Genomic DNA, 57,671 nt, shown 5'->3' with positions numbered 1-57,671 from the left:
GGCCGCGCCCGTCCCCGGCACGCGCAGACCCGCGAGCAGCGGGTCCGGGCGGCCCTGATCGTCGGGTTCCTCGTCGGGCACGGGTTCGTCCGCGAGGACGGCGATCAGCTGGCGCAGGCTGCGCACTCCCAGTACGGACACACCCGGCACCAGCGAGGCCTCGGCCGCGGCGCACTCCGGGACGACCACCTGCTCATACCCGGCGTCGGCCGCGGCCAGCACGGCGGGCAGGATGCCCCGGACGGGACGCACCCGTCCGTCCAGGCCGAGCTCTCCGATCATCACGATGTCCGCGAGAACCCGCGGGTCGATCCGCTCGGCGGCACCGAGGACGGCGCATGCGACGGCCAGATCGAAACCGCTGCCCGCCTTGGGCACCGATGCCGGGCTGAGCCCGACGGTGAGCTTCTTCTGCGGCCACTCGCCACCCGAGTTCACGACGGCCGCCCGGACCCGGTCCCGGCTCTCCGACAGGCTCTTGTCCGGCAGCCCCACCAAGGTGAACGCCGCCACCCCCGGCTCCAGGTCCGCCTGAACCTCGACCACGACCCCCTCGACACCCACCAGGGCCACCGAGCACGTACGCGCGAACCCCATGTCAGGCCACCCCCCGCACGTGCTCGACCACGGGCGCGCCGCGGTCGGGCAGGACGATGCCGACCACGTCGATACGGACGCCTCCGGGTGGCGCCCCGCCGTGAGCGTGGATCCAGCGTTCCGCGAGGCCTCGCAGCCGATGTGCCTTCTCGGGCGTGACCGCGGCCATCGGATGCTCGTAGCCGCTGGTCCTGCGGGTCTTCACCTCACAGACGACCACCGCGTCGCCGTCCCTGGCGACAATGTCGATCTCTCCGGTCCTGCCACAGCGCCAGTTGCGCTCCAGAACCGTCATCCCAGCCTCGACCAGCCGCCGCGCGGCCAGTTCCTCGCCGTACCTGCCGAGCGCACTGCGTGCGTTCATGTCGGCACCACCTCCGGCGCCAACAATGAGGCCGGCTCAGCGAGCTATTGGATCTTGGTGGACAAGTCCGCGACTGTGGATAACTTCCTCACCCATGCGGGTGAAAGTCACCGAACATCACCGAACATCACTGAGCGTCATCACACATCACCCGCCCGGCAGTTCCAGATCACTCTTGTTCAGCTCCTCGATGTTCACGTCCTTGAACGTCAACACCCGAACCTGCTTCACGAACCGCGCCGGCCGGTACATGTCCCACACCCAGGCATCCGCCATGGACACCTCGAAGAACACCTCACCCTGGACGGAGTGCACCTGCATCTCGTAATCGTTCGTCAGGTAGAAGCGCCGCTCGGTCTCGATCACGTACTTGAACAGACCGACGACGTCGCGGTACTCCCGATAGAGCTTGAGCTCCATCTCGGTCTCGTACTTCTCGAGGTCCTCGGCGCTCATGGCATGTTCCCCTTCAGCCGTGCGATCCCACCATTGTGCGCCAGTCCCGTCAGCACCTAGACAATTTCGGGGTCAAGGGTCACGGGCCCGGCGGGGGGACCTTCGTCGAGCAGTGTGCGCAGCAGCTCGGCGAGTCTGGTCGGATACACCGTCTCATGTGCCCGGGCAAGTTCCCGACACGTCCACCAGCGCGCTCCGGCGACGCTGCGCCGCTCCAACTCGGTGAGCCCCATGGGCCGGGTCGCCGTCTGTGTCGTACGGGCCAGGTAGTACCACTCGTCCTGGTCCCAGCGGCGTCCCGCGAACGGGAAGGAGCACCTCCGCCGCCACAGCACAGGACCGAGTTCGACCTCCGTGATGCCGGTCTCCTCGGCGAGTTCCCGCAACGCGGCTTGCGCACGGCTCTCGTCGCCCTCGACGCCGCCGCCCGGGGTGAACCACCAGTCGTCGGCCGGATCCTCCGGCTCGTGGCCGTGCAGCAGCAGAATGCGGTCCTGCGGGTCGAGCAGCACCACCCGGGCGACCTTGCGCAACCCGCCCTCGTAGGAGTCCCCGTACGCGCTCTCCCCCGCACCGGCCGCGCCGTACGACCCGGTCGCCGGGCCTGTCTCGCAGTACGACCCGCTCCCGTGCCCCATGCCCGGCGCCTCAGCGGGCACCCGCGGGCTCCGTCCGGGGCTTGGCGCGCTTGGCCGACCTGTTCGCGATCGGCCCGTACGCCCCACCGCCCAGGACCAGCACACCGCCCACGACGATCAGTGCGACGACCGTCCGCAGCGGCCCCGGCGACGACAGCGCGCCGAGTCCCTCGAAGCCGGTGGGGCGCTCCAGCATGCCGCTCATGGGCCATACGACGGCGTCCACCCGGGCCGACACGGCGCTGCGCGCGACGGTACCGCGGGCGGCGTCCGTGAGGTGGGCGGTGGAGTCCAGGGAGCCGCTGCGCTCGTCACCGAGCAGGAAGAGCCTGCCCTTCGGCACCGTCACGGTCGGGAAGTCCTGGATCTCGGCCAGGCTGTCCTTGGCCAGATAGGGTTCGTCGATCTGCTTGCCGTTGACGGTCAGCTTGCCGTCGGTGCAGCAGGCGACCGTGTCCCCGCCGACGGCGACCACACGCTTGACGACGGGCGCGTTGGACACCCACGTCTTGTCGGTGAAGACGACGACGTCACCACGGCGAACCTCACCGCCGTCGAGGCGCTGGGCCAGCACCCGGTCGCCCGCGTCGATCGTCGGCGCCATCGAACTGGTGGGCACGGTGTACGGCCGGTAGAGGACCGCTCCCCAGGCGAACCCGCCGAGGAACAGCAACAGGCCCAGCGCCACGGCCAGCCCGGACAACCGCTGTCCGGTCCGGCTGCCCGCCGGGCCCCTGCTCGCGCCACTCTCGCGCGGCGCCGTACGTGTCGTGCTCTCGCCACCCATGGGTCCGCACCCTACCGGGCGGTACCGACACCGGGCAGCCCCTCCTGAGCGCCCGAGGTCACCGGCACGGCAAAGCTTTCCCAAGTTCGCCGCCCCAGGATGGTCAACGGGAAGGGCGGCAGCAGGAGGGCGCCTGGCGGTCAGCGCGTCTCGGCCGCCTTGATCCGCTGCCGGCGCCACAGCACCAGCGGTACCGCACCCGCCAGGGCGAGCCCCTGCGGTGCGGCCGTCCGGGCGGCGGAGCGGGCGTCCAGGTTCTGCTCGAAGGTGTCCGGGACCGGCAGGTTGTCCCAGCGGTTGATCGGCCAGGCGATCACGATGGCGCGGCCGACTACCTCGTCGACGGGGACCATGCCGTGGTTCTTGTCGGACTGGTTGTAGCGCGAGTCGCGGGAGTTCTGCCGGTGGTCGCCCATGACCCAGATGGAGCCCTTGGGGACCTTCACCTTGAACTGGCCGCCCTGGTCGTCCTGGCTGCAGGGGGTGTTGCCCGGGTAGACGTACGGCTCGTTCAGCGCCTTGCCGTTGACCTTCAGCGGGCCCGTGCGATTGCACTCGACGGTGTCGCCGCCGACGCCAACCACGCGCTTGATGAGGTCCTTCTCCTCCGCGGACGGCATCAGGCCGATCCAGCTGAGGAAGGTCTGCAGCGCGTTGGGGTCGGGGGTGGGCTCACCCGCCAGCCAGTTGTCGGGGTCGTGGAAGACGACGACCTCGCCGCGCTCGGGCTCGGAGCCGAACCAGGGGGTGAGCTTGTCGACCAGGACACGGTCACCCTGCTGAAGGGTGTTCTGCATCGAGTCGGAGGGGATCGAGAACGCCTGCACCAGGAACGTCTTGATCAGCAGCGCGAGGACGAGCGCGATGCCGATCAGGATGGGCAGCTCCTTCCAGAAGGAGCGCTGCTTCTTCGGCGTGGGGGAAACCCCTCCCGACCCCTGCTCGTCGGTCGGGGGCTGCCCGCCCGACCCTTCGCCGTCGCCGGCCGCTCCGGGGTCATTCCCGGAGGTCACGGCGCCGTCCGCGGCCGGGTCGGCTGCTCCCACGGGGTGTCCGCGGTGCTCCTCGCCGTCGTGCCCGGATCGTGCGCCAACCGCCACATCCCCCACGCCAACTCCTTACTCTGTGCCGCTGCCTGCCCCATGCGCGGCGCAGGCCCACCACTCCCATAACGAGCGGGAGTTCCGCAGGGGTCGGGAGTTGGATCGTTCCGTTCGAATCGTCGGAAGCAACCCTATGCGACAGCTGGACAGACGCGGTCGACCCGGTCGCCGAGTCGGACAAGGAAGCGTAGGTTTTCGGTTCCTCCAGGGAGGTCCAGTGACCGAGGGGCCAGGCGATGACCATGGCCCGCCCCACCACCTCGTCCTCGGAGACCGTGCCGCCGTAGTCCTGGTCCTGGTGCGAGCGGGAGTCCGCCGAGTTGGCCCGGTGGTCGCCCATCACCCACAGCCGGCCCTGCGGGACGGTGATGTCGAACTGCGCGTTGGAGGGGGCGTTGCCGGGGTACAGATAGTCCTCGTTCAGGGGAACGCCGTTGACGGTGACCCGCCCTTGCGTGTCACAGCACTTGACGCGGTCGCCGCCGACGCCGACGACCCGCTTGATGAGGTCCTTCTCGTTGTCGGACGGCAGCAGGCCGATGAAGGTGAGCGCCTCCTTGACCTGCTTGATGACGACGGGGTCCTCCTTCTTCACCGTCGTCTGCTCGTCCTGGAGCCAGCCGCCGGGGTCCTTGAAGACGACGACGTCCCCGCGCTGCGGCTCGGAGCCGAACCAGGGCGTGAGCTTGTCGACCAGGACACGGTCGCCGATCTGGATCGTCTGCTCCATGGAGCCGGACGGGATCACAAAGGCCTGGACGAGGAAGGTCTTCAGGACGAGCGCTATGAGGACCGCGACGCCGACGAGGAGGGGTATCTCCTTCATCGCGGAGCGCCTGCGACGGCGCTTGACCTTGCGCTGGAGCTTGCGCCGCTCCGCGCGCGTACGACCGCCGCTGGGGCTGGCGGCGCGCCGGGCACCGGTGGGCAGCAGATTGTCGGCGGCGCTGGCGGGCACGCCGCGCGGCTTGCCACGGTTACCCATGCGCACCGCCCGCTGCAGGCACGCGCGCGTAGGCGTCCGGACGGTGCAGGCGGGTCCAGTGGGCGGTCGGCCATACGATCCAGTCGGCACGGCCGATGACGTCACCGACCGGGACCATCCCGCCGCCGGGCGAGCCCAGGTGGTCGCGGGAGTCGCTGGACTCGCTGCGATGGTCGCCGAGGACGAACAGGGTGCCGTCGGGCACGACGACGTCGAACGGCACCGTCGACGGGCTGTCGCCGCGGTACAGGAACGTCGACTCGTCGACCGACCGGCCGTTCACCTGGATCCGCCCCTCCTTGTCGCAGCAGACCACGTGGTCTCCCCCCACACCCACAACGCGTTTGATGTAGTCGGCATCCCCGAAATACCCAGTTCCGTCGAACACGACAACATCACCGCGCCGCGGCTCGGCACCGAAACGGTACGCCAACTTATTTACGAGAACGCGGTCGCCGATCCTCAATCCGGACTCCATGGATCCGCTGGGAATCTCGAACGGCCGCAGCACGAACGTGTTGAGCAGCAGCAGAAACCCCAGGAAGACCAGCAGGGTCAGGCTGATTCGCCCGCCCGGGAGCCACTGGGTGATCCGCGACACCAACGCGAAGCGCGACCGTCCCTCCTGACCCTCTGTGTCCGAGATCTCCTCGGAATCGGAAGGGCGGGAGGAGCGGTCGCGCTCCGTCGGCTGTGCTTCGGTGTCCATCGGGGCCAGATGTTATCCGGCCCCGCTTTGAACCCCGTGGGGGCGAGCCCCCTGAAGCGCTCAGTTCTCGCGCTTCTCCTTGATCTTCGCCGCCTTGCCGCGCAGGTCGCGCAGGTAGTACAGCTTGGCGCGGCGAACGTCACCCTTGGTGACGAGCTCGATCTTCTCGACGATCGGGGTGTGCACCGGGAAGGTGCGCTCGACGCCCACGGAGAAGGAGACCTTGCGGACCGTGAAGGTCTCGCGCACGCCGGCGCCCTGGCGGCGGATCACAACGCCCTTGAACTGCTGCACACGGGAGCGGTTGCCCTCGATGACGCGGACGTGGACGTTGACGGTGTCGCCCGGGCGGAAGGCCGGGACGTCGCTGCGCAGCGACGCGGCGTCGACGGTGTCGAGCAGGTGAGCCATTTCTTCTGCTTTCTTCGCCCATGCCACAGGTCATAGGCGGGAGCTAGGTGTTCGTGAGGATGCTGTCCGTGTCGGGGCGGGCGTCGTGTCCCCCTGTGGCAGGGGCGCACGCCGGACGACGCACAACAGCGACTTATTCTTCCACGCCCTCTGTCCTGCGCCAAAATCGGCCGAACCGTTCCCCCTCCGGGTCGGGCATCCAGCCCAGGATGGAGAGCATCTCGCGGTCCTTCTTGTCGAAGGCCTTGGGGTCGCAGCGCTCTATGAGGTCGGGCCGGTTGGCCGTCGTACGTCTGAGCGCCTCGTCACGGCGCCAGCGGGCGATCTTGCCGTGATGGCCGCTGAGCAGCACGTCGGGGATGTCCCGGCCGCGCCACTCGGGCGGCTTGGTGTAGACGGGGCCTTCGAGGAGGTTGGCCATCGCGCCGGGCGCGAAGGAGTCGTCCTGGTGGGACTCCGCGTTCCCCAGGACCCCGGGCAGCAGGCGTGCCACGGCCTCCGTGATGACCAGTACGGCCGCCTCGCCACCGGCGAGGACGTAGTCGCCGATGGACACCTCGTGGACGGGCATACGGGTGGCGTACTCGTCGATGACGCGGCGGTCGATGCCCTCGTAGCGAGCCGGCGTGAAGATCAGCCAGGGCCGCTCGGAGAGTTCCACGGCGAGTTCCTGGGTGAAGGGACGGCCGCTGGGGGTGGGGACGATCAGGGTGGGCGCGCCGGAGCCCGTCTCGTAGCCGTCCGCCAGGACCGAGTCCAGCGCGTCGCCCCAGGGGTCGGTCTTCATGACCATGCCGGGGCCGCCGCCGTACGGGGTGTCGTCGACCGTGTTGTGGCGGTCGTACGTCCAGGTACGGAGGTCGTGCACATGGACGTTCAGCTGCCCACGCGCGCGTGCCTTGCCGACGAGGGAGACGTTCAGGGGCTCCAGGTACTCCGGGAAGATCGTGACGACGTCGAGCCGCATCAGCCCTCGGCCTCCGCGTCGCGCGAGGAGGCGACCTCCGCCCGGTCGTCGATCAGGCCCGGCGGCGGGGAGATGACCGCCCGCTGCTCCTCCAGGTCGATCTCGGTGACGATCTCCTCGACGAAGGGGATCATCACCTCGCTCCCGTCGGACCGCTCGACGATGAAGAGGTCCTGGGAGGGCAGGTGCGCGATCTCGGTGATACGGCCGACCTCGACGCCGTCCTTCGTCACCACGTCGAGGTCGATGAGCTGGTGGTCGTAGTACTCGTCCTCTTCCTCGGGCAGCTCGTCCGGGTCGATCTCGGCGATGAGGAGGGTGTTGCGCAGCGCCTCGGCGGCGGTGCGGTCCTTGACCCCCTCGAAGCGCAGGAGGAGACGGCCGCTGTGGACGCGGCCGGTCTCGATGGTGAGCGGGCCGACGGGGGCCGGGTCGGTGGCCAGGACGGCGCCGGGAGCGAGCCGCAGTTCCGGCTCGTCCGTACGGACCTCGACGGTGACCTCGCCCTTGATGCCGTGGGCACGGCCGATCCGTGCGACTACCAACTGCACTGTGCTTGCTCTCCTGTCAGACGACTGGCCGGTCGGACGACTGGCCGTACGGGACGGCCATACGACTACGGGCCGGGGACGGCCCAGTGGCCCTCCCCGGCCCGAGCCGGTGCTGCGTTCGGCGTCAGCGGACGTGGTCCACGTCGACGAGGTCGACGCGGACACCGCGACCGCCGATGGCACCCACGACGGTGCGCAGAGCGCGTGCGGTGCGGCCGTTGCGGCCGATCACCTTGCCGAGGTCGTCGGGGTGGACCCGGACCTCCAGCACACGCCCGCGACGCAGGTTGCGCGAGGCGACCTGCACATCGTCAGGGTTGTCGACGATGCCCTTCACGAGGTGCTCGAGAGCCTCCTCGAGCATGCTCAGGCCTCGGCCGACTCGGACTCGGCGGCAGCCTCGTCCTTCTTCTCCGCCTTCTTCTTCTGGGTGATCGCCTCACCCTTGCCCGCGTCGTCGCCACCGAGGGCCTCGAACGACGGGCGCGCCTTCTTCGGCTCGGCCACGAGCAGCGGAGCCGGGGCGGGCTCGCCCTTGAACTTCTGCCAGTCGCCGGTCTTCTTCAGGATGGCGAGCACGGGCTCGGTCGGCTGCGCGCCGACACCCAGCCAGTACGCGACACGGTCCGCGTCGACCTCGATGACCGACGGGTTGTACGTCGGGTGGTACTTGCCGATCTCCTCGATCGCACGGCCGTCACGACGGGTGCGGGAGTCGGCGACGACGATGCGGTAGTGAGGCGAACGGATCTTGCCCAGACGCTTCAGCTTGATCTTGACTGCCACGGGAGTGGGTTCTCCTGGATTTGACGTGGTTGGGCACGGCGAGATTGCCGCGTGGGGTTGCGGTACCCGAGTGCCCGATGGACGCGTCAGCCGGAGGAGAGAGGGGTCCTGTGCGACTGTCGAGTACAGCTAGCCATTGTGCCACACCCTGCGGGTCCCTTCCGGCCGAGGGGGGCGGCGGTGTGCTCGGGCATGCCTGAGAGGCACCCGGCGTAAAGGTGCCGTTGAAGTCGCCGCGCAACCCGGCGGTGACGGGGTGCCGCCGAGCCAGAGCGGCACCCCGGCGCCGCGCGTACCGAGGCGCCATGTGGTCCGACCGGCAGCCACGAGATGCCGGTACTGGACACCTCGCGATTACGCCGCGCCCACGACCTCCGGGATCCGGAACGGCTTCCCGCAACCGCCGCACACGATCGGCGCCTGCGCCAGCACCGACGGAACGACCCGGACGTTGCGCCCGCAGTCGCAGACCGCCTTGACGCGGACGCCGCCTCCGGAGGAGCCGTGGCGGGCCGCCGGGCCGCGGAAGGTCCGGCTGGTGTCGGCGGAGGTCGCCGCGGTGTGGGCCTTCAGGGCGCGCTGAAGGCGTTCGATGGTCGGACGGTAGCGGCGCTTGGCCTCGGGGTTGAGCGTGACCAGGGAGAAGCCGCTGCTCGGGTGCGGCTCCTCGGGGTGGTCCAGGCCCAGCTCCTCGGCGATGGAGAGGAATCTGCGGTTGTGGTAACGGCCGGCCCGGGAGGTGTCGCGGACGCCGCGCGCGGCGGCGATGCCATGGACTGCCTCGTGAAGCAGTCGCTCGAAGGAGAGCTCGTGACCGCACGCGGACGACGACTCCCCGATCAGGGACTCTGGCGCGGCGAGATCTGGCAGCTCGGGGTGGTACCGCTGAATGTCGGCCCACGCCTGTGCCAGCTCTGCGGCGAGAACAGGTGGTGTCTGTGTCGTGCTCACGTAATGACAACGAGCCGGAGTGCCGCTGTGTTCCGATTCCGGGCCATCCCAAATAATTTGCACGTACCCGTCAGTTGCGAATGATGCGCCCTGACGAGGGCGGGTGCGCCGATCTGCGGAGAAGCCTCACAGCTCATACCCAACCGGTGCGTAGCCTGACGTACGCGCCGGGGCGTACGCCCCGTCCACGCGCCGGTGCCGCTGCGGTGTGCGGATGCGCAAGAGGCGATTCGGCCGCTCTCGTTCCCCACGGGCGTCATATCAGTAAGCGCGCGCCACGACAGCGACGTTACCGGGAGCGTCTTCGGCGTCCGGCACCGACCCGTCCTCGGCGACCAGACACCGTACGGTCACCGCGTGCTCGGCCAGCCTGGCCTCGCCTTCTTCGCCGAGCGTCGCCCACGGGATGCGGGCCCAGCCGCCTGCGGTGGCCGCCTCGACGGCCTGCTCGATCGTCGACACTTCGGACGTGCGGGACTCACGGCGCTCGCGGGACTGCCGCAGCAGCAGCGCCTGGTCCTCTTCGAGGATCGTGGGGAGCCGCGCCGCCAGAGCGTCCAGGGCGACCGGCCCCTTGCCGCCCGGGATGCGGCGGGCCAGCATCGCCGTGCCGTTCTCCAGGTCACGGGGGCCGACCTCGACGCGGACCGGCACGCCCTTGAGCTCCCAGTCGACGGCGCGGCGACCGAACGGGACGTCTGTGCGGTCGTCGACCTGGACGCGGATGCCCGCAGCGCTCAGCTGATCGCCGATTTCACGGACCTTGGCCAGAACGGGCTCGTCCCCCTTGATCGCCAGCACGACCACCTGGACCGGCGCGAGCCGCGGCGGCACCCGCAGACCGTGGTCGTCGCCGTGCGCCATGATCAGGCCGCCGACCATGCGCGTGGAGGAGCCCCAGGAGGTCTGCCAGACGTGCTCCTGGTGCCCCTCCTTGGACAGGTACCGGGTGTGGAAGGCCTTGGCGAAGTTCTGGCCGAGTTCATGGCTGGTGCCCATCTGGAGGGCCTTGCCGTCGCCCATCATCCCTTCGAGGGTGAGGGTGTTGACGGCCCCGGCGAAGCGCTCGCTCGCGGTCTTGCGGCCCAGCACCACGTCGATCCCCAGGACGTTGACCATGAAGTCGGCGTACACGTCCTTGTGGATGTACGCGGCATAGTCCCGGGCGTCCTCGTAGGTGGCGTGTGCGGTGTGGCCCTCCTGCCAGAGGAATTCCGTCGTGCGCAGGAACACGCGCGGGCGCATCTCCCAACGCACCACGTTCGCCCACTGGTTGATCAGCAGCGGCAGGTCGCGGTAGCTCTGCACCCACTTCGAGAAGTACTCGTTGATGATCGTCTCGGAGGTGGGCCGGACGACGACGGGCTCCTCCAACTCCTTGCCGCCGCCGTGCGTGACGACGGCCAGCTCGGGTGCGAAGCCCTCGACGTGCTCGGCCTCCTTCGTCAGGTACGACTGCGGGATGAACAGCGGGAAGTAGGCGTTGGAGGCTCCGGCTCGCTTGATGCGGGCGTCCATCTCGGCCTGCATCCGCTCCCACAGCCCGTACCCGTACGGCCGGATGACCATCGTGCCGCGCACCGGGCCGTTGTCGGCCAGCTCAGCCTTGTTGATCAGGTCCTGGTACCAGCGCGGGAAGTCCTCCGCCTGCGGCGTGAGAACGGGTGCCTTTGCCATGGCGAGATCGTACGGGCCCACATTGCCGGAATGTGAATTCTCGCCACGGACGCAGGGAAGCCACAAGCAGGGCCCCGCGCCCCCTGGACGCGGCGTCGGGCGCGGAGTTTCCTGGCATACGGGGGGAGCGTGAGCGCATGCCACGGGGGCGACGGAATCGGACGCAGCGGTAACTCTCGGCGGATTGGGGCGCTTTAGATGACACCTACGCTCGTGCGTCAGCACCTGCCTCACGCGGGGGCGGCACCTCGCGTGGACCTGTGTGCACGCGCGCGTGACTGGTCCGAGATCCAGGAGCGGATGCTGGTTCCGCTCTACGAAGCCGTCTACGAGCGACTGCAAGTGGGCCCCGGCACCCGGCTGCTGGGCCTCGGCTGTGGCAGCGGGCTCGCTCTGGTGATGGCGGCGTCCAGAGGCGCGGCCGTCACCGGCGTCGAGCCCTCCTCCCCCGAACGGCTGGCCCTCGCGCGGCAGCGGTTGCTCCCCGAGGGGTGGGACACGCACGCGCGTGCCGACGCCCGGCTCGTCGACGACTCGTCCGACGACCTGGCTGCCGCGGCCGACGTCGAGACGCAGGCGGAGGCTCACTCGCAGACGCACACGCCCGCGTACACCCTGGTGACCGCCTTCGAACCCATCGGGTGCCTCGCAGGCGACTCCGAGGGCCTCGGCGAGGTGCTCGCGGCCGCGACGCCGCTCGCCGAGCGGGGGGCGCCCGTGGTGCTGGCCGGCTGGGGTCCGCCGGAGCGCTGCGCCACGTCGTCCGTGCTGCGCGTCGCCACCAAGTTGGCCGATCCCTTGCGCAGCACGGGCAGTTGGCGCCCCGCCCTGCGCGACGACCTGGAGGAGGTCGCCCAGCGGGCGGGCCTGAGGCCCGACGGTTCCGGGCGGGTGGCCTGCCCCTTCGGGTACGCGGACGTCGACAGTGCCGTACGGGGGCTGCTGTCGACGGGCTTGTTCGACTCGGCGATCGCGGCGACCGATCAGGTGCAGGTGGACAAGGAGTTGACGGAGGCGCTGCATCCGCATCTGCGGCCGGACGGGACGGTGTGGATGCCGAATGTCTTCCGGTACCTGATCGCGCGCGTGCCGTGAGCGGGCCCGCTACGCGTCCGCTTCCTTCGTCAGCCGGGTGATGCCCGCGATCCGGTAGGCGTCCGCCTCCTCCAGCGTCTCGTTCTCCAGCAGGGCCTCCGCCAGCGCCTCCAACTGCCGGTGGTGGTCGCGGAGCTTGCGGCAGGCCTCCTCGTAGCACTCGTCGACGATCCGGCGCATCTCGGCGTCGATCACGTCGAGGGTCTGCGGGGCGGCCGCGAGCCCGTACGCCTGCTGGGTGTCGCTCGGCAGGGCGGACAGCCGGCCGACCCGTTCACTCATGCCCCAGCGGGCCACCATGCCGCGCGCGATGTTGGTGACCTGTTCCAGGTCGTTCTCCGCGCCCGTGGTGACGACCCCGTAGACCACCTGTTCGGCCGCCATGCCGCCCAGTGCGCCGATGATGCGGCCGCGCAGGTACTGCTCGGAATGCGCGTACCGCTCCACCTCAGGCGTCGACATCGTCACCCCGAGCGCCCGGCCGCGCGGCACGATGGTGATCTTGCGGACGGGGTCGGCGCCCGGCTGCAGCATGCCGAGGAGGGCGTGCCCGCTCTCGTGGTAGGCCGTGCGCCGGCGATCCTCCTCGGGCATCACGAGGGTGCGCTCGGCGCCCAGTTGCACCTTCTCCAGCGCCTCGGAGAGGTCCGAGGCGGTCACCTGCTCCTGCCCCCGCTTGACGGCGAGCAGGGCCGCCTCGTTGGCGAGATTGGCCAGGTCCGCGCCCGTCATGCCCGGGGTCGTACGGGCGAGCCGGGTCAGATCCACGTCCTCGGCGAGCGGGATCTCGCGGGTGTGGATCCGCAGGATGGCCTCGCGCCCGCCGCGGTCCGGCGGGGAGACGTTGACCACCCGGTCGAAGCGGCCGGGCCGGGTCAGCGCCGGGTCAAGGATGTCGGCGCGGTTCGTGGCCGCGATGACGATCACGCCCTCGGAGCCGGAGAACCCGTCCATCTCCGTGAGGATCTGGTTCAGCGTCTGCTCGCGCTCGTCATGGCCGCTCACCGACGCGCCGCCACTGCGCACCCGCCCGATGGTGTCGATCTCGTCGATGAAGATGATCGACGGCGCCACCTTGCGGGCCTCGGCGAACAGCTCCCGGACGCGGGACGCGCCGACGCCGACGATCATCTCGATGAACTCGGACGCGGAGGCGGAGAAGAACGGCACGCCCGCCTCGCCCGCCACCGCACGCGCCAGCAGGGTCTTGCCGGTGCCGGGCGAGCCGGCGAGCAGCACGCCGCGCGGCATCTTCGCGCCCATCCGGCGATAGGCGTCGGGGTGCTCCAGGAAGTCGACGACATCGTCCAGCTCGCCCTTGACCTCGTCGATGCCGGCCACGTCGGCGAATGTCGTGCGCTGGGTCCCCGGCCGCAGCTCGACCGGCTTGGGCGGCGTCTTGCGCCCGAACATGCCGCCCGCGCCGCCCTTGCCCGCGCCGAACCGCCGGGCGACGAAGATCCACACCGCCACGATGATCACGATCGGCGCCAGCGAGATCAGCAGGTTGGACACGACGCCGCGCTCCCGCACGACCGGCTGGGCGGTCACCGTCACGTCGCGGCTGCTCAGTTCCTGCCAGAGGTCGTCGTCCGCGAAGGCCGGGCGCTGGGTCTTGAACCTGGTGTAGTCGCCGTCGCCCTCGGGGTTGTCCCGGGCGCTCTTGAGCTCCCCCTGGATCGCGTCGCCCTTGGAGTAGATCTTGTCGACATTGCCGGCGTCGACCTGCCTGCTGAACTCCGTGTAGGAGATCGTCGGCTCGTTGCCCCGGTCGAGGTACGTCAGCCCCAGATAGGCGAGCAGGAACACGATCACCGCGGTGAGGAGCAGGCTCCACCAGCGGCCGCGCATCCGTCGCCCACCGGGCCGCCCGGACGGCTCGTCCGGCGTGCCCTCGGTGCGCCACGGCTGGTCAGGAGCCTTGCGTGGCGGCGCGGCATTGCTCATATCTGGACGTTACGGCAGATATCCGGCCATGGCATGCGCTGGGGGCGCCCCCCGTGGAGAGGGGCGCCCCCGGCGAGCGACAACGTACGCGTCAGCCCATGAACTTCTTGAACTCGTCCGGCAGCTCGAAGTCCTGCGGAGCCTGCTGGCCCGGCACGCCGAAGGCGCCTCCGGCCTGCGCGGCGGCGGCGCGGCGGGCGGCCTCCTCCTGCTCCTGCTGCTTGCGCTTCATCGGGTTGCCGGAGCGCTGCTTGCCCTTGGCCTTCTTCGGCTGCTTCTTGGCGCGGCCGGGGCCGCCACCCATGCCCGGCATCCCCGGCATACCGGGCATGCCGCCGCCCTGGGCCATGCGGGACATCATCTTGCGGGCCTCGAAGAACCGCTCGACGAGGTTCTTCACCGCGCTGACCTCGACGCCGGAACCGCGCGCGATACGGGCGCGCCGCGAGCCGTTGATGATCGTCGGCTCCTGGCGCTCGGCCGGGGTCATCGACTTGATGATCGCGGCCGTGCGGTCGACGTCCCGCTCGTCGAGGTTGTTGATCTGGTCCTTGATCTGGCCCATGCCCGGGAGCATGCCGAGCAGCTTGGAGATGGAGCCCATCTTCCTGACCTGCTCCATCTGGGCCAGGAAGTCGTCGAGGGTGAAGTCCTGGCCCTTCTTGGAGGCCAGCTTCTCGGCCATCTTCTGGGCTTCGGCCTGGTCGAAGGTCTTCTCCGCCTGCTCGATCAGGGTGAGCAGGTCACCCATGTCGAGGATGCGGGAGGCCATCCGGTCCGGGTGGAAGGCGTCGAAGTCGTCGAGCTTCTCGCCGTTCGACGCGAACATGATCGGCTTGCCGGTGATCTGGCGGATCGACAGGGCCGCACCACCGCGGGCGTCACCGTCGAGCTTGGAGAGCACCACGCCGTCGAAGCCGACGCCGTCGCGGAAGGACTCCGCGGTGTTGACCGCGTCCTGACCGATCATCGCGTCGACGACGAACAGGATCTCGTCCGGCGAGACCGCGTCCCGGATGTCGGCGGCCTGCTGCATCATCTCCTGGTCGATGCCCAGGCGGCCGGCGGTGTCCACGATCACGATGTCGTGGACCTTGGCCTTGGCGTGCTCGATGGAGTCCTTGGCGACCTTGACCGGGTCACCGACGCCGTTGCCCGGCTCGGGCGCGTAGACCGCGACACCGGCGCGCTCGGCGACCACGCTGAGCTGGTTCACGGCGTTCGGGCGCTGGAGGTCGGCGGCGACCAGCAGCGGCGAGTGGCCCTGCTCCTTCAGCCAGCGGCCGAGCTTGCCCGCGAGGGTGGTCTTACCGGCACCCTGCAGACCCGCCAGCATGATCACGGTCGGCGGCTGCTTGGCGAAGCGCAGGCGCCGGGTCTCGCCGCCCAGGATCGTCACGAGCTCGTCGTTGACGATCTTCAGAACCTGCTGGGCCGGGTTCAGCGCCTTGGAGACCTCGGCGCCGAGAGCGCGCTCCTTGACGTTCTTGATGAACGTCCGGACGACGGGCAGTGCCACGTCCGCTTCGAGGAGTGCGATGCGGATCTCGCGCGCGGTGGCGTCGATGTCCGCCTCGGAGAGCCGTCCCTTGCCGCGCAGGTTCTTGAAAGTCGCTGAGAGGCGATCGGAGAGAGTATCGAACACGGCGCTCGCGGTCCTCGGGGTCGGTGGCAGCTGGGAATCGCCCTCCAGGGTATCCCGGCGGCGCAGGTTGCCGGGATCCCCCTGTTACCCCCGCAACGTCTCCTCCAGCTTCCGCGCCACGGAGGCCGCTTCCTCGCTGGGCAGCGGCGCTCCCTCGGGCCCTGTGACATAGAACGCGTCGACCGCGTTGGCACCCAGCGTGCTCACGTGTGCACTGCGCACCCGCACGCTCGCGTCCTCCAGCGCCCGGCCGATCCGGAACAGCAGCCCCGGCGCGTCCTGCGCGCGCACCTCGATCACCGTGGCCAGCCGGGAGGCGGCCGGGTGGACCGACACCCTCGCCGGCGGCGCCACGACGCCCCGGCGGCGCGGATAGGCGGCGTCCCGCTCGGCGAGGCGCCCCGCGATGTCCAGGGAGCCGTCCAGCGCCCGTACCAGGTCGGCGCGCAGCCGGGCGGCCTGCGGCAGCGAGCCGTACTCGGCGGCTACCCGCCAGTCCAGCAGCAGGACGGAACCCTCGACGCCGTCCGGCAGATCCAGGGCGCGCAGCTCCGCGGTGCGGACGGTCAGGCGGTGCATCGCCAGGACGCCGGCCACCGCGGGCAGCACGCCCGGCTGGTCCGGTACGGCGATGAGGAGCTCCACGCCGAGCGGCTCCGGGTCGCCCGAGGGCTGGTCCTCGGCCGGAGGCTCGGTCTGCGCGCGCAGCGCCAGCACCGGGCTGCCGGTCGCGATCGCCTCGATGGACAGCCGCTCCTGCTCGGCGGTGGGCGCGGCGGCCTCGGGCTCGTCCAGGTCGTCCCCGGCGAGTACGGCCGCGACCCGTTTCACCAGGTCGGCGACGAGCGAACCCCGCCACGACGACCAGGCCGCCGGGCCGGTGGCCAGCGCGTCCGCCTCGGTCAGGGCGTGCAGCAGCTCCAGGGTGCCCTGGGAGCCGACCGCCTCGGCGACCGAGCGCACGGTGGCCGGGTCCTCCAGATCACGCCGGGTGGCCGTCTCGACGAGCAGCAGGTGATGGCGTACGAGGGTGGAGAGGACGGCCACGTCGTCGCGGTCGAAGCCGATGCGGGCGGCCACGTCCTTGACGATGATCTCGCCGGCCACCGAGTGGTCGCCGGGCCAGCCCTTGCCGATGTCGTGCAGCAGCGCGGCGACCAGGAGGAGGTCGGGGCGGTGGACGCGGCGGGTGAACTCGGAGGCCCGGACGGCGGTCTCGATGAGGTGCCGGTCGACGGTCCAGATGTGCACGGCGTTGCGCTGCGGACGGCAGCGCACCCGCTCCCAGTCCGGGAGGAAGCGAGTGATGAGCCCTTCGGCCTCCAGGGCCTCCCACACCTCGACCGTCGGCCGCCCGGAGCCCAGCAGGGTCACGAGCTGCTCACGCGCCTCGGCTGGCCAGGGCGTGGGCAGAGGGCGCACGGCGGCCGCCATGCGCCGTACGGCGTGCAGGGAGAGCGGGAGTCCGGCCTGCGCTGCGGCGGCCGCGGCGCGCAGGGGGAGCACGGGGTCGCGTTCAGGGCGCGCGGCGCGGGCGAGCACCACCTCGCCGTCCTGCTCCACCACACCCTCGGCGAGCGGTGAGCGCTCGGCGGTCGGCTTCCCGCCGCCCAGCATGGCGCGCAGACGTGGCCGAACGGCGCGCGAGCGCAACACACGCCCCACTTCGCGCCACGTGACATCACTCGCGTACGAGATGACCCGCGCCGCCTCGTACACCTGCCGCAGCAGCGTGTCCGCGTCGAGCAGACCCAGCTCGGCCGCGACCTGGTCCTGCTCCTGGAGCGCGAGCCGGTCCGTCGCGCGCCCCGTCGTCAGGTGCAGGGCGTCGCGCACGTCGAGCAGTCGGCGCCGGGCGTCGTCGAGGCCCTCGCGCGGGGCGTCGGCCAGCCAGGAGGCGGCGACGGCGCGCAGGATGGTGGCGTCACGCAGACCGCCGCGCGCTTCCTTCAGGTCGGGTTCCAGCAGGTACTGCAGCTCGCCCTGCCGCTCGGCGCGTTCGGCGGACAGCTCCTGGAGTTCGGGCAGGCGCTTGGGCGCCTGGTTGCGCCAGTCGGCCAGGACCGCCGTCCGCAGTCCTGCCGTGAGGCCGAGGTCGCCCGCGATGTGGCGGGCGTCCAGCAGGCCGAGTTGGACTTTCAAATCCTCCCCGGCGGTCTTGCGGGCCTCGACCGGCGTACGCACGGAGTGGTCGAGGGCGAGGCCGAGGTCCCAGACGGGGTACCAGATGCGGTCGGCCAGGGCGGCCACCGCACCGGGGTCGCTGCCGTCGTGCAGCAGAAGCAGGTCCAGGTCGCTGCGCGGGGACAGCTCGCCGCGGCCGTAGCCGCCGACGGCGACCAGGGAGGCGCCGCGCAGTCCCTCGGCCCCGGCGGCGAACAGGCCGGTCAGCCAGTCGTCGGTCAGGTTCGCGAGGGCCGTACGGCGCGGCGGCCCGGACTGCGCCCCCTCGGTGAGGAGACGCAGCCGGGCCGCCGCGTAGCCGCTGGGTCCCGAGTCCTCTGCATCCTTACGAACGTCCGTACCCGACACCCAGCGACTCCTGTCCTTCTTCTTCTCTCAGAGCGCGTTCTCTTGGAGTTCTTCTCTCAGAGCGCGTTCCTCAGAGCGCGTCCGGTCCGCGCTCGCCGGTCCGCACCCGTACGGCCGTGTCGACCGGCAGGGACCAGACCTTGCCGTCACCGATCTTGCCGGTACGGGCGGCCTTGACGATGACGTCGATCAGCTGCTCGGCGTCGTCGTCCTCGGCCAGCACCTCGATGCGGATCTTAGGGACCAGGTCGACGGTGTACTCGGCACCGCGGTAGACCTCGGTGTGGCCCCGCTGACGACCGTAGCCGCTCGCCTCGGTGACCGTCAGGCCGTGCACTCCGAAGGCCTGGAGGGCCTCCTTGATCTCGTCGAGCCGGTGCGGCTTCACGACGGCGGTGATGAGCTTCATGCGTCCACCTTCTTGCTCGAAGCTGCGGCGACCGGGGCCGTTACCGCGGCCTTGGCGGAACCGCCACCGGCACCACTGAAGTCGTATGCGGTCTCGGCGTGCTCGGCCTGGTCGATACCGGCGACCTCCTCGTCCTCGGAGACCCGCATACCGATGGTCTTGTCGAGGATGAAGGCGAGGAGCGCGGAGACGATCAGGGAGTAGGCGAGGACACCGCCGACACCGGCGAGCTGCTTCCACAGCTGGTCGAAGGTGTGCTTGCCGTAGAAGACGCCCGTCGCCTCCGACTGGCCCTTACCGCTGGCGAAGAAGCCGATCAGGATCGAGCCGACGACACCGCCGACGAGGTGGACACCGACGACGTCGAGCGAGTCGTCGTAGCCGAACTTGTACTTCAGGCCCACGGCCATGGCGCACAGGACACCGGCGATGGCACCGACGGCGATCGCGCCGATCGGGGTGACCGCACCACCGGACGGGGTGATGGCGACCAGACCGGCAACCGCGCCGGAGGCAGCGCCCAGCGTGGTGAACGCGCCGTGGCGGATCTTCTCGTAGATCAGCCAGGCCAGCATGGCGGCGGCCGTGGCGACCTGCGTGTTGACGAACATCAGCGTGCCGACGCCGTCGTCGTTGCCGAGCCACGAGCCGGCGTTGAAGCCGAACCAGCCGAACCACAGCAGACCGGCGCCGAGCATGACCAGCGGCAGGCTGTGCGGGCGCATCGGGTCCTTCTTGAAGCCGACGCGCTTGCCGATGACCAGGATCACGCCGAGCGCAGCGGCACCCGCGTTGATGTGGACCGCCGTACCACCGGCGAAGTCGATCACGCCCATGTCGAAGGCCCAGCCGCCCTCACCCCAGACCCAGTGGGCGACGGGGAAGTAGACGATCGTGGCCCACAGCGCGATGAACAGCGCCCAGGCGGAGAACTTCACGCGGTCCGCGAGAGCACCGCTGATCAGCGCGGGCGTGATGATCGCGAACATCAGCTGGAAGACCATGAAGGCGAGAAGCGGAATGTTGTACGTGCCCCACAGCTCGCCCTTGTCGACACCACTGAGGCCGACCCAGTCGGAGTTCCAGCCGATGAGGCTGCCCGAGTCGGTGCCGAAGGCGAGGGAGAAGCCGTACAACACCCACAGGATGGTGACGATCCCCAGGCTGATGAAACTCATCATCAACATGTTCAAGGTGCTCTTGACGCGGACCATGCCTCCGTAGAAGAAGGCCAGGCCCGGGGTCATGAGCATCACCAGGGCGGAACAGATGAGCATGAAACCTGTGTTGGCGGGCGACAGCTCTACCTTGTCTGCCGCCATCATGATGGCTGGTGCCATCGGCGTCTCCTCGTGTTGGTACGGCCCCGTGCGGGCGAAACCTGAGCGGATTGAGGGGTGGGCCGGTTATGCGCCACGAGATTGACGCAGCGCCGTTTCGATGGAAGCCCCTCGTTGTTTCGCCGCCGTGACGAAGGCGCCCCGCGTGTTACGCGTTGATGAACTGCGAGATGTTCGGCCGCGCGATCGTTATCGTGGCGCAACCTTCATCGAAGGAGAGAAACCGGCCGCGGTCGGCCTTCCGATGACCTGGCATGGGGGAGCCGAGTCGGGCAGTTCGGGAGGGCCGGCCGCGGCCGGGGTTCAGGGGTTGCCCTGGGATTGCACGCGAAACTCAGACCGCCTCCGCCGTCTCGGGCAGCTGCACGGCGAGCTTGTCGGTGAGGTCCACGACCTCGGCGAGATCCCCGAAGTCGCGTACGGCCGTGTCGACCGTCTTTCGAATACGAGTGTTGACGCGCTCGGAGCGGACCTTCTTGGCGATCTGCATGGCCTGCTCCGCATAGACCGCGCTCTGCTCGGGCTCGCGCCGCAGCAGATGGACGGTGGCCATGCCGATGAGGTTCAGCGCGTACGACCGCTGGTGCTCACTGTCGTTCGCGAACAGGTCCACGGCCTGCTGCATCACGGGCTCGGCCAGCGAGGCGTACGTCGGGCTGCGGCCGGCGACATAGGCCAGGTCTCGGTAGGAGTGGGAGTTCTCGCCGTACAGCTCGGCCTCGGAGAAGAAGCGGATCCAGTCGGGGTCCGGCTCGTCCCACTCGTCGGTCTCGGAGAAGGTGTCCTCGGCCATCCGGACCGCCCGCTTGCACTTGCCGGGCTGGCCCATGTTCGCGTAGGCGCGGGCCTCCATCGCATACAGCATCGACTGGGTGCGCGGGCTCGCGCAGTCCCGGCTGCCGTACTGCGCGAGGTGGATCAGCTCCAGGGCGTCGTCGGGCCGGCCGAGGTGGATCATCTGGCGGCTCATGCTGGAGAGGATGTACGAGCCGAGCGGCCGGTCGCCCGCCTCCTTGGCGGCGTGCAGCGCGAGGACGAAGTACTTCTGCGCGGTCGGCTGGAGCCCCACGTCGTACGACATCCAGCCCGCCAGCTCCGCCAGCTCGGCGGCGACCTTGAACAGCTTGCGGGTGGTCGCCTCCGGCTGGGGCTCCTGGAGCAGGTCGGTCACCTCGTGCAGCTGACCCACGACCGCCTTGCGGCGCAGCCCGCCGCCGCACTGGGCGTCCCACTGCCGGAACATCACGGTGGTGGACTCCAGCAGGTCCAGCTCGGGCCTGGACAGGCGGCCACGCGCGCGCGAGGACGGGACGGGCCGGGGCTCCTGGTACGGCGCCTGGGGTGCGGGGACCAGCCAGCGCTGCATCGGTTCGATGAGGGCCGGGCCCGCGGACAGGGCCAGCGAGCTCCCGAGGAAGCCGCGCCGCGCCAGCATCAGGTCACTGCGCGAGAACTCGCTGAGCAGGGCCACCGTCTGCGGGCCCGTCCAGGGCAGGTCGATGCCGGACACGGAGGGTGACTGACGGGCGGCGCGCAGGCCGAGGTCCTCGACGGAGACGACGCAGCCGAACCGCTCGGAGAACAACTCGGACAGGATCCGTGGGATCGGCTCGCGGGGGTTCTCGCCGTCCAGCCAGCGACGGACGCGCGAGGTGTCGGTCGAGATGTGGTTGGCGCCCAACTGGCGTGCGCGGCGGTTCACTTGACGGGCCAGTTCACCCTTCGACCAGCCGCTGCGCACGAACCAGGACGCGAGCAGCTCGTTCGGGCGCTTGTCAGCGTGCGATGCGCCACCAGCACTCGTACCGCTTCCGCTGTTGCCGCTCACTGGAACGCCCCCATCCCTTGGACCACTTGTCACCGAGTGCGCCAAGCCCTATCAGAATGCCGGTAAATACGGTCGCCCGTCCGGCAGTTGTCACCCTTCGAACGGAAAGCCGACTTGCCCCCGGCATACCCACACGTGCATGTGCCCCGAGGGTCCGTGCACTCACGGTAATCCTACGATCACGGGCCCAGCCATGGCGATCCCGGAAACGCCACCATTCGCCACCCCTTCGAATGAACTAACGGTGGCCTCCACGCGATTCACTTGACATAGGACGGCCGGAAGTGGGCGGAGCGAAGCACTCAGGGGCGCGTGTTGCCAAGCCCACAACCCGGAGTACTTCCAGGCGCCGAGTGGACCGAGCGGGCCGATGGGTAACCGGCGATCTAAGAACACACAGGGTCACGTACCGAATCCGTGTCGTAACCACCGGCGCACTGGACCCGTTGGAGGGGGCATGGGCTTCACGATCGGCGGCATCCGGGAGATCCGATCCGGCTCGCGACGACGCGGCCGCTCCTCGGAGTGCACCACGGTCGCCGAGTTCACCGGACTGTGGGGCTGGGACGTGGTGCCCGGCGCGCGAGCCGCGGCGGGCGCCTGCTCGTGCGGCCACTCCGACTGTCACGCCCCCGGCGCACACCCCCTCGACTTCGCGCCCGAGGTCCCGGCCGGGGCCACCCTCGACGAGGTCGGCAAGGCCTGGGCGGAGGTACCGGGCGCCGCGGTGATGCTGCCGGTCGGGCGGGCGTTCGACGTGATCGAGGTGGCCGAGCCCGCCGGACGCCGCGCGCTCACCCGGCTCGAGCGCATGGGCCTCCCCCTCGGCCCGGTCACCGCCACCCCCGAGGGCCGCGCCCACTTCCTCGTCGCCCCCGGCGCCGCCGCGGAACTCCCTGAGCTGCTCTACCGCATGGGCTGGGACGACCCGACCCACCTCGACCTGCGCGGCCTCGGCCCCGGTACGCACATCACGGCGCCGCCGTCCGACCGGGGCGGGCTGGGGCCGGTGCGGTGGCTGCGGCCACCCGAGCTGGACTCGGCTACGAGGCCGCCGGCCGCGCGACTGCTGCTGGGGACGCTGGCCTACGTGGCGCATCGGTCGCGGGCGTAACGCAGGGCACAACCGTCACAGTCGTACCCGGCTCACAGCCGTACACAGCTCACCGTCGTACACAGCGAAGCGCCCGTCCCCCCAACTGCACCTTGGGAGGCGGGCGCTTCTTCGGCCGAGCACATACGAAAGTTCGTAGGTGAGGTGGGGTCACTCCCCGATAAGGGCGTCAACGAACGCCTCCGGCTCGAACGGCGCCAGGTCATCGGCACCCTCGCCCAGCCCGACCAGCTTCACCGGCACGCCCAGTTCGCGCTGTACCGCGACGACGATGCCGCCCTTGGCCGTGCCGTCCAGCTTGGTGAGCACGATGCCGGTGATGTCGACGACCTCGGCGAAGACGCGGGCCTGGACCAGGCCGTTCTGCCCCGTCGTCGCGTCCAGCACGAGCAGGATCTCGTCCAGCGGCGCGTGCTTCTCGACGACCCGCTTGACCTTGCCGAGCTCGTCCATGAGGCCGGTCTTGGTGTGCAGGCGCCCGGCGGTGTCGATGAGGACGACGTCCGACCCCATCTCCTTGCCCTCCTTCACCGCGTCGAAGGCCACGGAGGCGGGGTCGCCGCCCTCCGGCCCGCGCACGGTGTAGGCGCCGACGCGCTCGCCCCAGGTCTGGAGCTGGTCGGCGGCGGCGGCACGGAAGGTGTCGGCGGCGCCCAGGACCACGCTGCGGCCGTCGGCCACGAGGACGCGGGCGAGCTTGCCGGTGGTGGTGGTCTTGCCGGTGCCGTTGACGCCGACGACCATCACGATGCCGGGCTTGCTGGTCTCCGGCTCCGTCTTGACCGTGCGGTCGAAGTCGGTGCCGACCAGCTTGAGGAGCTCCTCGCGCAGCAGGCCGCGCAGCTCGTCGGGGGTGCGGGTGCCGAGGACCTTCACGCGCTCGCGCAGCCCGTCGACCAGTTCCTGGGTGGGCAGCACGCCGACGTCGGCGGTGAGCAGCGTGTCCTCGATCTCCTCCCAGGTGTCCTCGTCGAGGTGCTCGCGCGACAGGAGCGTGAGCAGCCCCTTGCCGAGGGCGTTCTGCGAACGGGAGAGCCGGGCGCGCAGGCGGATCAGGCGGCCGGCGGTGGGCTCCGGGATCTCGATCTCGGTCGGCGGGAGCTCTTCGACGACCGGCGGTTCCTCGACGGCGGTCGGTGCTCCGCCGCCCGGAAGGTCCACCTCCTCTATGGTCCGGCGCGGTTCGTCGCGCGGCGTTTCGGCCTCGTCGCCGACGTGCGGCTCGGCCGGAGGGGCGGTGATGTCGGGGGCGGCCGGGGGCGGCGGCGGCAGCTGCTTCTTGCGTCGGCTGCCGACGATCAGCCCACCGAGCGCGCCGAGCACGACCACGGCGATGACTACAGCAAGGATGAGGATGTCCATAACGCGTCCAGTATCGGCCATGGAGTCCGGCGACACCCCTCTGGATGTCTGACACACCGTCAGCTAACGTCCGCCTTCACACCCGCCCGGTGAAGGGGGACCCCCATGCCCGTCACGGTCGTACGCTTCAACCTCGTCGAGCCCGACGCGACCCCCGCCTCGCTCGCCGCCCGCTATCAGGCGGCCCTGGAGATGGCCGCGTACGCCGACGAGCACGGCATCACCACCGTGCAGACGGAGGAGCACCACGGCGCCGAGAACAACTGGCTGCCCTCGCCCTTCGCCTTCGCGGCCGCGGTCTTCGGCGCGACCCGGCGCCTCGCGGTCACCGTCTCGGCGATCATCGGTCCGCTGCACGACCCGCTGAGGCTGGCCGAGGAGATCGCCGTACTGGATCTGCTGAGCGGCGGCCGCCTGGTGACCGTCGCCGGGATCGGGTACCGCCCCGAGGAGTACGCCCTGTTCGACGTGGACTGGAAGCGGCGCGGCAAGATCCAGGACGAGCTCCTCGACACCCTGCTCAAGGCCTGGACCGGCGAGCCCTTCGAGTACCGGGGCCGTACGGTACGGGTCACTCCGCGCCCCTACACCGACCCGCACCCTCTGCTCCTGGTCGGCGGCTCCTCGAAGGCCGCCGCCCGCCGGGCCGCCCGGCTCGGCCTGCCGTTCTTCCCCAGCGCGCATCTGCCGGAGCTGGAGGCGTACTACAAGGAGCGGCTCGTCGAGTACGGCACCGAGGGCTGGACGATGATGCCGGCCGCGGAGACGCCTCTGCTGCACATCGCCGAGGATCCCGACCGGGCGTGGGCTCGCTACGGCGGGCATTTCCTGCACGAGGCGCGGACGTACGCCTCCTGGCAGTCCGGGGACGTACGGTCCGCCGTGAAATCGGCGGCCACGACGGTGGACGAGCTGCGTGCCGAGGGCGTGTACCGGATCGTGACGCCTCGGGAGTGTGTGGCGCTGGGCCACGCCAACTACGTACTGCACCCGTTGTCGGGCGGGATGCCGGTGGAGGAGGGGTGGCGGAGCCTGCGGTTGTTCGCGGAGGAGGTGCTTCCGGCGTTGGAGGCCTGACCTGCTGATATCCGGAACGGGTGGTGACGTACGAGAAACCGCCGCCCCGGCTCGGGCAGTGGCCGAGCCGGGGCGGCGGCGGGGTTACGGGGAGAGGGGCAGCGGGGACTTGGCCCTTCTCCCCGAGATCGGGGGCCGGTCAGCCCATCTCCTCCAGCTTCTTGCCCTTGGTCTCGGGCACGAACTTGAGGATGAACGGGATGGAGAGGAAGGCGAACACCGCGTACATGACGTAGGTGAGCGACAGGTTCCAGTCCGACAGGTCCGGGAAGGTGATCGTGATCACCCAGTTGGCGATCCACTGGGCCGAGGCCGCGACACCCAGGGCGGCGGCGCGGATCTTGTTCGGGAAGACCTCGCCGAGCATGACCCAGACGACCACGCCCCAGGACAGGGCGAAGAAGAGGACGAAGGCGTTGGCGGCGATCAGCGCGACGTAGCCCTGCGCGGTCGGCAGCGGGTCGTTGCCGCTCTGGAAGGAGAAGGCCCAGGCGGCCGCCGCGAGCGCGATGCCCATGCCGACGGAGCCGATGAGGGCGAGCGGCTTGCGGCCGATGCGGTCGACGAAGATCATCGCGATCACGGTGCCGACGATGTTGATGATCGAGGTCTCGAACGAGTAGAAGAACGAGCTCGACGGGTCGACGCCGACGGACTGCCACAGCAGGTTCGAGTAGTAGAAGATGACGTTGATGCCGACCAGCTGCTGGAAGACGGAGAGGCCGATACCGATCCACACGATCGGCAGCAGACCGAACCGGCCGCCCAGCAGGTCCCGGAACGTCGACTTGTGGTCGCTGTGCATGGCGCGCTCGATCTCGGCGACCCGGCCGTCCAGGTCCGTCCCGCCCTCGACGTCCGCGAGCACCTTCTTCGCGTCCTCGACGCGGCCGACGCTGATCAGATAGCGCGGGGACTCGGGGATGGCGAAGGACAGCAGGCCGTAGATCACCGCGGGTACCAGCATCACGCCGAGCATCCACTGCCAGGCCTCCAGGCCCGCGACCCTCCCGCGCTCCTCGCCGTCGGCCATGTTGAGGATAGCCCAGTTGACGAGCTGGGAGACGGCGATGCCGATGACGATGGCGGCCTGCTGGAACGAGGCGAGCCGGCCGCGGTAGGCGGGCGGGGCGACCTCGGCGATGTAGGCCGGGCCGATGACCGAGGCCATGCCGATGGCGATACCGCCGAGCACACGCCAGGCGGCGAGGTCCCACGCGGCGAACGGAAGGCCCGAACCGACGGCGCTCACGGCGAACAGCACCGCCGCGATCTGCATGACGCGGATGCGGCCGATGCGGTCGGCTATGCGGCCGGCGATCGCGGCGCCGACGGCGCTGCCGAGCAGGGCGCTGGCGGCGACGGTCCCGGTGACACCGGAGCTGAGGTCGAACCGGGCCTGGATACCACCGTTGGCTCCGTTGATGACGGAGCTGTCGTAGCCGAAGAGGAAGCCGCCCATGGCGGCCGCTGCGGTGATGAAGACGACGTGCCCGAGATGCTCGGGGTGAGCCGTCCTGGCTCCTGACGTGGGTGCCTGCGCTGTGCTGGTCACGTGTACTCCTCGGGCCACCGGCAACGCTGCCGGGTGGGGGTCAGCCGCTCCAAGTAGTGATACCTGAAGGTAAAAGCAACGTTGCAGAGACTATGCCTTCAAGTTTCGAAGTCAATAGAGGGGTGGCTGTGACTTTCGAGACGCGATTTGGCGAGATGTGTTCACTTATTGAAGAAGTGAAGGTGAAGTGTTCGACGGTCGTGATCGACGGTCGAGACTGACCGGCGGCGTCAGCGAAGTCGCTGGCTGATGACCTTGGACACCCCGTCGCCCTGCATGGAGACGCCGTACAGCGCGTCGGCGACCTCCATCGTGCGCTTCTGGTGGGTGATCACGATCAGCTGCGAGGCTTCCTGCAGCTCCTGCATGATGCGGATCAGCCGCTGCAGGTTGGTGTCGTCGAGGGCGGCCTCGACCTCGTCCATGACGTAGAACGGGCTCGGCCGGGCCTTGAAGATCGACACGAGCAGCGCGACAGCGGTGAGTGAGCGCTCACCACCCGAGAGCAGCGACAGCCGCTTGACCTTCTTGCCCGGCGGACGCGCCTCGACATCGACGCCCGTGGTGAGCATGTTGTCGGGATCGGTCAGGATCAGCCGTCCCTCGCCCCCGGGGAACAGTCGGCTGAAGACACCCTCGAACTCCCGGGCCGTGTCCCGGTAGGCCTCGGTGAAGACCTGCTCGACGCGCTCGTCGACCTCCTTGACGACCTGGAGCAGGTCGGCGCGGGTCTTCTTCAGGTCCTCGAGCTGCTCACTGAGGAACTTGTGCCGTTCCTCCAGCGCGGAGAACTCCTCCAGGGCGAGCGGGTTGACCTTGCCGAGCTGCTGGTAGGCGCGCTCGGCGGCCTTGAGCCGCTTCTCCTGCTCGGCCCGGACGAAGGGCTTGGGCTGGTTGCGGGGGTGCTCGGGGTCCTCGGGGAGCTGCTCGCCCTCGGCGGCCAGGGAGGGCGGGACGAGCTGGTGAGGGCCGTACTCGGAGACGAGCCCGGCCGGTTCGACGCCCAGTTCCTCCAGCGCCTTGGTCTCCAGCTGCTCGATCCGCATCCGCTTCTCGGCGCCGAGGACTTCGCCACGGTGGACGGAGTCGGTCAGCTTGTCGAGTTCGGCCTTGAGGTCGCGGCCTTCGTTTCGGGCGGCGGCCAGCTCCTGCTCACGCCGTGCCTTGGCGGCCTCGGCGGCGGTGCGCTCCTCGCCGGCGCGGGCGAGGGAGACCTCGACGTGCGCGAGGAGTTGGCGCGCGCCGGAGGCGACGGCTTCGGCGACGGCCGCCTCGTGCCGCAGCCTCGCCCGCCGCTGCTCGGCACGCGCGCGTGCCTCGCGTTCGGCGCGGGCGGCCCGGTCGAGGGAGTCGGCACGTCCGGCCAGTCCCTTGACCCGCTCCTCGTGCGTACGGACCTGGAGCCGGGCCTCCATCTCGGTCTGCCGGGCGTTGGCGCCATCGGCGGCGAGACGGTCCCGTACCGACGTGTCGGGCTCCTCCTCGACCGGCATCTCCTCGGCGACGGCGAGCCGCTCGGCCAGCTCCTCGACCTCTTGGAGGGCCTTGTCGAGCGACTCCTGCGCCCGCGCGGCGGCGGCAACGGACCGCTCGGCCTCGCCCGCGGCACCCCGCGCCTGCCCCGCGAGCCGCCCGAGCTGCTGGGCGACGGCCGACTTCTCCCGATCGGCCGCCCGGCGCCGCTCCCCCAGCTCCTCGACGAGCCCGGCACACTCCTTGCGCCGCTCACCCGCCGCATGCTGCGCCCCGGCCAGTTCCTCGCACCGCACAGCCAGCTCTTCCAACTCGGCGGCGGCCTCGTCCACGGAGGCCTGCACTTCGAGCAGACTGGGCGCCCCGGCGGACCCCCCGTGCGCGAAGCCCGCGCCCAGCAGGTCGCCTTCGGCCGTTACGGCGGTGAGGTCGGGGCGGGTGTAGACGAGGTCCTCGGCGTCCTCGAGGGTGGCGACGACGACGATGCCGCGCAGCAGACGGCGTACGGCGGGCATGAGCTCGTCGGGACCGCGGACCAGGTCGGCGGCGTACGGCGGCCCATCGGTGTGCGGCTGCCCCGGTACGTCGTCGGGGGCTCCGCTCAGCAGCAGTGCCGCTCGCCCTGCGTCCTGCTTCCGCAGCAGCCGGATCGCCTCGGCCGCGGCGGACGGCGACGTCACCGCGATCGCGTCCGCCGCCGCGCCGAACGCGGCCGCGAGCGGAACCTCGTACCCCGGTGTCAGCGTCAACAGCTCCGCGGCCGGGCCGAGCAGCCCCGTGAGGCGGTCCTTCGCGCCGAGCAGTGCGCCGGTGCCGTCCTTGCGGCGCAGGCCCAGCGCCAGCGCCTCGTGGCGGGCCTGGGTCGCGGCGCGCCCCCGTTCCGCCGCGGTGGCCGCCTCGCGGGCCGCGGACAGGGCGGCCTCCGCCTCCGCGAGCTGCTGCTTCGCCGCCTCGTGCTGTTCGGCGAGTTCCGCGTCGCCGGCGTCCAGGCCGTCGACCTCGGCCTTCAGGGCCTCGTACTCCTCCTGCGCTGCGAAGGCCCGCTCCTGGGCCTCGTCCCGCGCGGCGGCCAGGCGGTCGATCTCGGCCTGGGCGGAGGCCGCACGTGAACGGGCCGCGTTGACCTGCCCGTTCAGCCGGGCCAGCCCCTCGCGGCGGTCGGCGATGGCACGAGCGACGTCCTTCAGGCGCCGTTCTTCCTGCGTGAGTTCACGTTCCAGTTCGGCACGGTGGGCGACCGTGTCCTCCAGTGCCCGCTCGGCCGCCTCCAGGGCCGCTTCCAGCTCGGCCTCCTGCTCGCGGATCCGGGCGGCCTCGCGCTCCATGTCCTCGGGGTCGCGGCCGCGGCGTTCCTCCGGTGGCACGGATGTCGCGCTCTTCACGCGCGCGTCGGCCAGCGAGATCGTGCCGCGCACCCGCTCCGCGAGCTGGGACAGCTCGTACCAGGTCTGCTGGGCCCGCTGCAGCCGCGGCGTGAGCTGCCGTACCTCGTCCTCCAGGAGCGCCTCACGCTGGAGCGCCTTCTTCAGCTGCTGCTCGGCGGCTTCCTTGCGCTCCTTCAGCGCGGCCTCGTCGGCCACCTCGGCCTGGAGCGCCTCCCGGAGCCGTACGAGATCGTCGGCGAGGAGGCGCAGGCGGGCGTCGCGCAGGTCCGCCTGGATGACGGCGGCCCTTCTCGCCACCGCCGCCTGGCGGCCCAGCGGCTTCAACTGCCGGCGCAGTTCGTCCGTCAGGTCCTGCACGCGCGCGAGGTTGGCCTGCATCGCGTCCAGCTTCCTGAGCGCCTTCTCCTTGCGCTTGCGGTGCTTGAGGACGCCCGCGGCCTCCTCGATGAAGGCGCGGCGGCCCATGGGGTCGGCGTGCAGGACGGAGTCGAGCTGGCCCTGGCCGACGATGACGTGCATCTCACGGCCGATACCGGAGTCGGACAGCAGCTCCTGGATGTCGAGCAGCCGGCAGGTGTCGCCGTTGATCTGGTACTCACTGCCGCCGTTGCGGAACATGATCCGCGTGATGGTGACCTCGGCGTATTCGATGGGCAGTGCGCCATCGGAGTTGTCGATGGTCAGCGAAACCTCGGCACGGCCAAGTGGCGGACGGCCGGTCGTGCCGGCGAAGATGACGTCCTCCATCTTGCCGCCGCGCAGCGACTTCGCACCCTGCTCGCCCATGACCCAGCTGAGCGCGTCCACGACATTGGACTTGCCCGAGCCGTTCGGACCGACGACACACGTGATCCCCGGCTCGAACCGGAGCGTGGTCGCCGAGGCGAACGACTTGAACCCGCGGAGGGTCAGGGCCTTGAGGTGCACGCCGCTGGACTCTACCTGCCGCCCGGATGTCACTCCATGAACCCACGGTTTCACCGATGAACGTGCAGGGCACACCAGACGTTAAAGAGGGTGAAAGGATGCGCGGGGCAGTAAGCGCAGCAAGCGGGGGCAGGCAAGAAAGAAGGGACGCCGAAGCGTCCCTTGCAACTTCTGACGGCTGGCATGCCAGTCGTCTGACAACTACTTAGCGGTTGGATACGGGCCGCCCAACCACTGCTTGTGCTGTTGTGGAGCGATGCAGTGATCAGGTGAGCGCAGGCTCCGCCTGGTGTGCGTCGATGCTCTCCATGAGACTGTCGTGAGAAGCGGCAGCCTGCAGGGCGTCATTCTCGGCCTGGATCCGTCCGAGCTCGGATTCCAGGTCCTGGACGCGCTGCTGGAGCCGTCGCATCTCGGCGAGGAGTCGAGGGTCGGAGCCGCCGACGTAACCGAGAAGCGCCTTTGCCATGATGGATGGTCCTCCACACTGAGTGACCGACCGATGCGGTGTGGGTCGTGAGGGATTCGCACCCGCGGTTGCTTGGCAGGCCTGGGGTTGTGCTGCCGTTTCAGCCACGCCAAACAGCGAAGGTGCGCGGGGCTTTCAGCGTCTCACCAAAAAGTTTGACGGTCAACACGATCACGCCCCGTATTGGTGGGCAAACCCGGGGGCACACGGCCGAATGGCGGCTGCGCGGCGACTCCTGCGGGCCCCTCGGGGCGTGGCGATCATCCTTACGTGCGGAGCCTGCCACTGCAAGCGGTTCTTGGCAACCACCTGCTCCTTTCTGCTTGGGGCAGTTGCCGGTGGCACGTCCTTCCGCTTGCATCAGGGACGTTTTACAGATCCGGCTCAGCGGATGGCGAAGCCGTCGTAACCCCCGCGAGGTGTGTCCCAGATCTCGGTGACACCGTCCACACGCCCGGGCGTGTCGTCGCCCTGAAGCCAGCCCAGGAGTCCTTCGCAGCCATTCCGGGCCCCCTCCGCGACGACTTGGACCCGTCCGTCGTCCAAATTGAGAGCAAAACCACTCAGGCCGCCGATCTCGAGCGCCTTGGCCCGCGTGAACCAGCGAAAACCCACGCCTTGGACGCGTCCACGCACCCAGGCGACCAGCCGTACATCCTCGCTCATGAGTGCAACCTAACGGGCCAATGTCTCTCCGGGCACTTCCCCCTCTGGCGCCATGCGGTACCGTCCCCACCCAATGAATCCCATATGAAACTCACACGATCGAGTGAGTTCTGTGAGGACGTTGAGACCGCACGGACGAGGAAGGCCAGAACATGGGACGCCACCGACGCTCCGCCGCCGGCCGCGCCGCCACGGGCCGCGCCACGGGGGTCACACATACGGACGGCTCCTATACGGAGGGGCACGACCCCCGGGACTCGCACACGAGCGACCACCCCACACAGATGGGCATCGCCCCCTATCTGAACCCGAAGGCGTACGCCGAGGCCTACGCGAAGAGCGACGCCTACCTGTTCGCCTCGGACGACGACTACGACCGGATCACCGGCACCACGACCTTCCCCAGCGACGCCGCCTCCCTCAGCGGCTCCGACGCGGGTGCGACCACCGCGGCCTTCCGCAGTGAGGGCTTCACGCCCTCCGGCGGCTCCGGGCGGCCAAGGGGCAGCTCGCACCGCCGCCGCAAGAAGAAGGCCGGAGTTCCGGTGAAGACCGGGCTGCTCGGCGTCTCGGCGGCGGTCGCCCTGGGCACGGTCGCCGTCGCCACCGGCGTGGTGCCCGGCATCGACAACTACCAGCTCGGCGGCTCGGGCAGCGCGGACAAGGTGCAGGCCGCCGACACCCCGACCAACTCCCCGAGCGAACAGGGCGGCACGTCCGGCAGCGCCGAGAACCACGACGGCGGCGGCTCGACCAGCCGCGACGTCCAGCGGCCCGCCTCGCCGTCCCCGTCGACCTCGTCGGCCGCACCGACGAAGACGCCGTCGAAGAAGCCATCGGCCACGCCCAGCCAGAAGCCGAAGGAGACCCCTTCGCGTACGGCCACGAAGGCGCCCGAGAAGAAGCCGGAGAAGGAGAAGACCAGCGCGCCCGTGACGGTGTCCGCGGAGGTCGCCGCCGCGGCCGAGGTGCTGCGGCTCGTCAACGACGAGCGCGCGCAGGTGGGCTGCAGCGCGGTCGCCGCCAACAGCTCACTCGCCGATCTGGCTCAGGACTTCAGCGAGGACATGGCCGAGCAGGGCTTCTTCGACCACACCGATCCCGGCGGCGCCTCTCCGTGGGACCGGGCCGCGAAGGCGGGCATAACCGACCTCGGCGGCGAGAACATAGCCCGCGGCCAGGCCGACGCGGCCGCGGTGATGGACGCCTGGATGAACAGCCCGGGCCACAAGGCCAACATCCTGAACTGCGACTTCAAGACGCTGGGGGTCGGTGTGCACTTCGGCTCCGGCGGGCCCTGGTGGACGCAGGACTTCGGTTACTGACCGGCTGTCAGTCCTCGGCGAGGCCCAGCGGGCGCAGAGCCGACCGGTAGTCGCCGGTCGCGACGAGGTGGTCGATGACGTGGACCATTGCGGGGATGCCCGGGTCTCGGACGATCAGGTTGTCCCAGCCGTAGAAGTAGCGCCCGCCGAGGTTCTCGCCGGTGTCCTTCCAGCGGTCCATCAGGCGGCGCGCCTCGTCGAGGGTGCAGACGCTCCCGGACCACCGCTGTCCGTCGGCGAACGTGACCCACATGTCGACGTCGCAGACCGCGTCGAGGTCCTCCCCCGCGCTCAGGACGAAGCAGATCTCGTACCCGTCCCTGCGCACCCGGTAGAACGGGCCGTCCCGCACACCCACCCCCAAGGCGCCGTTCCCCAGTGGCCGGCTCGATTGGGCAGGCTACTGCGGGTACGGCCCGTCGTGCGCGTTCATTACGGCGCGACTCAGGCGGCCGCGGCGCGCCCTCGCGCGAACACATGCGCCGTCTCGGCCACCCGACGCCCGAGGTGCTCGGCCGTCGCGACGTCGGCCTTGCGAACGGCCTCCGGACCCTGGTCGGCGTTGGTCTGGGCGGCGGCACCGGTGAAGACGCCGAGGCGGTTGAGGTCGTTCTCGGAGCCGGCGCTGTTGTTCCAGCCGGGGAGCAGGCCGAGGTTGATCCAGTGCATGCCGAGCTGGGCGGCGAGGATCTGGAAGAACTGCGTGGAAGGCGCCGGACGCGGTGCCCATGCAGGTCGGCGAACCGAACACGATGGCGTCCGAGGCATCGAGGGTCGCCCACTGCTCCTCGGTGATCTCGTCCACCTTGATCAGGTGCACCTCGGCGCCGGCCTCGACAGGAAGGCGCTAACTTTTGGTTAGTGCAACCTGCGAGTTAGCGCTGCATTCGAGTACGCTTGAGGCATGGACACCATGCAGGAGCCCACGGAGGCGCAGAACCTCCCGTACGACGTGTTCGCCAAGGCCTGTCCCTCGCGCGGCACGCTGGAGCACGTCACGGGCCGCTGGGGCGGACTCACCCTCGGCGCCCTGTACGAGGGCTCGCTGCGCTTCAACGAACTGCGCCGCCGCGTCGACGGCGTCAGCGAGAAGATGCTGTCCCAGACGCTGCACGCCCTGGAGCGCGACGGCCTGGTGCACCGCGAGGCCCAGCCGACCAATCCGCCGCGGGTCGACTACGAGCTGACAGCGCTGGGGCGCGGGATCGCCGAGCGGCTGCTGACCCTCATCCACTTCGTGGAGGGGCAGATGGACGACGTGCTCGAAGCACGCCGGCATTACGACGAGACGCGCGGCGCCCTCTGACACTTCGGGCAGAAGTAGCTGGACCGGTTCATCCAGGGCCGTCGGCGCATCGGCGTACCGCACCGCTTGCACGGCAGCCCTTCACGGCCGTACGCATCCAGCGACCGGTCGAAGTAGCCCGACTCGCCGTTGACATTGACGTACAGGCTGTCGAAGCTCGTGCCGCCCACCGCGAGGGCGGCGTTCATGACGTCCCTTACGTGACCCAGGAGTTCGAGGGAGCGCGGGCGGGTGAAGGTCGCGGTCGGGCGGTCGTAGTGCAGGCGGGCGCGCCAAAGGGCCTCGTCCGCGTAGATGTTGCCGACGCCGCTGATCAACGACTGGTCGAGCAGGGCCCGTTTGATCGTCGTGCGCTTGCGGCGCAGGGCCTGGTGGAAGGCCTCGTCGTCGAAGAGCGGGTCGAGGGGGTCGCGGGCGATGTGCGCGATGACGTCGGGCAGGCCGTCAGGGGTGTTGTCGTGCAACGACAGGCCGCCGAAGGTGCGTTGGTCGACGAACCGGAGTTCGGTGGCGAGGGCGTCCGCGAACCGCACACGGATCCTGAGGTGCTTCTCGTCGGGCGCGCCCTGCGGCTGCACCAGCAGCTGGCCGCTCATCCCGAGGTGGGCCAGGATCGACTGCTCCGTGTCCTCCAGCGGCAGCCACAGGTACTTGCCGCGACGGCTCGGCATGCCGATGCGGTGCCCCTTGAGACGGTGCGCGAAGTCGTCCGCACCGGCGATGTGCCGCCGTACGGCACGCGGGTGCAGGACCTCGGCATCGGCGACGGTGCGATGGGCGACCCACCGCTCCAGACCGCGCCGGACCACTTCGACCTCGGGCAACTCGGGCATGGCTCCCCCGTACTCCCCCGTGTTCCTACGACTGAGGATATGAGCCGAGCGCCCGGCCCTGGGCGGGCACGGGCGCTCGGATCGCGCTGTTCGGTCAGGCGGACGCCGACGACGCGTCGGCGTCGGCGTCGGGCTCGGCGGCCTCTGCTGCCGCCTTCGCCTGCTTGGCGCGCTCGTCCGCTGCGGCCTTGATGGACCGCCACGCGGATTCCGCGGCTTGCTGCTCCGCCTCCTTCTTGCTGCGGCCGGTGCCGGTGCCGTACGAGACGCCTCCGACGCGGGCGGCAGCAGTGAAGATCTTCTCGTGGTCGGGGCCGGTCTCCGTGACCAGGTACTCGGGGACTCCGAGGCCTTCGGTCGCGGTGAGCTCCTGGAGGGACGTCTTCCAGTCCAGGCCGGCTCCGAGGTTCGAGGACTTCTCGATCAGGGGGTCGAACAGGCGGTGCACGAGCTCCGCCGCCGAGTCCAGGCCCTGGTCGAGATAGACCGCGCCGATCACCGCTTCCAGGGTGTCGGCAAGGATGGACGCCTTGTCCCGGCCGCCCGTGCCCTCTTCACCGCGGCCGAGCCGGATGAAGGAGCCCAGGTCGAGCCCACGGCCGACCTCCGCCAGCGCACGCGAGTTGACCACCGCGGCCCGCAACTTGGCCAGCTGGCCTTCGGGCAGGTCGGGGTGGGTGCGGTACAGCGTGTCCGTGACCACGAGGCCGAGGACGGAGTCCCCGAGGAACTCCAGGCGCTCGTTGGTGGGCAGACCGCCGTTCTCGTATGCGTAGGAGCGGTGGGTCAGCGCACGCACCAGAAGGGCGGACTCGAGCTTGTACCCGAGCCGCCCTTCCAACAGCGTGTGGGACGAGGCTGTGTTGTCCGCTGCGTTCTTCTTCGGCGTGGACACAGTGCCTCTCACCAGCCGCTCAGACCTCGAGGACCTGGCGCTTGTTGTAGGTGCCGCAAGACGGGCACGCGATGTGCTGCTGCTTGGGCTCGTGGCAGCGCTCGCACGCAACCAGGGTGGGGACCGCAGCCTTCCACTGCGACCGGCGGTGGCGCGTGTTGCTGCGCGACATCTTCCGCTTCGGAACAGCCACGGCTACTTCTCCTGCTTCTCGTCGACGCCCGGTTCGGCGCCGCTCATCTCGTCCTTCTCGCCGTCTTCGAGTGAACCGGCGAGTCCCTGCAGTGCCGCCCAACGGATGTCGACGGCGTCATGGTGGTGGTCCGGGTCGTCCGCGAGGCGTGCGCCGCACTCGGCGCACAGTCCCGGGCAGTCTTCCTGGCACACCGGCTGCATCGGCAGTGCGAGCACCACCGCATCGCGCAGCACGGATTCGAGGTCGAACAGGCCGTCCTCGAGAAAGAGCCTGTCCTCGTCGTCCTCGGCGTCGTCGCCGGGTTCCGCACCGTGGTGGTGACGGCCCCGATCGTCGGCGTCAGGGTACGAGAACATCTCCTGGAAGTCCGCTTCGACGTCCAGCTGAAGCGGCTCCAGACACCTTACGCACTCCCCCTCGGCCTGTGCACGGCCGGTGCCTGTGACAAGCACACCTTCCATGACCGACTCGAGTCGGAGCTCAAGCTCCACCGGGGCGCCTTCCGGCACTCCGATGACCCCCTGGATACCGAAGTCCTTGGGAGCGTCGACCGTGCGGGTCAGGCGCTGCAGCGCACCGGGCCGCCGGCCCAGCTCGTGCGTGTCGAACACGAGAGGGTTGCGGTGGTCGAGGCGGGCTGTCACGCCATTCCTGCTTTCGATCTACGAGCTCAGAGGGTTGCTGCCCTGCGGTGATCCCGGGCAGCGTTGATCGCGGACGTACGCGCGACCGAAGAGCTAGGATACTGGACCTTTCGCTCACGGCCCAATCCGGTGGCCTCTTACTGGCCTCGCCCCTGTTCGTAGGCCCGCAACTGCTCCGCACTGATCATGCTGGTGTCGAAGAGGCTGGTCTCGTCGAGGGCATAGCCCTGGTTGCCCTGCGAGGGCTGCTGCGCGGCCTGCTGCTGAGCCTGGTTCGGGTCGTAGGCGGCCTGCTGCGGGGCGTAGCCCTGGTAGGCGTAGGGGTCGGCCTGCTGGTAGCCGTACGGGTCCTGCTGGCCGCCGTAGCCCTGCTGGTAGCCGCCGTACGGATCCGCGCTCTGCTGCTGGTAGCCGTACGCCGGCTGCACGGCCGCCTGCTGGTCGTACTGCTGCTGTTGCTGGGCGGGCTGCTCGGCGGGGGCCGACGAGGCGTCCTGCTCCGCGAGGGCGGCGAGGTCGGCCAGGTAGTCGGCGTCGCTGGAGTGCTGGACCGTACTCATGTCGTCGGCGAGGGCGCCGAGGTCGTCCGTGGCGATACGGCCGTGCAGCTTCTGGCGGCCGCGGCCGACGGCCTCCAGGGTCTTGGCCAGGACCGCCTCGAAGGCGCCGAGCTTGACGTCGACGTACTCGTCGGCGGTGCGGCGCAGGGTCTCGGGGTCATGGCTGCGCTCGGGGGCGTCCTCGTCCTCGTAGCCCTGCTCGTCGGTGCCGGGGCCGGTGCCGAGGAGCTTCTCGCGGCCGCGGCCGACGGAGCCGAGGGTCTTGGTGAGGACGACCTCGAAGTTGGCGAGCTTGGAGTCGACGTAGTCGTCGGCCTCCGCGCGGATGTCCTCGGCCTCCTTGCGGGCCTCGGCGAGGATGCGGTCGGCCTCGGCCTGGGAGCGGCGGGCGACCTCGGTGTCGGAGATCAGGGAGCCGCGCTCGGCGTGCGCGGAGTGGATGATCCGCTCGGCCTCCTGACGGGCCTGCTCGACCATCTGTTCGCGGTCGCCGATCAGCTCCCGGGCCTGGGCGAGGGAGCCGGGCAGGGCCTCGCGAACCTCTTCGAGCATCGAGAGCAGATCGGCTCGGTTGACCACGCACGAGGCCGACATGGGCATCGACCGGGCACCCGAGACGGCCGCGACGATCTCGTCGAGCTTCTTCTGTACGTCCACCGTGTGCTCGCCACTCTCTACAGCTGTGATGGAGACGGACGGGACGACTGTAGCCCCATCAGTCCCTGCGCAGGCGCTTGTTCAGGGCTTCGAGGACCACCGGGGGCACCAGGTGGGAGACGTCTCCGCCCCAGGTGGCGACTTCCTTGACGAGCGAGGAGGAGAGGAAGCTGTAGGTCGGGTTGGTCGGCACGAAGAGCGTCTCGACGCCGGACAGGCCGTTGTTCATCTGGGCCATCTGCAGTTCGTAGTCGAAGTCGCTGACCGCGCGCAGGCCCTTGACGATGGCGGGGATGTCGCGCTGCTTGCAGAAGTCGACCAGGAGGCCGTGGAAGGCCTCGACCCGCACGTTCCCGTACTCGGCCGTGACCTGGCGGATCAGGTCGAGCCGTTCGTCGACCTCGAACAGGCCCTTCTTGGCCTTGTTGATCATGACTGCGACGTAGACCTCGTCGTACAGCCTGGAGGCTCGGGAAATGATGTCGAGATGTCCGTTGGTGATCGGGTCGAACGACCCGGGACAGACGGCGCGGCGCACTTGTGATCCCTCGCTCTCCGGTCCGGTCATCGTGCGTCTTCGCACGTAGAGGCGGCGCGACCGTACCAAAACGTTCCCTCGCCGTAACGACGGGCCCGGAGCGCTTCAAAGCCGCCCGGCCACCGGAATTCTCCGCCTCTGGTGCTGCGCTCCACGGTGACGAGAGCCTCCGGCGCGAGCCAGCCCCTTGAGCGGAGTGTGAGGAGAATCTCGCGAAGATCGTCGTCCGTGACGGCGTACGGGGGGTCGAGGAAGACGATGTCGTACGGCTCGGTCGGCGCCGGGGTCTGGATGATCTGTTCGGCTTTGCCCGACCTCACCTCGGCGCCGGGGAGGCCGAGATTCTTCACGTTCTCGCGGACGACGCGGGCGGCTCTGGCGTCGGCCTCGACGAGGAGGGTGTGGCCGGCGCCGCGGGAGAGTGCCTCCAGGCCGACTGCGCCTGATCCGGCGTAGAGGTCGAGGACGCGTTCGCCTTCCAGGGGGCCGCCCAGGAGGGACTGCCAAGTGGAGAAGAGACCTTCGCGCGCGCGGTCGGAGGTGGGGCGGGTGCCGGTGCCTGGGGGGACGGCGAGGCGACGTCCGCCGGCTGCGCCGGCGATCACGCGGGTCATCTTCGGTCCTTGGTTGTGGGCGGCTTCAGGTATCAGTGTGGCTGGTCGCGCAGTTCCCCGCGCCCCTGGGTTGGCATTCCTCACCCCTTTTCCAGGTACTGCTCTCTCTCCTCGTCCACGAGGGCGTCCAGGGCCGTGCGCAGGCCAGGAAGGCCCGTCAGCTCCGGATCGGCCGCAACCACCGCCGCCGCCTCGTCCCTCGCCTCAGCGATGATCTCCTCGTCCTCAATGACAGCGAGGACCCTCAAAGAGGTACGCGCGCCCGACTGGGCCTGGCCCAGGACGTCGCCCTCGCGGCGCTGTTCCAGGTCGATGCGGGAGAGTTCGAAGCCGTCGAGGGTGGAGGCGACCGCGTTCAGGCGCTGGCGGGCCGCGCTGGCCTCCGGCATCTCGGTGACCAGGAGGCAGAGGCCGGGGGCGGAGCCTCGGCCCACGCGGCCGCGCAGCTGGTGGAGCTGGGAGACGCCGAAGCGGTCGGCATCCATGATCACCATCGCCGTGGCGTTGGGGACGTTCACGCCGACCTCGATGACCGTCGTGGCGACCAGGACGTCCGTGTCGCCGGCGGCGAAGCGGCGCATGACGGCGTCCTTGTCGTCGGGGTGCATCCTGCCGTGCAGAACCTCGACACGGAGGCCCTGCAGGGGGCCCTTGGCGAGGTGGTCGGCCACCTCCAGGACGGCGAGCGGCGGGCGCTTCTCCGCCTCGTCCTCGGGGGACTTCTTCTTGCCGCTCTTCTTCGGGTCGTCCTCCTCGTCGCCGATGCGCGGGCAGACGACGTACGCCTGATGGCCGTTCTCCACCTCCTCGCGCACCCGCTGCCAGGCGCGGGCCAGGAAGTGGGGCTTGTCGGCGGCCGGGACGACATGGCTGGCGATCGGCGAGCGGCCGGCCGGGAGCTGGTCGAGGACCGAGGTCTCCAGGTCGCCGAAGACGGTCATGGCGACGGTGCGCGGGATGGGTGTGGCAGTCATGACGAGCAGGTGGGGCGGCTGTTTGCCCTTGCCGCGCAGGGCGTCGCGCTGTTCGACGCCGAAGCGGTGCTGTTCGTCGACGACGACCAGGCCGAGGTCGTGGAACTGCACCTTGTCCTCGATCAGCGCGTGCGTGCCGATCACGATCCCGGCGTCCGCGGTGACCAGGTCGAGCAGGGCCTGGCGGCGGGCGGCCGCGCCCATGGAGCCGGTGAGCAGGACCACCTTGGTGGCCTGATCGGCCCCGCCCAGCATTCCGCCCTCGGCCAGCTCGCCCATCATCTCGACGATCGAGCGGTGGTGCTGCTGGGCCAGGACCTCGGTGGGCGCGAGCATGGCTGCCTGGCCGCCGGCGTCGACCACGGCGAGCATGGCGCGCAGGGCCACCATGGTGTTGTGGGTGACCGTGAAGTTGTCGGTGATGTATGCGCGGCTCGGGTGACCCACGCTGATGCACTGGGCCGGCTTTCGCCCCACGTATTCGACCGCGCGGATTCCCCGCCGGAAGCTGTCGTACTTGGGCCGGGGCCGGACACGTTCGGTCTTGCGGGTCAGTCGGAACGGCGCGTACTCGTCGGGCAAGGCAACCGACACGTGGAACGCGGCTCGATTCGGCAGGACGCGCGCACGGCCTCCCAGCGAGCGCACGAGCCAGGCGACATCGTCCGCAAGCCTGCGCGAGGCCGTGCGGAGCGACAGGCTCATACCGTCCTCATGGATCGTGCCGTCGGTGTCCAGGAGCCCTTGCAACAGAGCGAGACGGTTCTTGACCGACGTGTTCTTGAAAGCGTCGGGAACGAATGTGCCGTGCGACGTCTCGCCCCAGAGGTTCAGATCCCGCAGGGTCCGGATCACTGGGTTGCGGGTTCCGTCCGCACGCTGGGAAAGCTGGATCGTGTAGTCGCGGCGGGAACCCTTTACCGGCACCAGACGGCATTCCGGCGCCACGGCGGCCGCCACGGCATCGCGCATCTCGTCGTCGCTCGTGGACAGACGGAGGTGGTGACGGAATGAGCCGTTCCCGAGGAGGAGGCCGAACAGGTAGGGGTCCAGCGGCAGCCCCGAGTCGCCTCCGAGATCGACCGGTGCTGCGGCTGGGATGTACCACTTCGGGGACCCGTCTGCGTTGAACGTGTCGAGGCGGATCTCCCGCGTCGTCATGATCTTGGGAGCCTGGCCCCGGTGCCCCCCACACCTCGTGCCGACGATCCAGAGGTGCTCGTCGTCGCACTCCACGGAACTTCCGTCGCAGAGGACCAAGCGCCACACATCGCGTTCTCCCTGCGGGAAGACGCCGTCGATCAGCGCGATCTCCCCATTCGGCACGACGACTTCGTCCCCCACGCTCATGTCCCCCATCCGACGGAAACCGGAGGGTGTGAGCACGAGCGAGTCGAGGGGCTGCGCCTTGCCCGATCCGACCTCTCCCTGGAGCAGCCGGTGCATCGGGTGTTCGGTGGCGAGGTCGTCGAAGATCTCCTTCGAGACCTTCTGCTGGCCCTCGGTGAGGGTGAAGGGGAGGCGGTCGTCGAAGGCCGTGAGGAGGCCGTCCGGCTTGGGTTTGCGGGCCACCGCCGGGAGTTGGGCGTCGGCGTGACGGCGACGGGCGAGGGCCACCTGGAGGACGAAGGCCTCGTCCCACTTGAGGCGGGAGCGGGCGTCCTCGATGTCCGCCTTGGTGTGCGGGCGATGGATCTTCAGGAGGGCTTCCGGGAGGGAGACCAGGCCGCGGCCCTCGCGGAGGGAGTCGGGGAGGGGGTCGATGGCCTCCTGGGCACGGGGAAGAACCGTCTGGATCGCTTTGCCGATCTTCCAGGACTCCAGCTTGGCGGTGGCCGGGTACAGCGGGATGAGGGCGCCGGCCCAGGTCTCGACCGTCTCCTCCGAGTCTCCGCGCAGCAACTCGTACGCCGGATGGGCCAGTTGCAGGCGGCGGTTGAAGACGGAGACCTTGCCCGCGAACATGGCGCGGGTGCCCGGCAGGAGCTCCTTGTGGGGCTTGTGAACGCCGTTGCCGAAGAAGACCAGTTGGAGGCGGCCGCTGCCGTCCGTGATCGTGACTTCGAGGCGCTGGCCCTTGCCCCGGGGGGCCTTGGTGGAGGCGAAGGAGTGCAGGCGGGCGTCGGCGACCATGGCGACCACCGTCACGTGCTCGTCCATGGGGAGGTCGGCCAGGTGGGTGAGCTGGCCGCGCTCCTCGTATCTGCGCGGGTAGTGGTGCAGGAGGTCGCCGACGGTGTGCAGGCCGAGATGCTCGGCCATCACCTTCGCGGTGGGAGGGCCGAGCACTTTCTTCAACGGTTCTTCCAGTGCAGGCACGAGATCCATTCCACACCACGGCACTGACAATGCCGTAGAGGTCACGGCGGCCGTGCCGGTAAACGTCCCGGAAACCCCTGGTCAGACGGTTCATTTCGGCTCTAGGATGGCGCGCTCCGGCCATCCTTTCGCGGTTACCGCCTCACCGGGACCGCCCGACCCCGCGCCGTCGCCAAGTCCCCCCAACGGCGCCGTGACGATGGACTCCCAGACCTCACAGTCATCCCAGGCACCTCAGCCACCCCAATCACCTCATACGTTCCAGGTCGACCTGCGCGGTCTGGTGGACCTGCTCTCCCATCACCTCTACTCCAGTCCCAAGGTCTACCTGCGCGAACTGCTGCAGAACGCGGTCGACGCCATCACCGCCAGACGCGCCGAGGAGCCGGGCGCGCCCGCCGTGGTCCGGCTGTACGCCGAGTCGGGTGCCCTGCGGGTCGAGGACTCCGGGGTCGGGCTCACCGAGGCGGACGTGCACAATCTGCTCGCGACCATCGGGCGCAGCTCCAAGCGTGCCGAGGGGCTGCAGGAGGCCCGGTCCGACTTCCTGGGGCAGTTCGGCATCGGTCTGCTGGCCTGTTTCGTGGTCGCCGAGCGGATCCGGGTGGTCAGCCGCAGCGCCCGTACGCCGGACGCGGCGCCCGTGGAGTGGACGGCGACGGACGACGGTTCTTACACGGTACGGACGCTGCCGCACGACGCCCGCGCCGAACCGGGCACCACCGTGCACCTGGTGGCGCGGGCCGGGGCCGCCGAGTGGCTGGCCGAGGACCGGGTCCTGGCGCTGGCGCGGGACTTCGGCTCGCTGCTGCCGTACGACGTCCGGGTCGGCGGCGAGGCGGTCACCGACCTGCCCGCGCCCTGGGACCGGCCGTACGCCTCCCCCGCCAACCGGCGGGTGGCCCTGGCCCGGCACTGTCACGACCTGTTCGGCTTCACTCCGCTGGACTCGATAGGGCTGGACGTGCCGCTCGCGGGGATTCGCGGCGTGGCCTACGTCCTGCCCTCGGCGGTCAGCCCGGCCCAGCGGGCGGGCCATCGCGTCCACCTCAAGGGCATGCTGCTGACCGAGCGGGCCGAACAGCTGCTGCCCGACTGGGCGTTCTTCGTGCGCTGTGTCCTGGACACCGACAGCCTGCGGCCGACGGCCTCGCGCGAGTCGCTGTACGAGGACGAGACGCTGGCGGCCGTACGGGAGGCGCTCGGCGAAAGGATTCGGTCCTGGCTGACGGGGCTTGCGGCCGGTGATCCGGAACGGCTGGCGGCCTTCCTGTCCGTGCACCACCTGGGCGTGAAGTCCCTCGCGCGGCACGACAAGGAGATGCTGCGCACGATGCTGCCGTGGCTCCCCTTCGAGACGACCGACGGGCAGCTGTCCCTGGAGGAGTTCGCCCAGCGGCACCCGGTGGTGCACTTCACGCGGACCGTCGAGGAGTACCGGCAGGTCGCGCCGATCGCGTCCGCACAGGGCGTCGGGGTGATCAACGGCGGTTACACGTACGACAGCGAGCTGGTCGAGGCGCTGCCGTCGGTGCGGCCGGGGACGGTCGTCGCCGAGCTGGACGCGGACACCGTGACCGCCCATCTGGACTCGGTCGACCCGGCCGAGGAGCTGGCCCTGGCGGGCTTCCTGGCGGCCGCGCGGGCCAAGCTCGACCCCCTGGGCTGTGACGTCGTCCTGCGCGCCTTCCATCCGCTGTCCGTGCCCGCGCTGCACCTCGACGACCGGGCGGCCCGGCACGAGCAGGCGCGCGCGGAGGCGGAGGAGCAGGCCGACGACCTGTGGGCGGGCATCCTGGGCTCGCTGCGCGGCAGCACGCCACGCGCGCGTCTCGTGCTCAACCACCTCAACCCGCTGATCCGGCGGATCAGTTCGCTGGGCGATCCGGAGCTGATCGGCACGGCCACCGAGTCCCTCTACGGGCAGGCCCTGCTGATGGCGCAGCGCCCGCTCAGGCCCGCGGACTCGGCGCTGCTGAACCGGGCCTTCATCGGCCTGCTGGAGTGGGCCACGAACGGCGAGGAGCGTCGCCCATGAGCGACATCACGGACTTCGACTCACTGCGCCGGGCGATGGCGGAGAACGGCGACGAACCGGAGGGTCCGGCCCGCAACGCGCGCGCGGAGCAGCTGCTCGCCGAGGCCGAGAAGCTGAACATCCCGCTCGCCGTGATCGAGGCGCTCGGACACCAGCTGAAGGTCTACAACTACAGCTCCGAGAAGGACAAGATGTTCGTCCCCTTCGCGCGACTGCTGCGTCTGTGGGACGAGCGGCCGGAGGACTTCGACGAGTACGAGACGCATACGCTGCACTGGGTCTTCAAGTGGATGTCGTCCGGCATGCTCGACCAGCCGCACATCCCGCTCGCCTCGATCGAGAAGTGGCTCGGCGAGATGGAGCACCGCTACCGGCTCGCCGGGCACTCCGAACGGGCCGTGCGCAGCGCCGAGTTCAGCGTCGCCGCCCATGTCGGGGACGTGGCGCGGGCCGAGCGGGCGTACGGCGCCTGGCTGGCCGCCGACCGGGACAGCATGGCCGACTGCCACGCGTGCGAGCTGCACGGGCAGGGGTGGTGGCAGGCGGAACGGGGCCGGGACGCGGAGGGGCTGCAGCTGTGGGGGCCGGTCCTGGAGGGCGAGTTCACGTGCGCCCATGAGCCGCACACCGTCCTCGCGTCCTCCCTGACGCCGCTGCTGCGCCTGGGCCGCGTCGACGAGGCCCGGGCCAACCATCTGCGGGGCTTCAGGCTCGTACGGGCCATGGAGAGCATGCGCGGGGCCTACGCGGACCACGTGGAGTTCTGTGCGCTGACCGGCAACGAGGCGCGCGGCCTGGAGCTGCTCGCCGAGCGGCCCGCCTACTTCACGGACGACGGGCATCCGCGCAGCAAGCTGGAGTTCATGTCGGTGGTGGCCCTGCTCATGGACCGCCTGACCGGGCTCGGGCTGGGGGAACAGCAGGTGCCCGGTCCGGCGGGCCGTACCTGGACCGCTCGCGAACTCGCCGTCCACGCGCGCGCAGACGCCCTCGCCCTGGCCGCGCGCTTCGATCAGCGCAACGGCACGGGACACATCAGCGAGCGGGCACGCGCGCGTATGGAGCAGCGGCCCCTGGTGGAGCGGCTGCCGTTGGGTGTGCGTACGCCCGCTCGGCCGACGGCGGTGGCGTTGCCCGCGCCGGCTGCGGCGAGCGTGCCGGAGGTCGCGGACGCGCAGCCCGACCTGGCCGCGCTGCTGGCCGCGGCACGGCGCCTGTCGGACACCCTGCAGCCGAACGCCATCGAGGCCTGGGCGGCCGTCTCGCGAGCCGCCGAGGGCGTCGAGCTGGCCGCCCGCGACCGCGCGGAGATCGCCGACCACCAGGCGATGGACCTGGGCCCCGAGGGCATCGCCCTGTTCGAGGAGGCCGCCGGCCTGTACGCGGAGGCGGGCGACCCCGGGGAGGCGCTGGCGGCACGCGCGCGTGGAGCGTACGTACGCGCTCTCGCGGGCGAGGTGCCGCAGGCCCTCACAGCCATTGCCGGCCTGTACGACCGGATCCTCGCGCTGTACGCCGAGGACGGCACCGAGGTCCGTCAGACGGCGGCCGTGCTGATGAGCCGGGCACGGATTCTGATGCGCCGGGTGCATGAGGCGGAGGACGCGGTGCAGGGCGCGGTCCTGGCCGACGCCGAGATGGCCGCGCGGGAGGTGCTCGCGCTCGTCGACGGGCGGGCCGGGGACGACGTACGACTCACCTCGCGGGCCGCGGAGGCGCAGGCGATGCTCGCGGAGCTGGCGGCGCTCACCGGGGACGTGGCGGGGGCCGCGGAGCTGTTCGCGCGGGCCTCGGAGGCGTTCGTCGGGGCGGGGCTGCCGTGGTTCGCGGTGGAGTACGAGGCCCGGCTGGCCGGACTCGCGCACCATCTCGGCGACACGGCGGAGGCCGAGCGGGCGCTGCGGGCGGCCCTGGAGCACGGCGGGCCGCACCTCGAGGCGACCGGGCGGGCCCAGCTGAACCTCCAGCTGGCCGAGGTGCTCGGCGGCCGTGGGCTGTCCGAGGAGGCCGCCGAACACGCCCTTGAGGCGGCGCACTGGGCCGACGAGGCGGGCGAGAGCCGCACGCTGGGTGCCTGGGCGCGGCAGCAGCTCGGCGGGTTCCTGCTGCGGCAGGGGCGGTGGGCCGAGGCGGCCGAGGTACTGGAGTCGGCGCTGCCCGACCTGAGCGCCGAGACGCACGGCGACGGGGCTGTCGTCCAGACGCAGTGGTGGCTCGGCGACTGCCTGAGCGAGCTCGGGGAACACCGCGCGGCGGCCGAACGCCGGTTGCAGGCCGCCGAGATCGCCCGGCACTGGCCCGAGCAGCACGACCACGCCACGCTGGCCCACCTCGCCGCCGAGTCCCTCGGCCACGCGGGCCTGCATGCCGAGGCGGACCAGGCATACGCGCGCGCGGGCACGCTGTGGCGCTCCCTCGGCAACGTGCACGGCCTCGTCCGCTCCCTGCGCGCCCGCGCGTGGCTGGCGCTGCGTGTGGAGGACGCGCAGGGCACGGCGGGCGAAGTGGTGGCGGGCAGCGACGACACCGCGACCGCGTCCGAGCTGATGGCGAGCGCGGTCAGCGAGTGCATGGCGGCGCTGGACGCCGCGGACGACGATGAGGCGCGGCAGCGGCTCACCGCCGACCTCGGCCACACCCACCGGCAGTTCAGCGACCTGCTCGCCCGTTCCGCCACGGAGGACGCCGAGGACGAGTCGATCCGGGCCGCACTGGAGGAGGCCCTGTCCCAGGTGACGCAGGCCGCCGCGGTGTTCGCCTCGCTCGGCGACGACGCCCTGCACAGCCGCACCGGCGCCGAACTCGCCGCGGGCTGGCTGGAGGCCGACCTGAGCCGCCCGGCCCGGGCCGCCGCACGCGCGCGTGCGGTGCTGACGGCGTACGACGGCTCCGACGAGGGCGACGAGGCGGCGCAGGAGCGACGGGCCGAGGCCCAGCAGATGCTTGAGGTGGTGGAGGAGCAGGACACGGAGTAGCGACGGCGGGGAGGGGTCCCGCTCCCGGCTCCCGGCTCCCGGCGGCTCCCGGGGGCTCTATTCCACGCCGATGAGCAGCAGCGCCCCTTGCCGCCCGCCCCGGTACACCACCGTGTCGACGGCGAGATAGGACTCACGCACGCGTGCTTCGAGGTGCTCGGCGATCGCCTCCGGCGCCTCGTCGCCTAGGACGATCGTGACGAGCTCGCCGCCGGCCGCGATCATGCGGTCGAGGACGGTCGCCGCGGTGGCCATGACGTCCGAGCCGATCACGGCCACGTCGCCGTCGATGAGGCCGAGGACGTCACCGGCCTGGCAGATGCCGGCCATGGTCCAGGACTGGCGCTCCGCGACGGCGACCTCGCCGTACCGGGTCGCGCCGGCCGCCGAGGTCATCGAGACGACGTCCTCGTCGAAGCGGCGTTCCGGCTCGTGCACGGCGAGCGCCGCGATGCCCTGGACCGCGGAGCGGGTCGGGATCAGCGCCACGCGGATGCCCTCCGCGCGGGCCTGCTCGGCCGCGGCGGCCGCGGTGTGGCGCAGCTCGGGGTCATTGGGCAGCAGCACGACCTCGCGCGCGTGGGCCCGCCGTACGGCGTCGACGAGCTCCCCGCTGGCAGGCGGCTCCCCGGGGCGCGCGAGCACGGCGGTCGCGCCGGCCTCGGTGTACAGCCCGGCCAGGCCCTCGCCCGGCACGACGGCCACCACGGCGCGCTGAACCCGCTCCCGCGGCGGCCGCTCGCCGCCGGTGGTGTGGACGTCGCCGAGCCCGAAGTGGGTGATCCGGATCCGGTACGGCCGCCCGGCCTCGACGCCCGCCTCCACGGCGGCACCCGCGTCGTCGACATGCACATGGACGTTCCACAGCCCGTCGCCGCCGACCACGACGAGGGAGTCCCCGAGGGCGTCGAGCCGGGCCCGCAGTCGCGCGACGGCCGCGTCGTCGGCCTCCAGGAGGTAGATCACCTCGAAGGCGGGACCGCCTCCGCCGTGTCCGGCCGGACCGTCGGCGCAGTCGTCGAGGTCGCCCGGGACGGCGGAGCCCCCGCGCGCGTGCGCCGCGGTTGCCGCTTGCCCCGGCACGTGGGACGCGAGGTGTTCGTCGCTCCCGGGAAAGGCACCCCACTCCAGGTCCGGCCCGGGAAAGGCACCCGGCTCCAGGTCCATGGGCGGCATTCCGGTGCCGCGCCCCCCGCGCGCGTACGTCCCGGAACCGGAACCACCCGAACCGGAAGCCGTGGCCAAGGACCCGACCGCCCGCGGCGCCTCCCCGGTGAACGTCTCCACCAGCGCCGCGAGCACCGCCACCAGCCCCCTCCCACCCGCGTCGACGACCCCGGCGCGCTCCAGGACGGCCAGCTGGCCGGGCGTCGCGGCGAGGGCGGCCCGCGCCCCCTCGTAGGCCGCCCTCGCGACCGTCCCGCAGTCGCCCTCCGCTCCGCCCGCCGCGTCGGCGGCGGCCGAGGCGACCGAGAGCACCGTGCCCTCGACCGGATGGGCCACGGCCTCGCGCGCGGAGTCGGCGGCGCGGCGCAGGGCGAGCCGCAGGCCCGGTCCGTCGGTATGAGCCGTCTCACCGTCGGCGGCGAGCACCTGTGCCATGCCACGCAGCAGCTGCGCGAGGATCGTCCCGGAGTTCCCCCGGGCCCCGATCAGGGCCCCGTGCGCCATCGCGCGCACGGCGTCGGCCAGCGAGGGGCTCCCGGTCCGTGCGGAGTCCACCGCGTGCCCGGCGAACACCGCCTCGACCGCGGCCACGGCCGACTCCACCGTCAGATACAGGTTCGTCCCGGTGTCACCGTCGGCCACGGGATAGACGTTGATCGCGTCGATCTCCTCACGCGCGCGACCCAGCGACTCCAACGCGAGGCCGCACCAGGTGCGCACCGCGAGAGCATCGAAGAATGTCTGCGGCACGTGCGCCACCTGCGCCTCCTTGAGCTGCTGGACGTGGCACGCAGCGTAGACCCAGGGCCGGTGTGCGGCGGAAGAGGGCCGGGAGCGGGGCCCTGAGCAGCCATGGTAGTTTCGTTGCACTGGCGCAGTCGTTGTATGCTGCTCCGGTTGCCCGATCCGATCGGGCCGTTCCCCTGGCAACGCCACTCAGATCTCAGATCCTAGATCTCGATCCCGGCCTGCCGGGATTAACCGTAAGTGCATCTGAAGTCTTTGGAGTGACCCGTGGCTGCCAACTGCGACGTCTGCGGCAAGGGGCCGGGCTTCGGCAACAACATCTCGCACTCGCACCGCCGTACGTCCCGTCGCTGGAACCCGAACATCCAGCGCGTCCGTACCGTGGTCGGCGGGACGCCGAAGCGCGTGAACGCTTGCACCTCGTGCATCAAGGCCGGCAAGGTCTCGCGCTGACGCACAGCTAAGCGCGCGGCCACTGCTGGTTCGCTGCACTGAGCCGGTCCACCTGAGGGTGGGCCGGCTTTTTGCTGTCCCTGAAGTTTTTTGCTGTCCCTGACAACGCGCTGAACTGCCAGAATCCCGGGCATGCGCTTCGGCATCCTGGGTTCCCTGGTGGTACGCACCGACGACGGCACGCCCGTCGACCCCGGAGGCCCCCGCCCCCGCGCGCTGCTCACCCTCCTGCTCCTCGACGCGGGCCGAACGGTCTCCACGGAGCGGCTGCTCGACGGCCTCTACGGCAGCCGGCCGCCCGCCGGCGCGGCCAACGCCCTCCAGTCGCAGATCTCCCGCCTGCGCAGGCGCCTGACCCCGCACACGGAGATCGTGGCCACCGCGACCGGCTACCGCATCGCCACAGCTCCCGACACGGTGGACGTTCACCGGTTCGAGCAGCTGGCCGCCGAGGGACGTGCCGCCCTCGCCGCCGGGGACCACCGGCAAGCCGCGGCCGGACTTCTGGACGCGCTCGCCCTGTGGCGCGGCCCCGCCCTGCCCGACCTCCCGGACGCGCATGCCGAGCGCACCCGGCTCGAAGAGCTCAGGCTGGCCGCCGTACAGGACCGCGTCGAGGCGGATCTAGCGCTCGGCGGCGGCTCCGACCTCGTACCGGAGCTACGGGCGCTCGTCTCCGCGCACCCCCTGAGCGAGCGCCTGTACGGCCAGCTGATGCGCGCCCTGCACGCAGGCGGCCGGCCCGCCGAGGCGCTGGCGGTGTACGAGGAGGCCCGGGGCGCTCTCGCGGAGGAGCTGGGCGCGGATCCCTCGGCCGAGTTGTCCGCGCTGCACCTGGAGCTGCTCCGCGGGCGGCGGGACGACCGCCGACGTGTCCCCGTCCAGCTCACCCGCTTCGTCGGCCGCGAGACAGAGCTCGTACGGATCTCTGAGCTGCTGAGCGGGGGAGCCGGCTCCCGTCTCGTCACGCTCACCGGCCCCGGCGGCGCGGGCAAGACCCGGCTGGCGATCGAGGCGGCGAGCGGGCACAGCGACGTCTGTTACGCCGAGCTGGCACCCCTCACCGACGGGGCGCAGATCCCGTACGCCGTACTGACCGCCCTCGGTGTGCGCGACGGCTTGCGCACGCCCGCGACGGACGGCACCGAGCGACTGCTGGCCGCGCTGGAGGACCGCGAGCTCGTTCTCGTCCTGGACAACTGCGAGCACCTGGTGACGGACGCGGCCGGGCTGTCCGCGCTGCTCCTCGGCGCGTGTCCCGGGGTGCGCGTGCTCGCCACGAGCCGTGAGTCGCTCGGCATCACCGGTGAGGTGCTGATCCCCGTGCCGCCGCTGCCGCCGGAGCCCGCGAGCCGGCTCTTCCTCGATCGCGCGCAAGCCGTGCGTCCCGGATTCGAGGGCCACGCGCGTGTGGCCGACATCTGCGCGGCCCTCGACGGGCTGCCCCTCGCCATCGAGCTGGCGGCGGCCCGCCTGCGCACCCTCACCCCGGACGAGTTGGCGGACCGCCTGGGCGACCGGTTCCGTCTTCTCTCCCGCGGCGACCGCTCCAAGGCTCCCCGGCATCGGACCCTGCGCGCCGTCGTGGAGTGGAGCTGGGACCTCCTGGACGCGGAGGAGCGGGAGCTCGCGACCCGGCTGACGGTCTTCGCGGGCGGGGCCACTCTGGAGGCGGTCGAGTCGGTGTGCGCGACCCCCTATCCGGAGGATCTGCTGGCCTCGCTGGTGGAGAAGTCGCTCCTGGAGGTGTCCGAGGGCCGCTACCGGATGCTGGAGACCATCCGCGCGTACGCCGCCGAGCGGCTGGAGGACGAGCACCGGCTGCGGGACGCCCACGCGGCGTACTTCCGGGCACTGGCCGAGCGCGCGGAGCCGTGTCTGCGCGGTGGCGGCCAACTCCCCTGGCTGGCCCGTCTGGACGCCGAGCGGGACAACCTGGACGCTGCTCTGCGCCATCTCGTCGCCACCGCCCCCGAGGACGCCCTGCGGCTGATGGCCGCCCTGTCCTGGTTCTGGCGGCTGCGCGCCCCGCACGGCGAGCAGGTGCCCCTGGCCCGCGCCCTGCTGGCGGCGGTCGGCGAGGCACCGCCGCCGGGGCTGGCGGAGGAGCACGCGCTGTGTCTGATGAACACGGTCACCGGCCGCGGCGACGACCCGGGCGAACCCGACCGCATCGCGCGCGTGGCCGCGCTCATGCGCGCCCTGGACGAGCCGCTGCGGCTGCCTTTCACCATGGTCCTGTGGTCGCTGGCCGCCGGCCCCCTGTACGCGGTGGACGACGACCTGCTCGCCGTCCAGGTCGGCGGCGAACCGTGGGGCCGCGCGCTGCTGGATCTGGGGCTCGCCTACCAGGCGCAGTTCACGGGCGACCCCGTGGCCTCCGAGGCGGCCTTCGCGCGCTCCCTGGCCGGATTCCGTGCGACCGGTGACCGCTGGGGCATGGCCAACTGCCTGGATCCGCTGGGTGGTTTCGCGGGCCGGCGCGGCGACTACGACCGCGCCCTGGAGCTGTTCGACGAAGGCCTCGAGTACGTCCAGGAACTGGACGCACCCGAGGAGACCTCCGACCTGCTGCGCTCCCGCGCCACCGTGCTGCTGTACCTCGGCGACACCGAGGATGCGGTGGCGCTCTTCACGCGCGCCGCCGACCTGGCCCGCGCGGCGGGTGCCCCGGACAAGGTGGCGGCCGCCCGGCGCGGCCTCGGCGACGCGGCCCGGCTCTGCGAGACCGGGGACACCGCCCACGCGCGCGTGCACTACGAAAGCGCTCTCCAGGCCTGCGCGGCGAACTGGTTCAGCGTCGGCGAGACCGTCCTGATCCTCATCGGGCTGGGCCGCACGGCGGCCGCCGAGGGCGATCTCGACCAAGCCCGCGACTGGTTCGCCCAGGCCCGCACGCACGCCCTGGACGTCCCCGACACCCTCGCCCTGGCGGCCGTCGCCGAGGCCCTGGCCTCCGTCGCCCCGCACCCCGAGCGGGCGGCCCAACTCCTGGGCGCCGCGGAGGGGCTGCGGGGCGCGTCGGCCGAGGGCGACCCCGATGCCGTACGGACGCGGAAGGAGGTACGCGAGAAGCTGTCCCGCGAGGCCTACGAGAAGGCCTTCGAGCAGGGCCGCGCGCTACGGTCAGCGGCGGTCAGCGAACAGTAGGAGGACGGTCAGCGGCCGCGCGGAAGCTGCCGTGCATGACGAACAAGACGCATGACCTCGGCCACCTCACCGTCCTCATCTCCGGCGCCAGCGTCGCCGGCCCCGCCCTCGCCCTGAACCTGGCCCGCTACGGCGCCCGCGTCACCGTCGTCGAGAAGGCGCCCGCGCTGCGTGGCGGCGGCTTCGCGGTCGACTTCCGGGGGCACGTCCACCGCACGGTCCTCACCTCGATGGGTATCTGGGACGAGATCCACGCCCACCAGACCCATATGAGCCGCCAGAGCGTCGTGGACGCGGACGGGCACGCGCGCGTGGACCTGCCCTCGGAGATGATGAGCGGCGACGTGGAGATCTTCCGGGGCGAGCTCGCGCGGATCATGTACGAGCGCACCGAGGACTGCGTCGACTACGTCTTCGGCGACTCGATCGCCACACTCACCGACACACCCCACGGCGTCGACGTCACCTTCGAGAACAGCCCGCCCCGCCGCTTCGACCTGGTGATCGGCGCGGACGGCCTCCACTCGCACACCCGAGGTCTCGTCTTCGGCGACGAATCCCGCTACCTGCGCTTCTTCGACCACTACGTCGCGGGCTTCGAGGTCCCCAACGACCTGGGCCTGGACCGCACGGGCCGCCTCTACAGCGAGCCCGGCCGCGCGATCGCCCTCGGCAACTACGACGGCGACCCCGACCGCGCGGGCGCGCTGCTGGTCTTCCGTTCCGAGCGGCTGTCCTACGACCGCCGGGACACCGCCGCGCAGAAGCGGATCCTCGCCGAGCGGTTCGCGGGGATGGGCTGGGAGGGGCCGAACGTCCTCAAGGCGCTGGAGGCGGCCGACGACCTGTACTTCGACGCGATCGCCCAGATCCACGTGGACCGGCTCACCAAGGGGCGCGTGGCGCTGCTCGGGGACGCCGGGTACGGGGCCACGATGGGCGGCATGGGCACCGGGGTGGCGATCGTCGGCGCGTACGTCCTGGCCGGTGAACTCGCCCTGGCGGGCGGGGATCACCGTACGGCGTTCGCCGCGTACGAGAGCCGGGTCCGGGACTTCGCCAAGGGCTGCCAGAAGACCTCGGGCAACGCGGGCCCGTTCTTCGCGCCGGCCACCGAGCGGCGGATCCGCACCCGGGACCGGATGTACCGGCTGCTCGCCTCCCGCCCGCTGGCGGCCTTCTTCAAGCGGCTCACCGAGAAGTCGGCGACCGACATCAAGCTCCCGGAGTACCCCGTGTGAGGGCCCAGCCGTGGTCGACCGGCCCGATCCCGCCGCCGAGCGCGAACCCGGCCGCGATCGCCCCGGTGACGTACTCCTTGGCCGCCGCCACCGCCTCCGGCACGGACTGCCCCTTCGCCAGCTGCGACGCGATCGCGGACGCGAGGGTGCAGCCCGTGCCGTGCGTGTGCCGGTTGTCGTGGCGCGGGGCGCGCAGCCAGTGCTCCTCGGAGCCGTCCGTGAGCAGGTCCAGGGCGTCGCCCGCGAGATGGCCGCCCTTGACCACGACCCAACGGGGCCCGTACGCCAGCACGGCCGCCGCGGCTCGCCGCATGTCGTCCTCCGACTCCACGTGGACGCCGGTGAGTTGGGCCACCTCGTCGAGGTTCGGGGTGGCGACGGTCGCCACCGGCAGCAGCTTGGTGCGCACCGAGTCGAGCGCGGAGGCCGCCAGCAGCGAGTCCCCGTGCTTGGAGACCCCGACCGGGTCGACCACGGCGGGCGCGTCCGTCCCTCCGAGCAACTCGGCCACCGCCTCGACGAGTTCGGCCGACGCGAGCATCCCCGTCTTGACGGCCTGGACACCGATGTCGTCGACGACGCTGCGGTACTGCGCCCGCACCGCCTCCACCGGAAGCTCCCAGGCCCCCTGCACACCAAGGGAGTTCTGGGCGGTGACGGCCGTCAGCACACTCATGCCGTGCACGCCGAGCGCGAGCATCGTCTTCAGGTCGGCCTGGATGCCCGCGCCGCCACCGGAGTCGGAGCCCGCCACCGTAAGGACGCCCGGGATCATGACTCGATGTCCCCGCCGAAGTGGTCCCAGCCGCCCTTGCTGGTCCACGGCGCCCCGTCCACCGTCACCTGGGGCAGTGCCGAGGGGTTGAGGACCTCGCCGATGACCTTCCAGCGGGCCGGCAGCTTCACGTCCGGCGGGAAGGTCGCCACGATCGCGTGGTCCTCTCCCCCGGTCAGCACCCACTGCATGGGGTCGACGCCGACGGCCTGCCCGATGTCGTTCATCTGGGACGGGATGTCGATCGCGCCCGAGCGGATGTCGATGCGGACCTTGCTGGCCTCGGCGATGTGCCCGAGGTCCGCGATCAGCCCGTCGCTGACGTCGCACATGGCGGTCGCGCCGAGCCCCGCGGCGGCCGGACCCGCGTGATACGGCGGCTCGGGGCGCCGGTGCGCCTCCACGAAGGCCCGCGGCGAGCGGAAACCGCGGGCGAGCACGGCGTATCCGGCGGCGGACCAGCCCAGCCAGCCGGTCACCGCGACGAGGTCGCCGGGCTGCGCGCCCGCCCGCGTCACGGGCTCCTGGTTGCGCAGATCGCCGAGCGCGGTGATCGACACCATGATCGTGTCGCCCCGTACGACGTCGCCGCCGACCACCGAGGCGCCCGCGACCTGGCACTCGTCGCGCAGGCCGTCCATCAGCTCGCTCGGCCAGGTCACCGGGAGTTCGGCCGGCACGACCAGGCCGAGCAGCAGCGCGGTCGGTACGGCGCCCATGGCGGCGATGTCCGCGAGGTTCTGCGCGGCGGCCTTGCGGCCCACGTCGTAGGCCGTGGACCAGTCACGGCGGAAGTGCCGTCCCTCCAGCAGGATGTCGGTGCTGGCGACCACCCTGCGGTCGGGCGCGGCGACCACCGCGGCGTCGTCGCCGGGGCCGACCCGGACCGCCGGGGTGGTGGTGAGACGGGAGGTGAGCTCCCTGATGAGCCCGAACTCACCGAGCTCACCAACAGTGCCCTTCATTTCCCTTACGCCCCTTCTGTCCCTGTCCGCACCCGGTCGCGCGTCACTACTGTCCTCGCTACGGTCGAGATGTACGTCAACTTCTGTCGTGCCTGCACCCCGGCGCGCAAGCCCCGGCCACCGCAGGTCTCCCCGCGGCGAGCGGCGACGCGATACCGTGGCGTTCCTTTTCCCCACATGATCCTCGTGGCCGCCCTGGAGGTTCCGTGGTACAGGCGTACATCCTGATCCAGACGGAGGTCGGCAAGGCGTCGACCGTCGCCGAGACGATCAGCAAGATCCCTGGAGTCATCCAGGCCGAGGACGTGACAGGACCGTACGACGTCATCGTGCGCGCCCAGGCCGACACAGTCGACGACCTGGGTCGCATGGTGGTCGCGAAGGTCCAGCAAGTGGACGGCATCACCCGCACCCTGACCTGCCCGGTCGTACATCTGTAGCCCCCGTCTAACCTTGGCCGGTGAACTCTTTCCGTCACCGGCACACTTCTGTCCTCGGGCTGCCCGCGCTGGTCCTGCTGATCACCGCCGCGGGCTGCTCATCAGCAGACGACAGCGCGTCGGCGGCGGTTCCCAGCCCCGGTGCGAAGGCCGCGAAGCTGTGTCAGAACCTCGACAAGGTACTGCCGGCCAAGGTGGACGGTGAGCGCCGTGAGGACCCCTCGCCCGCGTCCGCGCTGACCGCGGGCTGGGGGGACGACCCGGCGATCATACTGCGCTGCGGTGTCGTACGGCCGCCGAAGATGATCGATCCCAAGGTGGCCGAGGGGCGGGACCCGGACGCGGTGGCCGGTGGCGTCGAAGGCGTGAAGTGGCTGATGGAGGAGCAGGACGGCGGGGGGTACCGGTTCACGACCGCGAGCCGGCGCGCGTATGTCGAGGTCACCGTGGGGCAGGGCCGGGACAGTTCGAGTGTGCTGATCGATCTTGCGCCGGCCATCAAGAAGGCGATCCCCCAAGGGGTCGCCGACCTGACGGTGAGCAACTGAACGGCAGGCAGCCGAAGGGGCCCGCGCCCGACCGGTACGGCGGTCACCTGAGGCCGGTGGACCGCCGCATCGCCGCCTCGATCAGTTTGTCCACGAGGTCCGGGTAGCTGATCCCGCTCGCCTGCCACATCTGCGGGTACATCGAGATCGGCGTGAAACCGGGCATCGTGTTGATCTCGTTGATCACGAACTCCCCGTCCTCGGTGAGGAAGAAGTCCGCGCGCACCAGGCCCTCGCACGAGGCCGCCTCGAAGGCGTCCACCGCCAGGCGCTGGACCTCCGCGGTCTCCTCCGGCGTGAGAGGCGCGGGCACGATCCCCGGCGTCGAGTCGATGTACTTGGCCTCGAAGTCGTAGTACGCGTGCGTGTCCGGCGGCGGGATCTCGGCCGGTACGGAGGCCCGCGGCCCGTCCTCCAGCTCCAGCACCCCGCACTCGATCTCACGGCCGCGCAGCGCGGCCTCGACGAGGATCTTCGGGTCGTGCCGCTGCGCCTCGGCGATCGC

General features: G+C 70.7%; 51 protein-coding genes and 1 pseudogene (2 of these 52 cut by a window edge). 12 read left to right on the top strand and 40 right to left on the bottom strand.

Annotation, left to right across the window (positions count from 1 at the left end; all coding sequences use genetic code 11):
* From PBV52_RS34755 to proS, 15 genes are all read right to left on the bottom strand, one after another.
* Positions 1-597, bottom strand: partial view of a YifB family Mg chelatase-like AAA ATPase gene (locus tag PBV52_RS34755; protein WP_274243762.1) — the 5' portion only. Its footprint begins 1,029 nt before the window's first position; the window shows 597 of its 1,626 coding nt (coding positions 1-597); the start codon lies at positions 595-597; the stop codon falls past the left edge of the window.
* Position 598: 1 nt separating this feature from the next.
* Positions 599-961 (bottom strand): YraN family protein, encoded by a 363-nt coding sequence (locus PBV52_RS34750; protein WP_274243761.1) that lies wholly within the window; start codon positions 959-961, stop codon positions 599-601.
* Between the two features lie 147 nt (positions 962-1,108).
* The gene (locus tag PBV52_RS34745; RefSeq protein WP_003965949.1) at positions 1,109-1,417 is read right to left on the bottom strand and encodes a DUF2469 domain-containing protein; all 309 of its coding nucleotides are present in this window, start codon (positions 1,415-1,417) and stop codon (positions 1,109-1,111) included.
* 56 nt (positions 1,418-1,473) lie between these two features.
* Positions 1,474-2,076 carry an NUDIX hydrolase gene (locus tag PBV52_RS34740; protein WP_274243711.1) on the bottom strand — a complete coding sequence of 201 codons (603 nt, stop codon included), beginning with the start codon at positions 2,074-2,076 and terminating at the stop codon, positions 1,474-1,476.
* Positions 2,066-2,842: a signal peptidase I gene (gene lepB, locus PBV52_RS34735; protein ID WP_274243709.1), complete on the bottom strand. Its 777-nt coding sequence runs from the start codon at positions 2,840-2,842 to the stop codon at positions 2,066-2,068. Before lepB (PBV52_RS34735) ends, PBV52_RS34740 begins: the two co-directional genes overlap by 11 nt.
* 140 nt (positions 2,843-2,982) lie before the next feature.
* Positions 2,983-3,951, bottom strand: a complete 969-nt coding sequence (gene lepB / locus PBV52_RS34730; protein ID WP_274243707.1) for a signal peptidase I — start codon at positions 3,949-3,951, stop codon at positions 2,983-2,985.
* On the bottom strand, positions 3,839-4,930 hold the full coding sequence (lepB, locus tag PBV52_RS34725; protein WP_274243705.1) for a signal peptidase I: 1,092 nt from the start codon (positions 4,928-4,930) through the stop codon (positions 3,839-3,841). The genes lepB (PBV52_RS34730) and lepB (PBV52_RS34725) overlap by 113 nt, the downstream gene beginning before the upstream one ends.
* Entirely contained in the window at positions 4,923-5,639 is a 717-nt protein-coding gene (gene lepB / locus PBV52_RS34720; RefSeq protein ID WP_274243703.1) for a signal peptidase I, read from the bottom strand. The genes lepB (PBV52_RS34725) and lepB (PBV52_RS34720) overlap by 8 nt, the downstream gene beginning before the upstream one ends.
* A gap of 60 nt (positions 5,640-5,699) precedes the next feature.
* Positions 5,700-6,050 carry a 50S ribosomal protein L19 gene (gene rplS, locus PBV52_RS34715; RefSeq protein WP_274243702.1) on the bottom strand — a complete coding sequence of 117 codons (351 nt, stop codon included), beginning with the start codon at positions 6,048-6,050 and terminating at the stop codon, positions 5,700-5,702.
* A 133-nt stretch (positions 6,051-6,183) separates the two neighbouring features.
* The gene (gene trmD / locus PBV52_RS34710; protein ID WP_274243700.1) at positions 6,184-7,017 is read right to left on the bottom strand and encodes a tRNA (guanosine(37)-N1)-methyltransferase TrmD; all 834 of its coding nucleotides are present in this window, start codon (positions 7,015-7,017) and stop codon (positions 6,184-6,186) included.
* Complete coding sequence (gene rimM / locus PBV52_RS34705; RefSeq protein WP_274243698.1) at positions 7,017-7,568, bottom strand: ribosome maturation factor RimM; 552 nt, start codon at positions 7,566-7,568, stop codon at positions 7,017-7,019. Before rimM ends, trmD begins: the two co-directional genes overlap by 1 nt.
* Before the next feature lie 124 nt (positions 7,569-7,692).
* A complete protein-coding gene (locus PBV52_RS34700; protein ID WP_003973401.1) occupies positions 7,693-7,932 on the bottom strand; it encodes an RNA-binding protein in 240 nt (79 codons plus the stop codon).
* A 2-nt stretch (positions 7,933-7,934) separates the two neighbouring features.
* Positions 7,935-8,354, bottom strand: a complete 420-nt coding sequence (gene rpsP / locus PBV52_RS34695) for a 30S ribosomal protein S16 (protein WP_274243681.1) — start codon at positions 8,352-8,354, stop codon at positions 7,935-7,937.
* A 354-nt stretch (positions 8,355-8,708) separates the two neighbouring features.
* Complete coding sequence (locus tag PBV52_RS34690) at positions 8,709-9,305, bottom strand: hypothetical protein (protein WP_062709177.1); 597 nt, start codon at positions 9,303-9,305, stop codon at positions 8,709-8,711.
* Between the two features lie 261 nt (positions 9,306-9,566).
* Entirely contained in the window at positions 9,567-10,982 is a 1,416-nt protein-coding gene (gene proS, locus PBV52_RS34685; RefSeq protein ID WP_274243680.1) for a proline--tRNA ligase, read from the bottom strand.
* 198 nt (positions 10,983-11,180) lie between these two features.
* Between proS and PBV52_RS34680 the strand changes: the two genes are divergently transcribed.
* Entirely contained in the window at positions 11,181-12,077 is an 897-nt protein-coding gene (locus PBV52_RS34680; protein ID WP_274243679.1) for a class I SAM-dependent methyltransferase, read from the top strand.
* A gap of 9 nt (positions 12,078-12,086) precedes the next feature.
* Here PBV52_RS34680 and ftsH read toward each other — a convergent pair whose 3' ends face one another.
* The 6 genes from ftsH to PBV52_RS34650 form a co-directional block, all read right to left on the bottom strand.
* Positions 12,087-14,024 carry an ATP-dependent zinc metalloprotease FtsH gene (gene ftsH / locus PBV52_RS34675; protein WP_274243677.1) on the bottom strand — a complete coding sequence of 646 codons (1,938 nt, stop codon included), beginning with the start codon at positions 14,022-14,024 and terminating at the stop codon, positions 12,087-12,089.
* Positions 14,025-14,115: 91 nt separating this feature from the next.
* Positions 14,116-15,669 (bottom strand): signal recognition particle protein, encoded by a 1,554-nt coding sequence (gene ffh, locus PBV52_RS34670; RefSeq protein ID WP_274243675.1) that lies wholly within the window; start codon positions 15,667-15,669, stop codon positions 14,116-14,118.
* A gap of 84 nt (positions 15,670-15,753) precedes the next feature.
* Positions 15,754-18,201 (bottom strand): [protein-PII] uridylyltransferase, encoded by a 2,448-nt coding sequence (locus PBV52_RS34665; protein ID WP_274243673.1) that lies wholly within the window; start codon positions 18,199-18,201, stop codon positions 15,754-15,756.
* Between the two features lie 70 nt (positions 18,202-18,271).
* A complete protein-coding gene (locus tag PBV52_RS34660; RefSeq protein WP_055725071.1) occupies positions 18,272-18,610 on the bottom strand; it encodes a P-II family nitrogen regulator in 339 nt (112 codons plus the stop codon).
* Complete coding sequence (locus tag PBV52_RS34655) at positions 18,607-19,950, bottom strand: ammonium transporter (protein WP_274243669.1); 1,344 nt, start codon at positions 19,948-19,950, stop codon at positions 18,607-18,609. Before PBV52_RS34655 ends, PBV52_RS34660 begins: the two co-directional genes overlap by 4 nt.
* A 334-nt stretch (positions 19,951-20,284) precedes the next feature.
* Entirely contained in the window at positions 20,285-21,778 is a 1,494-nt protein-coding gene (locus PBV52_RS34650) for a hypothetical protein (RefSeq protein WP_274243668.1), read from the bottom strand.
* A gap of 457 nt (positions 21,779-22,235) precedes the next feature.
* Here PBV52_RS34650 and PBV52_RS34645 point away from each other — a divergent pair, with 457 nt between their 5' ends.
* Positions 22,236-22,892 (top strand): bifunctional DNA primase/polymerase, encoded by a 657-nt coding sequence (locus tag PBV52_RS34645; RefSeq protein ID WP_274243666.1) that lies wholly within the window; start codon positions 22,236-22,238, stop codon positions 22,890-22,892.
* Between the two features lie 150 nt (positions 22,893-23,042).
* Here the strand turns inward: PBV52_RS34645 and ftsY are convergent, their stop codons facing one another.
* Positions 23,043-24,254 carry a signal recognition particle-docking protein FtsY gene (gene ftsY, locus PBV52_RS34640; protein WP_274243665.1) on the bottom strand — a complete coding sequence of 404 codons (1,212 nt, stop codon included), beginning with the start codon at positions 24,252-24,254 and terminating at the stop codon, positions 23,043-23,045.
* 105 nt (positions 24,255-24,359) lie between these two features.
* Between ftsY and PBV52_RS34635 the strand changes: the two genes are divergently transcribed.
* Positions 24,360-25,331, top strand: coding sequence for an LLM class flavin-dependent oxidoreductase (locus PBV52_RS34635; RefSeq protein WP_274243664.1), 972 nt, complete (start codon positions 24,360-24,362; stop codon positions 25,329-25,331).
* A gap of 139 nt (positions 25,332-25,470) precedes the next feature.
* On the opposite strand, the gene PBV52_RS34630 is transcribed toward PBV52_RS34635, so the two are convergent.
* The 4 genes from PBV52_RS34630 to PBV52_RS34615 form a co-directional block, all read right to left on the bottom strand.
* Positions 25,471-26,886 carry a sugar porter family MFS transporter gene (locus PBV52_RS34630; protein ID WP_274243663.1) on the bottom strand — a complete coding sequence of 472 codons (1,416 nt, stop codon included), beginning with the start codon at positions 26,884-26,886 and terminating at the stop codon, positions 25,471-25,473.
* Between the two features lie 230 nt (positions 26,887-27,116).
* Positions 27,117-30,671: a chromosome segregation protein SMC gene (gene smc / locus PBV52_RS34625; protein WP_274243662.1), complete on the bottom strand. Its 3,555-nt coding sequence runs from the start codon at positions 30,669-30,671 to the stop codon at positions 27,117-27,119.
* Between the two features lie 265 nt (positions 30,672-30,936).
* On the bottom strand, positions 30,937-31,140 hold the full coding sequence (locus PBV52_RS34620) for a hypothetical protein (protein WP_274243661.1): 204 nt from the start codon (positions 31,138-31,140) through the stop codon (positions 30,937-30,939).
* Positions 31,141-31,524: 384 nt separating this feature from the next.
* Positions 31,525-31,806 carry an acylphosphatase gene (locus PBV52_RS34615; protein ID WP_274243660.1) on the bottom strand — a complete coding sequence of 94 codons (282 nt, stop codon included), beginning with the start codon at positions 31,804-31,806 and terminating at the stop codon, positions 31,525-31,527.
* A 152-nt stretch (positions 31,807-31,958) separates the two neighbouring features.
* Here PBV52_RS34615 and PBV52_RS34610 point away from each other — a divergent pair, with 152 nt between their 5' ends.
* On the top strand, positions 31,959-33,131 hold the full coding sequence (locus PBV52_RS34610; protein ID WP_274243659.1) for a CAP domain-containing protein: 1,173 nt from the start codon (positions 31,959-31,961) through the stop codon (positions 33,129-33,131).
* Positions 33,132-33,138: 7 nt separating this feature from the next.
* On the opposite strand, the gene PBV52_RS34605 is transcribed toward PBV52_RS34610, so the two are convergent.
* Together PBV52_RS34605 and PBV52_RS34600 are read right to left on the bottom strand one after the other, a co-directional pair.
* Positions 33,139-33,489, bottom strand: coding sequence for a hypothetical protein (locus tag PBV52_RS34605; RefSeq protein ID WP_306801498.1), 351 nt, complete (start codon positions 33,487-33,489; stop codon positions 33,139-33,141).
* A gap of 86 nt (positions 33,490-33,575) precedes the next feature.
* A pseudogene (locus PBV52_RS34600) lies at positions 33,576-33,966 on the bottom strand (NADPH-dependent FMN reductase); the annotation flags it as partial.
* Positions 33,967-34,035: 69 nt separating this feature from the next.
* Here PBV52_RS34600 and PBV52_RS34595 point away from each other — a divergent pair.
* Positions 34,036-34,437 (top strand): helix-turn-helix domain-containing protein, encoded by a 402-nt coding sequence (locus PBV52_RS34595; protein ID WP_274243657.1) that lies wholly within the window; start codon positions 34,036-34,038, stop codon positions 34,435-34,437.
* Here the strand turns inward: PBV52_RS34595 and mutM are convergent.
* From mutM to PBV52_RS34555, 8 genes are all read right to left on the bottom strand, one after another.
* Positions 34,410-35,270 (bottom strand): bifunctional DNA-formamidopyrimidine glycosylase/DNA-(apurinic or apyrimidinic site) lyase, encoded by an 861-nt coding sequence (gene mutM, locus PBV52_RS34590; RefSeq protein ID WP_274243656.1) that lies wholly within the window; start codon positions 35,268-35,270, stop codon positions 34,410-34,412. The two genes, PBV52_RS34595 and mutM, sit on opposite strands and share 28 nt — an antisense overlap.
* Before the next feature lie 94 nt (positions 35,271-35,364).
* Positions 35,365-36,165 (bottom strand): ribonuclease III, encoded by an 801-nt coding sequence (gene rnc / locus PBV52_RS34585; RefSeq protein ID WP_274249776.1) that lies wholly within the window; start codon positions 36,163-36,165, stop codon positions 35,365-35,367.
* A 19-nt stretch (positions 36,166-36,184) separates the two neighbouring features.
* Positions 36,185-36,358: a 50S ribosomal protein L32 gene (rpmF, locus tag PBV52_RS34580; RefSeq protein WP_003951102.1), complete on the bottom strand. Its 174-nt coding sequence runs from the start codon at positions 36,356-36,358 to the stop codon at positions 36,185-36,187.
* A gap of 2 nt (positions 36,359-36,360) precedes the next feature.
* Entirely contained in the window at positions 36,361-37,005 is a 645-nt protein-coding gene (locus PBV52_RS34575; RefSeq protein ID WP_062709120.1) for a DUF177 domain-containing protein, read from the bottom strand.
* 137 nt (positions 37,006-37,142) lie between these two features.
* Complete coding sequence (locus PBV52_RS34570; protein WP_274243655.1) at positions 37,143-38,222, bottom strand: ATP synthase F0 subunit B; 1,080 nt, start codon at positions 38,220-38,222, stop codon at positions 37,143-37,145.
* A gap of 58 nt (positions 38,223-38,280) precedes the next feature.
* Positions 38,281-38,760: a pantetheine-phosphate adenylyltransferase gene (coaD, locus tag PBV52_RS34565; protein ID WP_274249774.1), complete on the bottom strand. Its 480-nt coding sequence runs from the start codon at positions 38,758-38,760 to the stop codon at positions 38,281-38,283.
* Between the two features lie 26 nt (positions 38,761-38,786).
* The gene (gene rsmD, locus PBV52_RS34560) at positions 38,787-39,374 is read right to left on the bottom strand and encodes a 16S rRNA (guanine(966)-N(2))-methyltransferase RsmD (RefSeq protein WP_274243654.1); all 588 of its coding nucleotides are present in this window, start codon (positions 39,372-39,374) and stop codon (positions 38,787-38,789) included.
* Between the two features lie 80 nt (positions 39,375-39,454).
* A complete protein-coding gene (locus PBV52_RS34555) occupies positions 39,455-42,676 on the bottom strand; it encodes a helicase-related protein (RefSeq protein WP_274243653.1) in 3,222 nt (1,073 codons plus the stop codon).
* Between the two features lie 190 nt (positions 42,677-42,866).
* On the opposite strand from PBV52_RS34555, the gene PBV52_RS34550 reads away from it, so the two are divergent.
* Together PBV52_RS34550 and PBV52_RS34545 are read left to right on the top strand one after the other, a co-directional pair.
* The gene (locus PBV52_RS34550) at positions 42,867-44,705 is read left to right on the top strand and encodes an HSP90 family protein (protein ID WP_274243652.1); all 1,839 of its coding nucleotides are present in this window, start codon (positions 42,867-42,869) and stop codon (positions 44,703-44,705) included.
* Complete coding sequence (locus PBV52_RS34545) at positions 44,702-47,680, top strand: tetratricopeptide repeat protein (protein ID WP_274243651.1); 2,979 nt, start codon at positions 44,702-44,704, stop codon at positions 47,678-47,680. Before PBV52_RS34550 ends, PBV52_RS34545 begins: the two co-directional genes overlap by 4 nt.
* 57 nt (positions 47,681-47,737) lie before the next feature.
* On the opposite strand, the gene PBV52_RS34540 is transcribed toward PBV52_RS34545, so the two are convergent.
* Entirely contained in the window at positions 47,738-49,606 is a 1,869-nt protein-coding gene (locus tag PBV52_RS34540; RefSeq protein ID WP_274243650.1) for a DAK2 domain-containing protein, read from the bottom strand.
* 255 nt (positions 49,607-49,861) lie between these two features.
* Here PBV52_RS34540 and rpmB point away from each other — a divergent pair, with 255 nt between their 5' ends.
* From rpmB to PBV52_RS34525, 3 genes are all read left to right on the top strand, one after another.
* Positions 49,862-50,047, top strand: coding sequence for a 50S ribosomal protein L28 (gene rpmB / locus PBV52_RS34535; protein WP_003993230.1), 186 nt, complete (start codon positions 49,862-49,864; stop codon positions 50,045-50,047).
* Between the two features lie 132 nt (positions 50,048-50,179).
* Entirely contained in the window at positions 50,180-53,197 is a 3,018-nt protein-coding gene (locus PBV52_RS34530) for a BTAD domain-containing putative transcriptional regulator (RefSeq protein WP_274243649.1), read from the top strand.
* 35 nt (positions 53,198-53,232) lie between these two features.
* Positions 53,233-54,438: an FAD-dependent monooxygenase gene (locus tag PBV52_RS34525; RefSeq protein ID WP_274243648.1), complete on the top strand. Its 1,206-nt coding sequence runs from the start codon at positions 53,233-53,235 to the stop codon at positions 54,436-54,438.
* Here PBV52_RS34525 and thiD read toward each other — a convergent pair.
* Together thiD and PBV52_RS34515 are read right to left on the bottom strand one after the other, a co-directional pair.
* The gene (gene thiD / locus PBV52_RS34520; protein ID WP_274243647.1) at positions 54,413-55,213 is read right to left on the bottom strand and encodes a bifunctional hydroxymethylpyrimidine kinase/phosphomethylpyrimidine kinase; all 801 of its coding nucleotides are present in this window, start codon (positions 55,211-55,213) and stop codon (positions 54,413-54,415) included. The two genes, PBV52_RS34525 and thiD, sit on opposite strands and share 26 nt — an antisense overlap.
* On the bottom strand, positions 55,210-56,178 hold the full coding sequence (locus tag PBV52_RS34515; RefSeq protein WP_062709090.1) for a thiamine-phosphate kinase: 969 nt from the start codon (positions 56,176-56,178) through the stop codon (positions 55,210-55,212). The genes thiD and PBV52_RS34515 overlap by 4 nt, the downstream gene beginning before the upstream one ends.
* Positions 56,179-56,384: 206 nt before the next feature.
* Between PBV52_RS34515 and PBV52_RS34510 the strand changes: the two genes are divergently transcribed.
* Both PBV52_RS34510 and PBV52_RS34505 read left to right on the top strand, forming a co-directional pair.
* A complete protein-coding gene (locus PBV52_RS34510; protein WP_003997603.1) occupies positions 56,385-56,618 on the top strand; it encodes an Lrp/AsnC family transcriptional regulator in 234 nt (77 codons plus the stop codon).
* A gap of 20 nt (positions 56,619-56,638) precedes the next feature.
* Positions 56,639-57,166 carry a DUF3515 domain-containing protein gene (locus PBV52_RS34505; protein WP_274243646.1) on the top strand — a complete coding sequence of 176 codons (528 nt, stop codon included), beginning with the start codon at positions 56,639-56,641 and terminating at the stop codon, positions 57,164-57,166.
* A gap of 43 nt (positions 57,167-57,209) precedes the next feature.
* On the opposite strand, the gene PBV52_RS34500 is transcribed toward PBV52_RS34505, so the two are convergent.
* Positions 57,210-57,671 carry the 3' end of a D-alanine--D-alanine ligase family protein gene (locus tag PBV52_RS34500; protein WP_274243645.1) on the bottom strand. It continues 696 nt past the right edge of the window, so 462 of the gene's 1,158 nt are visible here — the last part of the coding sequence; its start codon lies off the right edge, out of view; its stop codon occupies positions 57,210-57,212.

Origin of the sequence: Streptomyces sp. T12, assembly GCF_028736035.1 — a bacterium.
Lineage (GTDB): Bacteria > Actinomycetota > Actinomycetes > Streptomycetales > Streptomycetaceae > Streptomyces.
This window is presented reverse-complemented; position numbering and strand designations above follow the sequence as displayed.

Coding starts and splice junctions, on each gene's coding strand:
- mutM (WP_274243656.1), bottom strand. CDS start 35,270: ATGCCCGAGTTGCCCGAGGTCGAAGTGGTCCGGCGCGGTCTGGAGCGG.
- lepB (WP_274243705.1), bottom strand. CDS start 4,930: ATGGGTAACCGTGGCAAGCCGCGCGGCGTGCCCGCCAGCGCCGCCGAC.
- PBV52_RS34680 (WP_274243679.1), top strand. CDS start 11,181: ATGACACCTACGCTCGTGCGTCAGCACCTGCCTCACGCGGGGGCGGCA.
- proS (WP_274243680.1), bottom strand. CDS start 10,982: ATGGCAAAGGCACCCGTTCTCACGCCGCAGGCGGAGGACTTCCCGCGC.
- trmD (WP_274243700.1), bottom strand. CDS start 7,017: ATGCGGCTCGACGTCGTCACGATCTTCCCGGAGTACCTGGAGCCCCTG.
- PBV52_RS34515 (WP_062709090.1), bottom strand. CDS start 56,178: ATGAAGGGCACTGTTGGTGAGCTCGGTGAGTTCGGGCTCATCAGGGAG.
- lepB (WP_274243703.1), bottom strand. CDS start 5,639: ATGGACACCGAAGCACAGCCGACGGAGCGCGACCGCTCCTCCCGCCCT.
- rplS (WP_274243702.1), bottom strand. CDS start 6,050: ATGGCTCACCTGCTCGACACCGTCGACGCCGCGTCGCTGCGCAGCGAC.
- PBV52_RS34635 (WP_274243664.1), top strand. CDS start 24,360: ATGCCCGTCACGGTCGTACGCTTCAACCTCGTCGAGCCCGACGCGACC.
- ftsY (WP_274243665.1), bottom strand. CDS start 24,254: ATGGACATCCTCATCCTTGCTGTAGTCATCGCCGTGGTCGTGCTCGGC.
- PBV52_RS34660 (WP_055725071.1), bottom strand. CDS start 18,610: ATGAAGCTCATCACCGCCGTCGTGAAGCCGCACCGGCTCGACGAGATC.
- ftsH (WP_274243677.1), bottom strand. CDS start 14,024: ATGAGCAATGCCGCGCCGCCACGCAAGGCTCCTGACCAGCCGTGGCGC.
- PBV52_RS34555 (WP_274243653.1), bottom strand. CDS start 42,676: ATGGATCTCGTGCCTGCACTGGAAGAACCGTTGAAGAAAGTGCTCGGC.
- PBV52_RS34595 (WP_274243657.1), top strand. CDS start 34,036: ATGGACACCATGCAGGAGCCCACGGAGGCGCAGAACCTCCCGTACGAC.
- PBV52_RS34610 (WP_274243659.1), top strand. CDS start 31,959: ATGGGACGCCACCGACGCTCCGCCGCCGGCCGCGCCGCCACGGGCCGC.
- rsmD (WP_274243654.1), bottom strand. CDS start 39,374: ATGACCCGCGTGATCGCCGGCGCAGCCGGCGGACGTCGCCTCGCCGTC.
- PBV52_RS34750 (WP_274243761.1), bottom strand. CDS start 961: ATGAACGCACGCAGTGCGCTCGGCAGGTACGGCGAGGAACTGGCCGCG.
- PBV52_RS34615 (WP_274243660.1), bottom strand. CDS start 31,806: ATGAGCGAGGATGTACGGCTGGTCGCCTGGGTGCGTGGACGCGTCCAA.
- lepB (WP_274243709.1), bottom strand. CDS start 2,842: ATGGGTGGCGAGAGCACGACACGTACGGCGCCGCGCGAGAGTGGCGCG.
- PBV52_RS34645 (WP_274243666.1), top strand. CDS start 22,236: ATGGGCTTCACGATCGGCGGCATCCGGGAGATCCGATCCGGCTCGCGA.
- PBV52_RS34700 (WP_003973401.1), bottom strand. CDS start 7,932: ATGCTCGAGGAGGCTCTCGAGCACCTCGTGAAGGGCATCGTCGACAAC.
- PBV52_RS34620 (WP_274243661.1), bottom strand. CDS start 31,140: ATGGCAAAGGCGCTTCTCGGTTACGTCGGCGGCTCCGACCCTCGACTC.
- PBV52_RS34550 (WP_274243652.1), top strand. CDS start 42,867: ATGGACTCCCAGACCTCACAGTCATCCCAGGCACCTCAGCCACCCCAA.
- PBV52_RS34745 (WP_003965949.1), bottom strand. CDS start 1,417: ATGAGCGCCGAGGACCTCGAGAAGTACGAGACCGAGATGGAGCTCAAG.
- thiD (WP_274243647.1), bottom strand. CDS start 55,213: ATGATCCCGGGCGTCCTTACGGTGGCGGGCTCCGACTCCGGTGGCGGC.
- PBV52_RS34655 (WP_274243669.1), bottom strand. CDS start 19,950: ATGGCACCAGCCATCATGATGGCGGCAGACAAGGTAGAGCTGTCGCCC.
- PBV52_RS34530 (WP_274243649.1), top strand. CDS start 50,180: ATGCGCTTCGGCATCCTGGGTTCCCTGGTGGTACGCACCGACGACGGC.
- PBV52_RS34525 (WP_274243648.1), top strand. CDS start 53,233: ATGACGAACAAGACGCATGACCTCGGCCACCTCACCGTCCTCATCTCC.
- PBV52_RS34545 (WP_274243651.1), top strand. CDS start 44,702: ATGAGCGACATCACGGACTTCGACTCACTGCGCCGGGCGATGGCGGAG.